Annotated in this window: 45 protein-coding genes, 1 riboswitch and 1 other annotated feature (2 of these 47 cut by a window edge); of the genes, 8 read left to right on the top strand and 37 right to left on the bottom strand. The window is 45.2% G+C overall.

Annotation, left to right across the window (positions count from 1 at the left end; genetic code table 11):
- Positions 1-158, top strand: the 3' end of a protein-coding gene (locus BN3261_RS17495; RefSeq protein ID WP_110925833.1) for a CAP domain-containing protein. The gene continues 2,608 nt to the left of window position 1, outside the view; the window shows 158 of its 2,766 coding nt (coding positions 2,609-2,766); its start codon lies off the left edge, out of view; the stop codon is at positions 156-158.
- 60 nt (positions 159-218) lie between these two features.
- Here the strand turns inward: BN3261_RS17495 and BN3261_RS14870 are convergent, their stop codons facing one another.
- The 10 genes from BN3261_RS14870 to BN3261_RS14825 form a co-directional block, all read right to left on the bottom strand.
- Entirely contained in the window at positions 219-1,445 is a 1,227-nt protein-coding gene (locus BN3261_RS14870) for a hypothetical protein (protein ID WP_015526296.1), read from the bottom strand.
- 42 nt (positions 1,446-1,487) lie between these two features.
- Complete coding sequence (locus tag BN3261_RS14865; protein ID WP_022426674.1) at positions 1,488-2,303, bottom strand: PP2C family protein-serine/threonine phosphatase; 816 nt, start codon at positions 2,301-2,303, stop codon at positions 1,488-1,490.
- Between the two features lie 30 nt (positions 2,304-2,333).
- On the bottom strand, positions 2,334-4,283 hold the full coding sequence (locus BN3261_RS14860; protein WP_059086663.1) for a serine/threonine protein kinase: 1,950 nt from the start codon (positions 4,281-4,283) through the stop codon (positions 2,334-2,336).
- Positions 4,284-4,381: 98 nt separating this feature from the next.
- Positions 4,382-8,080: a DNA-directed RNA polymerase subunit beta' gene (gene rpoC / locus BN3261_RS14855; protein ID WP_015526299.1), complete on the bottom strand. Its 3,699-nt coding sequence runs from the start codon at positions 8,078-8,080 to the stop codon at positions 4,382-4,384.
- Positions 8,081-8,097: 17 nt separating this feature from the next.
- The gene (locus BN3261_RS14850; RefSeq protein WP_021652198.1) at positions 8,098-11,955 is read right to left on the bottom strand and encodes a DNA-directed RNA polymerase subunit beta; all 3,858 of its coding nucleotides are present in this window, start codon (positions 11,953-11,955) and stop codon (positions 8,098-8,100) included.
- A gap of 224 nt (positions 11,956-12,179) precedes the next feature.
- The gene (locus BN3261_RS14845; RefSeq protein ID WP_199874131.1) at positions 12,180-14,816 is read right to left on the bottom strand and encodes a right-handed parallel beta-helix repeat-containing protein; all 2,637 of its coding nucleotides are present in this window, start codon (positions 14,814-14,816) and stop codon (positions 12,180-12,182) included.
- Between the two features lie 149 nt (positions 14,817-14,965).
- Positions 14,966-15,340 (bottom strand): 50S ribosomal protein L7/L12, encoded by a 375-nt coding sequence (gene rplL / locus BN3261_RS14840; protein WP_015526302.1) that lies wholly within the window; start codon positions 15,338-15,340, stop codon positions 14,966-14,968.
- Between the two features lie 75 nt (positions 15,341-15,415).
- Positions 15,416-15,925 carry a 50S ribosomal protein L10 gene (rplJ, locus tag BN3261_RS14835; protein ID WP_021652200.1) on the bottom strand — a complete coding sequence of 170 codons (510 nt, stop codon included), beginning with the start codon at positions 15,923-15,925 and terminating at the stop codon, positions 15,416-15,418.
- 52 nt (positions 15,926-15,977) lie between these two features.
- Positions 15,978-16,114, bottom strand: a sequence feature (ribosomal protein L10 leader region).
- A 50-nt stretch (positions 16,115-16,164) separates the two neighbouring features.
- The gene (upp, locus tag BN3261_RS14830; protein WP_059086661.1) at positions 16,165-16,794 is read right to left on the bottom strand and encodes a uracil phosphoribosyltransferase; all 630 of its coding nucleotides are present in this window, start codon (positions 16,792-16,794) and stop codon (positions 16,165-16,167) included.
- A 106-nt stretch (positions 16,795-16,900) separates the two neighbouring features.
- Complete coding sequence (locus BN3261_RS14825; RefSeq protein ID WP_059086660.1) at positions 16,901-17,797, bottom strand: Cof-type HAD-IIB family hydrolase; 897 nt, start codon at positions 17,795-17,797, stop codon at positions 16,901-16,903.
- A gap of 181 nt (positions 17,798-17,978) precedes the next feature.
- On the opposite strand from BN3261_RS14825, the gene BN3261_RS14820 reads away from it, so the two are divergent.
- On the top strand, positions 17,979-19,082 hold the full coding sequence (locus BN3261_RS14820; RefSeq protein ID WP_059086659.1) for an FAD:protein FMN transferase: 1,104 nt from the start codon (positions 17,979-17,981) through the stop codon (positions 19,080-19,082).
- 40 nt (positions 19,083-19,122) lie between these two features.
- Here the strand turns inward: BN3261_RS14820 and BN3261_RS14815 are convergent, their stop codons facing one another.
- The 5 genes from BN3261_RS14815 to BN3261_RS14795 form a co-directional block, all read right to left on the bottom strand.
- Positions 19,123-19,377, bottom strand: a complete 255-nt coding sequence (locus BN3261_RS14815; RefSeq protein WP_059086658.1) for a hypothetical protein — start codon at positions 19,375-19,377, stop codon at positions 19,123-19,125.
- Between the two features lie 106 nt (positions 19,378-19,483).
- Positions 19,484-21,652, bottom strand: a complete 2,169-nt coding sequence (locus BN3261_RS14810; protein ID WP_059086657.1) for a glycoside hydrolase family 2 protein — start codon at positions 21,650-21,652, stop codon at positions 19,484-19,486.
- Positions 21,653-21,661: 9 nt separating this feature from the next.
- Positions 21,662-22,504: a carbohydrate ABC transporter permease gene (locus BN3261_RS14805; protein WP_021976595.1), complete on the bottom strand. Its 843-nt coding sequence runs from the start codon at positions 22,502-22,504 to the stop codon at positions 21,662-21,664.
- Complete coding sequence (locus tag BN3261_RS14800; protein WP_015526310.1) at positions 22,501-23,373, bottom strand: carbohydrate ABC transporter permease; 873 nt, start codon at positions 23,371-23,373, stop codon at positions 22,501-22,503. Before BN3261_RS14800 ends, BN3261_RS14805 begins: the two co-directional genes overlap by 4 nt.
- Before the next feature lie 59 nt (positions 23,374-23,432).
- Complete coding sequence (locus BN3261_RS14795) at positions 23,433-24,740, bottom strand: ABC transporter substrate-binding protein (protein ID WP_059086656.1); 1,308 nt, start codon at positions 24,738-24,740, stop codon at positions 23,433-23,435.
- Between the two features lie 212 nt (positions 24,741-24,952).
- Here BN3261_RS14795 and BN3261_RS14790 point away from each other — a divergent pair, with 212 nt between their 5' ends.
- From BN3261_RS14790 to BN3261_RS14780, 3 genes are all read left to right on the top strand, one after another.
- Complete coding sequence (locus BN3261_RS14790; protein WP_059086655.1) at positions 24,953-26,743, top strand: sensor histidine kinase; 1,791 nt, start codon at positions 24,953-24,955, stop codon at positions 26,741-26,743.
- Between the two features lie 18 nt (positions 26,744-26,761).
- Positions 26,762-28,369, top strand: a complete 1,608-nt coding sequence (locus BN3261_RS14785; protein ID WP_059086654.1) for a response regulator — start codon at positions 26,762-26,764, stop codon at positions 28,367-28,369.
- 183 nt (positions 28,370-28,552) lie between these two features.
- Complete coding sequence (locus tag BN3261_RS14780; RefSeq protein ID WP_059086653.1) at positions 28,553-29,926, top strand: sodium-dependent transporter; 1,374 nt, start codon at positions 28,553-28,555, stop codon at positions 29,924-29,926.
- Positions 29,927-30,105: 179 nt separating this feature from the next.
- Here the strand turns inward: BN3261_RS14780 and BN3261_RS14775 are convergent, their stop codons facing one another.
- Positions 30,106-33,498: a DEAD/DEAH box helicase gene (locus BN3261_RS14775; protein ID WP_059086652.1), complete on the bottom strand. Its 3,393-nt coding sequence runs from the start codon at positions 33,496-33,498 to the stop codon at positions 30,106-30,108.
- Between the two features lie 202 nt (positions 33,499-33,700).
- Positions 33,701-35,131 (bottom strand): aspartate ammonia-lyase, encoded by a 1,431-nt coding sequence (locus tag BN3261_RS14770; RefSeq protein ID WP_059086967.1) that lies wholly within the window; start codon positions 35,129-35,131, stop codon positions 33,701-33,703.
- Between the two features lie 398 nt (positions 35,132-35,529).
- Here BN3261_RS14770 and BN3261_RS14765 point away from each other — a divergent pair, with 398 nt between their 5' ends.
- Positions 35,530-35,976, top strand: coding sequence for an Lrp/AsnC family transcriptional regulator (locus tag BN3261_RS14765; RefSeq protein ID WP_021652217.1), 447 nt, complete (start codon positions 35,530-35,532; stop codon positions 35,974-35,976).
- Between the two features lie 503 nt (positions 35,977-36,479).
- Here the strand turns inward: BN3261_RS14765 and thiE are convergent.
- The 5 genes from thiE to BN3261_RS14740 all read right to left on the bottom strand — a co-directional run bounded on the left by thiE (position 36,480) and on the right by BN3261_RS14740 (position 41,886).
- On the bottom strand, positions 36,480-37,121 hold the full coding sequence (gene thiE / locus BN3261_RS14760) for a thiamine phosphate synthase (RefSeq protein WP_015526321.1): 642 nt from the start codon (positions 37,119-37,121) through the stop codon (positions 36,480-36,482).
- Between the two features lie 16 nt (positions 37,122-37,137).
- On the bottom strand, positions 37,138-38,040 hold the full coding sequence (locus tag BN3261_RS14755; protein ID WP_059086651.1) for a hydroxyethylthiazole kinase: 903 nt from the start codon (positions 38,038-38,040) through the stop codon (positions 37,138-37,140).
- Positions 38,003-38,557: an energy coupling factor transporter S component ThiW gene (thiW, locus tag BN3261_RS14750; protein ID WP_015526323.1), complete on the bottom strand. Its 555-nt coding sequence runs from the start codon at positions 38,555-38,557 to the stop codon at positions 38,003-38,005. Before thiW ends, BN3261_RS14755 begins: the two co-directional genes overlap by 38 nt.
- A gap of 337 nt (positions 38,558-38,894) precedes the next feature.
- A riboswitch (TPP riboswitch) is annotated at positions 38,895-38,997 on the bottom strand.
- Positions 38,998-39,320: 323 nt separating this feature from the next.
- Positions 39,321-40,310 carry an aldo/keto reductase gene (locus BN3261_RS14745; protein ID WP_059086650.1) on the bottom strand — a complete coding sequence of 330 codons (990 nt, stop codon included), beginning with the start codon at positions 40,308-40,310 and terminating at the stop codon, positions 39,321-39,323.
- A 70-nt stretch (positions 40,311-40,380) separates the two neighbouring features.
- Entirely contained in the window at positions 40,381-41,886 is a 1,506-nt protein-coding gene (locus tag BN3261_RS14740) for an arabinosylfuranosidase ArfA (RefSeq protein WP_059086649.1), read from the bottom strand.
- A 342-nt stretch (positions 41,887-42,228) separates the two neighbouring features.
- On the opposite strand from BN3261_RS14740, the gene BN3261_RS14735 reads away from it, so the two are divergent.
- On the top strand, positions 42,229-43,005 hold the full coding sequence (locus BN3261_RS14735; RefSeq protein ID WP_015526326.1) for a helix-turn-helix domain-containing protein: 777 nt from the start codon (positions 42,229-42,231) through the stop codon (positions 43,003-43,005).
- Between the two features lie 54 nt (positions 43,006-43,059).
- On the opposite strand, the gene BN3261_RS14730 is transcribed toward BN3261_RS14735, so the two are convergent.
- The 9 genes from BN3261_RS14730 to BN3261_RS14690 form a co-directional block, all read right to left on the bottom strand.
- A complete protein-coding gene (locus BN3261_RS14730; protein ID WP_021652226.1) occupies positions 43,060-44,757 on the bottom strand; it encodes an acyl-CoA dehydratase activase in 1,698 nt (565 codons plus the stop codon).
- Entirely contained in the window at positions 44,754-46,034 is a 1,281-nt protein-coding gene (locus BN3261_RS14725; protein WP_059086648.1) for a 2-hydroxyacyl-CoA dehydratase subunit D, read from the bottom strand. The genes BN3261_RS14730 and BN3261_RS14725 overlap by 4 nt, the downstream gene beginning before the upstream one ends.
- A gap of 316 nt (positions 46,035-46,350) precedes the next feature.
- Positions 46,351-46,530 carry a DUF6472 family protein gene (locus BN3261_RS14720; RefSeq protein WP_015526328.1) on the bottom strand — a complete coding sequence of 60 codons (180 nt, stop codon included), beginning with the start codon at positions 46,528-46,530 and terminating at the stop codon, positions 46,351-46,353.
- A gap of 107 nt (positions 46,531-46,637) precedes the next feature.
- Positions 46,638-47,096 (bottom strand): ferritin-like domain-containing protein, encoded by a 459-nt coding sequence (locus tag BN3261_RS14715; RefSeq protein WP_044961927.1) that lies wholly within the window; start codon positions 47,094-47,096, stop codon positions 46,638-46,640.
- A 64-nt stretch (positions 47,097-47,160) separates the two neighbouring features.
- The gene (locus BN3261_RS14710) at positions 47,161-47,823 is read right to left on the bottom strand and encodes a DUF5110 domain-containing protein (protein ID WP_059086647.1); all 663 of its coding nucleotides are present in this window, start codon (positions 47,821-47,823) and stop codon (positions 47,161-47,163) included.
- Positions 47,824-47,997: 174 nt separating this feature from the next.
- Positions 47,998-49,095, bottom strand: coding sequence for an IS200/IS605 family element RNA-guided endonuclease TnpB (gene tnpB / locus BN3261_RS14705; RefSeq protein ID WP_059086646.1), 1,098 nt, complete (start codon positions 49,093-49,095; stop codon positions 47,998-48,000).
- Entirely contained in the window at positions 49,095-49,517 is a 423-nt protein-coding gene (gene tnpA / locus BN3261_RS14700) for an IS200/IS605 family transposase (protein ID WP_059086645.1), read from the bottom strand. The genes tnpB and tnpA overlap by 1 nt, the downstream gene beginning before the upstream one ends.
- A 271-nt stretch (positions 49,518-49,788) precedes the next feature.
- Positions 49,789-50,061 carry a hypothetical protein gene (locus tag BN3261_RS14695; RefSeq protein WP_059086966.1) on the bottom strand — a complete coding sequence of 91 codons (273 nt, stop codon included), beginning with the start codon at positions 50,059-50,061 and terminating at the stop codon, positions 49,789-49,791.
- 145 nt (positions 50,062-50,206) lie between these two features.
- Complete coding sequence (locus BN3261_RS14690) at positions 50,207-50,695, bottom strand: DUF1648 domain-containing protein (RefSeq protein ID WP_059086644.1); 489 nt, start codon at positions 50,693-50,695, stop codon at positions 50,207-50,209.
- Between the two features lie 213 nt (positions 50,696-50,908).
- On the opposite strand from BN3261_RS14690, the gene BN3261_RS14685 reads away from it, so the two are divergent.
- Positions 50,909-52,291, top strand: a complete 1,383-nt coding sequence (locus BN3261_RS14685; RefSeq protein WP_059086643.1) for an NCS2 family permease — start codon at positions 50,909-50,911, stop codon at positions 52,289-52,291.
- A 63-nt stretch (positions 52,292-52,354) separates the two neighbouring features.
- Here the strand turns inward: BN3261_RS14685 and BN3261_RS14680 are convergent, their stop codons facing one another.
- The 6 genes from BN3261_RS14680 to BN3261_RS14655 form a co-directional block, all read right to left on the bottom strand.
- A complete protein-coding gene (locus tag BN3261_RS14680) occupies positions 52,355-53,209 on the bottom strand; it encodes a YitT family protein (RefSeq protein WP_015526335.1) in 855 nt (284 codons plus the stop codon).
- Positions 53,206-53,559, bottom strand: coding sequence for an arsenate reductase family protein (locus tag BN3261_RS14675; protein WP_015526336.1), 354 nt, complete (start codon positions 53,557-53,559; stop codon positions 53,206-53,208). Before BN3261_RS14675 ends, BN3261_RS14680 begins: the two co-directional genes overlap by 4 nt.
- 108 nt (positions 53,560-53,667) lie before the next feature.
- A complete protein-coding gene (locus tag BN3261_RS14670) occupies positions 53,668-54,456 on the bottom strand; it encodes a zf-HC2 domain-containing protein (RefSeq protein ID WP_059086642.1) in 789 nt (262 codons plus the stop codon).
- Positions 54,440-54,937: an RNA polymerase sigma factor gene (locus BN3261_RS14665; RefSeq protein ID WP_059086641.1), complete on the bottom strand. Its 498-nt coding sequence runs from the start codon at positions 54,935-54,937 to the stop codon at positions 54,440-54,442. The genes BN3261_RS14670 and BN3261_RS14665 overlap by 17 nt, the downstream gene beginning before the upstream one ends.
- A gap of 196 nt (positions 54,938-55,133) precedes the next feature.
- The gene (locus BN3261_RS14660) at positions 55,134-56,804 is read right to left on the bottom strand and encodes a sensor domain-containing diguanylate cyclase (protein WP_059086640.1); all 1,671 of its coding nucleotides are present in this window, start codon (positions 56,802-56,804) and stop codon (positions 55,134-55,136) included.
- 181 nt (positions 56,805-56,985) lie between these two features.
- A protein-coding gene (locus BN3261_RS14655) for a glycoside hydrolase family 1 protein (RefSeq protein WP_059086639.1) crosses the window boundary here: on the bottom strand, positions 56,986-57,671 show its final stretch. The gene runs 742 nt beyond the window's last position; 686 of the gene's 1,428 nt are visible here — the last part of the coding sequence; the start codon falls outside the window, past its right edge; its stop codon occupies positions 56,986-56,988.

The raw sequence follows: 57,671 nt of genomic DNA, 5'->3' as shown, positions 1-57,671 counted from the left end.
TCAAAAAAGTAAAAACTATTTCTTACAAAAATACCAGCTATACATTTAAGACAGCAAAAAATGTTACATATAGCTACAGACTGGTTCCATACCGCACAGTAAACAAGAAGGTAAAGACCGGACCTGCAAGTGCGGTAAAAACCGGAAAAGCAAAATAACAGACTTACCGGATCGGACAAAAAAAGGATGATGCGTCACCGAAACGCATCATCCTTTTTTCAGTTCTTTTCTTCTCCCTCTTCATAGGATTTTTCCCAGATCTCGGAAAATACTGCCAGCGGACAGTCTGTCAGCAGGCACATCAGAAGAAAGCACTCATATGGATTCACTATGTAGATCTCACTCATTTCGCAGCGGGCCAGGATCTCCTGGATCTCCTCCAGAAAATGACGGTATCTCGTATACGGATCATCCTCTGCCATCTCCTGAGAGATCACAAAAAACTCCAGCGTGATCAGATCGAACCGCTCCACCGGAAATTTATGGTTCAGGATATTGTTGATCCTCTGGCGGCTGAAGCGCTTCTGGCTGAAATGCTTTGCCAGAATGGATGCGGACATCTTTTTGAGATTTCCCATTTTATTAATGGGGATCCCGCTGCAGATAACCTTTTCCAGATCCGAAGCACTGATATTCTCAGGCTTCCAGATCTTTTTGCCACCGTTTTCTTCCTCATCTTCCTGATACATGGCTGCAATGATCTTCCTTGCCCGCTCCAGAAGGATCATAAATTCCTGAAAAGCCTGGCTCTTCTCTGATTTCGGATCATCATGTCTTCCTTTCAGAAAAGCCAGATATTCCAGAAGCTTTTCTTCACTGTCCAGACAAAGCCCTGTGCCATACACGATCTCTCCGGTCTTTTTTTCCACCGGAGTCATCTGTTTGTAGGTTTCTTTATATTCCTCCGCTTTATAATAGCCAAGATGATTCCGGTAACAATACCAGTAGATCACTTCTTCCGGATTATGAAAATCAAAATCCTGCTCACGAAGCACCCGGGTCAGAAAATCTGAAACATCCTCTGTACTCATCCGAAGTCCGAACCCCAGCAGAAAAACCGTTTCACGCTTCACAGATGCCTGAGTCAGCCAGTTATTCACCAGAGAACTCAACTTGGCTGATGTAGGTGACATGGATTTCGGTGTGTAGGTTTCCTTGAAGGATTCCACAACGATCTCCCTGTAGACTTCCTGCGGCACCTGGGAAAAAGGCTCCTCAAGCTCTGCACGCTCATACACATATCGTTTCAGATAGTCACCAAAGGAAACCAGTTCCATCTCCTTGTAAAGATAATGAAAAATAACATCTGCATCCTCATCCTCAAAAGAATCCAGACTGACAACCTGGCGGAACTTCTGTGCCGCCTTTCTTGTAAATTCAAAGTCCTTCACTGAATCGAAGGCAACTGTCTGTTCAAAATCAAGATCCTGCATTCGATTTCTCATCGCAAATTTTCTCCTTATCCCTTTTCTTACTCCCCGGGTTTATTACCGTCCGGTACTGTGGCGCTCTGCCCAGCGTTTGAGAATATTTTTTTCTTCATAGCCGCTGATCTGTGCAAGGACCAGTGTCACATTATCTCTGCCGCCTCTTTCCAATGCCTGTTCCAGGATCTTACCTACTTTTTCTTCTGCGGTTTCTGTCCCGTCAAGGATCTTCTGAAGCTCCTGATCAGAAAGCATGTCTGTCACTCCATCTGAACAGATCAGATACGAGCTTCCCGGCTGATAACCGATCTCCACGATAGAAGGCTCCAGTGCCATGTTTTCTTCCTGAAAGCCCAGATACTGCGTCAGCGGAGCTTTTCCCAGCATTTTTCCGCCGATCACATGGTCCGTGGAAATCTGCTGGAACTTCCCCTGAAAATGACGGTAGATACGGCTATCCCCAAGGTTGCAGGCATAGATTGCCTTTTCGCTGAAAGACAAAAGTGCCATGGTTGTTCCCATGCTTCTGATACAGTTTTCATTGCTATAGCGACATACTGCCTCATTCATATTTTCGCAGGCTCCTGTCAGAAAAACCACAGGCTCTTTTTTCAGGGTCTTTTTGTTTTCTTCATAGAAGCCTCCCAGCGCTTCCACAGCTGCAGAAGCTGCCATTTCACCGTAGCTTTCTCCGCCCATGCCGTCAAAAACAGCCAGCATTGGAAGCTGCCAGTGCTGTGTATGACCTGCCAGGATTCCGTCAACCCCCTGGTTGTGCACCGGCAGGCGCACTCCGCAGCACCAGAAATTATCCTCATTATTTGTCCTCACCTTTCCGGTGTGACATGTATACGCATAATCAATCTGATAGGCCATTCTTTTTCCTTTCGTAAAACCCCTTCGACATTACTGCTGAAGCTCCACTACAGAATTACTCCAGTATTTGTCTCCCAGTTCTACATATTTGTCGTTATCGCTCTCTTTATCATGAACCTTACCATCTGCATCGATCCATCGGATCAGAAGGCCGTCCTGATAATAAAAATACTGCTTCTCATCTCCGTCCCATACATAAGTATAAAACATCTGCTCGCCCCAGTAAAAATATTCCTCATAAACGCCATCTGCGGAACTGCCGGGATATACAAGTACTTTGGCGATCTCTCCTGATCCGTTATAAAAGCGCAGGCGATCCCCCTCTGTACCTTCACGTCTATAGCTGTCCAGAGCATTTTCTATGGTTGTCGCATGGTCACGTATCGTTTCCATTGCCTGTGCGAAACTTTTATCCGAATTGTCTGCAGTACCGAAATTTCCTTTGTTCAGAGCATCAGAATCATCGGAATCTGTATACGAAGGTTCCCCGTTATCCACAGGTTTCCGTATCGTTCGTACCGCAAGGATCCCGCCGATCAGCACAACAAGGATCCCGGCTGTTATAAGCATTCTGAAAATACCTTTCCGTTTCCTTCTGTCATCGTCATTTCCGTCATTCTCTGGTACGGATCCTTCCCACTCCTGGAGATTCTGGTCACGGTCGTCTTCCAGATCTGTGATAGAGGTAACTCTGGGCTTTACAGCTCCGGTTTTTCTTATACCGGGATCTGACTGACGGGAACGTCCTGACGGATAACCGGACAGGCTATCCTTTTCGGATGCTGTTTTTCCGGATGCAGATTTCTGAGGCTTCTGTATTGTGCTCTGAGCCTTTGGCGTATTCCGGGCTGCATTTTTTGCTATTTCTCCGGCTGTCGGTTTCTCCGGCTGTATGGATACCGGCACAGGATTTTTACGTGCCTGACGGATTGCATCCGTATTCAGCTGACTCGTTCTTGCCAGCTGTCTGGCTGCACCCTCCTGAAGAAACTTCGGCATGGACTCCGGAACAGGTCTTTCCTCCACTGCTTTCGGTTTCTCATGAACTCCCTGTTCTCTGTTTGCTGCTCCATACCGGATTTCTTCCAGTGCTTCCCGAAACTTCTCAGGAGTCTGATATCGTTCTTTTGCATCATAAGCACAGGCTTTTAAGATAACGGAGCCGAAAGCCTCTCCTGCATCCACAGGTAGTGGCGGTGTTTCGCCTGACATCCTCCTCGTGAGTGCGTTTTCCTTATCTCTGTATGTGATCAACTGTTTTTCAAGATTCAGAAACGGAAGCCTGTTATGATTCATCAGTTTATATAACACCAGGCCAAGTGCATAAATGTCCACTCTGCTGTCGTACTGTTCTCCCCTGTACATCTCCGGCGCCATATAGGAATAAGTTCCCTTTTTGGAAAGGGTACTCATGGTTTTTTCCAGTTCTCTGGCGATTCCAAAGTCCCCCAGCTTGAAATCCCCGAACCTGGATACAAAAATATTCTCAGGTTTGATATCCCTGTGGATGATGTGAAGCTGCCCACAGTATTCCAGTGATCTGCAAAGATCGATACCCAGCTTCATCACTTCTTTTTCTGTGAGATTTTTTCCCGCATAATATTCCATGAAGCTTGTGAGATATTCCATGCGGATAAAAATATCCCATCCGATCTCGTCCAGATATTCCATCACCTTGTAATCTTCTACAGATACAATATGGGAATTTCCCCGGAAATACTCCATGGTGCTTACTTCCTGAATGCACTCCTCCACCAGATTTTCAAAATAACCGCGGACAGATTTTTCATCACCGGATTCTGAGCGCACACTGTCCAGCTCCCCTTTACTGGCGGGGATTGTGATTATCTTAATTGCCGAGTAAAAAGAACGTCCCTTCTCAGTTCTCTGAGCTTTATACACTCTTCCAAAAGAGCCTTCCCCGATCTTGCTTACGATCTTCCATTCCGGCCACGGGGAAATTGGCAGTTCCTTGTCCATCGCAATCCCTCCTCTCTCAGAAAATCCCTGCTTATAAACAGAAATCTCCCTCCGGATTTCCGGGGGGAGATTTATTTATATTAGCAAGGTATATCGACTTATTCTTCTACCGGTGCAGTTTCCTCTGCTGTCTCTTCAACAGCAATGGTCTCTTCCTCCGGAGCAGTCTCAGTCTTCTCTTCCTCTACGGAAATTTCCTCTGTATCCTCAGGCTCCTCGGAAGCTGTTTTTACCTCCGGCATTCCTGTGTCAAGACTGATCTCACTGTAACGCTTCATACCTGTACCTGCAGGAATCAGCTTACCGATGATAACGTTCTCTTTCAGACCGATCAGCGGATCGATCTTACCTTTGATAGCAGCCTCTGTCAGGACTTTTGTTGTTTCCTGGAAGGATGCTGCTGACAGGAAGGAGTTTGTAGCAAGGGATGCTTTGGTAATACCAAGCATAACCTGTTTTCCCTCTGCCGGCTGTTTGCCCTCTGCCTCAAGTTTCTCGTTAACTTCCTCAACATCAAGGACATCAACAAGTGTTCCTGGCAGGAACTCTGTATCTCCGTTATCCTCGATACGGATCTTCTTCAGCATCTGATGAACGATAACCTCGATATGCTTATCGTTGATCTCAACACCCTGCAGACGATATACACGCTGAACCTCACGGATCATGTAATCCTGAACTGCACGCACACCCTTGATTCTCAGGATATCATGCGGATTTACACTACCTTCTGTCAGCTCATCGCCGGCCTCAAGAACCTGTCCATCAAGGACTTTGATACGAGAACCGTATGGGATCAGGTAAGTCTTGGAATCGCCTGTCTCCGGATCGTTTACGATGATCTCACGTTTCTTCTTAGTGTCGTTGATCGTGGCAACACCTGGGATCTCTGTGATGATCGCAAGACCCTTCGGCTTTCTTGCCTCGAAAAGCTCCTCGACACGAGGAAGACCCTGTGTGATATCTCCACCGGCAACACCACCGGTATGGAAAGTACGCATGGTCAGCTGTGTACCTGGCTCACCGATAGACTGTGCTGCGATGATACCAACAGACTCACCAACCTGTACCGGCTCACCGGTAGCCATGTTCGCACCATAACATTTTGCGCAGACACCAACCTTGCACTTACAGGAAAGGATGGTACGGATCTTCAGTTTGTCGATCGGTCCGCCTGTCTGGTTGCTTACGCCCTCTTTCATGATACGGGCTGCACGCTTCGGTGTGATCATGTGGTTTGCTTTAACAAGGATTTCTCCGTCTTTATTCTTAACTGTCTCACAGGAGAAACGTCCTGTGATACGCTCCTGAAGGCTCTCGATCTCTTCTTTTCCGTCCATGAATCCACGAACGACCATACCGGAGATCTCTGCTCTGTTCTCACAGCAGTCCGCCTCACGAACGATCAGATCCTGGGATACGTCAACAAGTCGTCTTGTCAGGTATCCGGAATCGGCTGTACGAAGAGCGGTATCAGAAAGACCTTTACGAGCTCCATGAGCGGACATGAAGTACTCCAGTACGTCAAGACCTTCACGGAAGTTTGACTTGATCGGGAGCTCGATGGTATGACCGGTTGTATCAGCCATCAGTCCTCGCATTCCGGCAAGCTGTTTGATCTGCTTATCGGAACCACGGGCTCCGGAGTCAGCCATCATGAAGATGTTGTTGTACTTATCAAGACCTGTAAGAAGTGCCTTTGTAAGCTCATCATCGGTCTTCTTCCAGGTATCAACAACCTCTTTGTAACGCTCTTCCTCTGTGATAAGACCACGTTTGTAGTTCTTTGTGATACGGTCAACAGTATCCTGAGCCTGCTTGATCATCTCCGGCTTCTGCGGCGGCACGGTCATATCGGAAATAGATACGGTCATGGCTGCACGTGTGGAGTATTTGTAACCCATAGACTTAACGGAGTCAAGTACCTCGGCTGTCTTTGTTGCACCGTGAGTATTGATAACCTTTTCAAGGATCTGCTTCAGCTGTTTCTTACCTACAAGGAAATCAACCTCAAGAAGCAGTTCGTTTCCAGGTACGCTTCTGTCCACAAATCCAAGGTCCTGCGGAAGGATCTCGTTGAACAGGAAACGTCCCAGTGTGGACTGAACATTGCCGCTTAAAACAGTTCCGTCCGGCATTGTCTTATGACAATGGACAATGATCTTTGTCTGGAGTGTGATGACCTTGTTCTCGTATGCAAGAATTGCCTCGTTGACACTCTTGAAGAACTTGCCTTCACCCTTGTTTCCAGGTCTTTCCTGTGTCAGGTAGTAGATACCAAGGACCATATCCTGTGAAGGAACGGCTACAGGACCACCATCTGACGGTTTCAGAAGGTTGTTCGGTGATAACAGAAGGAAACGGCACTCTGCCTGTGCTTCCTGGGAAAGCGGAAGATGTACAGCCATCTGGTCACCATCGAAGTCAGCGTTGAACGCGGTACAAACAAGTGGATGAAGCTTGATCGCCTTACCTTCTACAAGGATCGGCTCGAATGCCTGGATACCCAGACGATGCAGTGTAGGTGCACGGTTCAGCATAACCGGATGCTCCTTAATGACGTCCTCAAGGACATCCCATACTGCCGGCTCAAGCTTCTCTACCATTTTCTTGGCATTTTTGATGTTGTGGGAAGTTCCGTTGGCAACAAGCTCTTTCATAACGAAAGGTTTGAACAGCTCGATAGCCATCTCCTTCGGAAGACCACACTGATAGATCTTCAGTTCAGGTCCTACGACGATTACAGAACGTCCGGAATAGTCAACTCGTTTACCGAGAAGGTTCTGACGGAAACGTCCGGATTTACCCTTCAGCATATCGGAAAGGGATTTCAGAGCTCTGTTTCCAGGTCCTGTTACAGGACGTCCACGGCGTCCGTTATCGATCAGGGCATCTACAGCCTCCTGCAGCATACGCTTCTCGTTGCGGACAATGATATCCGGAGCACCAAGCTCCAGAAGTCTTTTCAGACGGTTGTTTCTGTTGATGATCCTTCTGTAAAGATCATTCAGGTCAGATGTTGCAAAACGTCCTCCGTCCAGCTGTACCATAGGACGAAGATCCGGCGGGATAACCGGGATAACGGTCATGATCATCCACTCAGGACGGTTGCCGGACTCACGGAAGGACTCCACAACCTCAAGACGTTTGATGATCCTTGCACGTTTCTGGCCTGTTGCGTCCACAAGCTCTGCCTTCAGTTCTTCAGAATCTTTTTCAAGATCGATAGCCTGAAGGAGCTCCATGATGGACTCGGCACCCATACCTACACGGAATCCTTCTCCGTAAGACTCACGTGCTTCCTGGTACTCACGCTCGGTGAGTACCTGTTTGTACATAAGTCCGGAATCTGCAGGATCCAGAACGATATAGTTAGCAAAGTAAAGCACTTTCTCCAGTGTTCTCGGAGAAATATCAAGGATCAGACCCATACGGGACGGAATTCCTTTAAAGTACCAGATATGAGACACCGGAGCTGCAAGCTCGATGTGTCCCATACGCTCTCTACGAACGGCAGATTTGGTTACTTCAACACCGCATCTGTCGCAGACAACGCCTTTATAGCGAATTTTTTTGTACTTTCCACAGTGGCACTCCCAGTCCTTGCTCGGTCCGAAAATCCTTTCACAGAAAAGACCATCCTTCTCAGGCTTCAAGGTTCTGTAGTTGATCGTTTCAGGTTTTAAAACCTCACCGTGTGACCACTCTCTGATCTTCTCAGGGGACGCCAGTCCGATCTTGATGGCATCGAAAGTCATTGGCTGATATGTTTCATTGGCGTTGGTTGTTTCTGCCATGTATTCTTTCCCCTTTCTTATTCCTCATCATCAAAGGACTCTTCAAACTCGATCATATCATCTTCGTCTTCCATGTCCTCATCTTCTTCTACATTGACAAGCTCTTCTCCGCTGAACTCCTGCTTGGTGTAGCCGTGTTTACCGAAGGACTCCTCATCTCTGCGTCCTCTGGAATCGCCCTCGATGACATGACGAAGATCAGTATCTCCGTAATCAGAGGTTTCCATAATGTGTACCTCTGATCCGTCCTCGCTGAGCACACGTACATCCAGACCAAGAGACTGAAGCTCTTTAAGAAGTACCTTAAAGGACTCAGGAATACCTGGCTCAGGAATGTTGTCACCTTTGATGATCGCTTCATAGGTCTTAACACGTCCGATCACATCATCAGACTTCACTGTCAGGATCTCCTGCAGTGTGTAGGAAGCACCATATGCCTCCAGTGCCCAAACCTCCATCTCTCCGAAACGCTGTCCACCGAACTGAGCTTTACCACCCAGAGGCTGCTGTGTTACAAGGGAGTATGGACCTGTGGAACGTGCATGGATCTTATCATCTACCAGATGATGCAGCTTCAGGTAGTGCATGTGACCGATCGTTACAGGGCTGTCGAAGTACTCGCCTGTTCGTCCGTCACGAAGTCTTACCTTACCGTCTCTGGAGATCGGAACGCCCTTCCAGAGTGCTCTGTGAGCTTTATTCTCATCGAGATACTGCATAACATCCGGTGCAAGGATGTCTTTATATTTCTCACGGAATTCCTCAAAGTCTTCCGTATTAACGTAATCGTTGGCAAGCTCCAGAGTATCCTGGATATCAACCTCGTTTGCGCCATCGAATACAGGTGTTGCAATATTGAAGCCAAGTGCTTTGGCAGCAAGGCTCAAGTGGATCTCCAGGACCTGTCCGATGTTCATTCGGGAAGGTACACCCAGAGGATTCAGCACGATATCAAGAGGACGTCCGTTTGGAAGGAATGGCATATCCTCAACCGGAAGTACACGGGAAACGACACCCTTGTTACCATGACGACCAGCCATCTTATCACCAACGGAGATCTTTCTCTTCTGTGCAATATAAATACGTACTGCCTGATTTACTCCAGGGCTCAGCTCATCGCCGTTCTCTCTTGTAAATACCTTGGCATCTACGATAATACCATACTCACCATGCGGTACCTTAAGGGAAGTATCACGTACCTCTCTTGCCTTCTCACCGAAGATAGCACGAAGGAGACGCTCCTCAGCAGTAAGTTCAGTCTCTCCCTTAGGAGTAACCTTACCGACAAGGATATCACCGGCACGTACCTCAGCACCGATACGGATGATACCGCGCTCATCCAGATCCTTCAGAGCGTCATCGCCGACACCCGGAACGTCACGTGTGATCTCTTCCGGTCCCAGCTTGGTATCACGGGATTCTGCCTCATATTCCTCAATATGGACAGATGTATAAACATCATTCTGTACCAGTTTCTCACTAAGAAGAACAGCATCCTCGTAGTTATAACCCTCCCAGGTCATAAATCCGATCAGCGGGTTCTTACCAAGTGCAAGCTCACCATTGGATGTAGACGGGCCATCCGCGATAACCTGTCCTGCCTCAACATGCTCACCCTGGAACACGATCGGTCTCTGGTTGTAGCAGTTGCTCTGGTTGCTTCGCATGAATTTAGTCAGATGATAATCATCTTTTGTTCCGTCATCATTCTTGATAGAGATATCTGTAGATGTGGAACGAAGTACTGTACCTGCTTTTCTTGCAACAACGCATACACCGGAGTCAACAGCGGTCTTGGTCTCCATACCTGTACCAACAACCGGAGCCTCTGTTGTAAGAAGCGGAACGGCCTGACGCTGCATGTTGGATCCCATCAGCGCACGGTTCGCATCATCGTTCTGCAGGAACGGGATCAGGGCTGTAGCAACGGAGAATACCATTCGCGGAGATACATCCATGTAATCGAACATGTGCTGCTCGTACTCCTGTGTCTCCTCGCGGTAACGACCGGAAACGTTCTTATGAATGAAGTGTCCCTCTTCATCCAGCGGCTCATTCGCCTGTGCTACATGGTAATTATCTTCCTCATCCGCTGTCATGTATACAACCTCATCGGTTACACGCGGGTTGGAAGGATCTGTTTTGTCGATCTTTCTGTACGGAGCCTCTACGAAGCCGTACTGATTGATCCTTGCATAGGATGCAAGGGAGTTGATAAGACCGATGTTCGGTCCCTCAGGAGTCTCGATCGGGCACATTCTTCCATAGTGGGAATAATGTACGTCTCGAACCTCGAATCCGGCTCTGTCTCGTGACAGACCGCCAGGTCCCAGTGCGGAAAGTCTTCTCTTGTGAGTCAGCTCTCCAAGCGGGTTGTTCTGATCCATGAACTGTGACAGCTGGGATGATCCGAAGAACTCTTTTACTGCTGCAGTTACAGGTTTGATATTGATCAGGGACTGCGGAGAAATACTCTCTGTGTCCTGTGTTGTCATTCTCTCACGTACCACACGCTCAAGTCTGGAAAGACCGATGCGGTACTGATTCTGAAGCAACTCACCGACAGCACGGATACGACGGTTGCCCAGGTGGTCGATATCATCATCGTTACCAAGGCCATACTCCAGATGCATATTGTAGTTAATGGACGCAAGGATATCTTCCTTGGTGATGTGTTTCGGGATCAGGTCGTGGATATCACGTTTGATCGCATCACATCTGTCCTCAAATGTGTCATTTTCTTCCAGAATTTTTTCGAGCACTGGGTAGTATACTAATTCTGTAACACCCAGGGACTTCGGATCCTCAAGCTCCGGCAGATAGTGACGGATATCAACCATAAGGCTAGAAAGAACTTTGATCTCTCTCTCCTCACCCTGGATCCATACGTACGGAACTGCGGAATTCTGTAATGTATCAGCAAGCTCTTTTGTAACAAGTGTCTCAGCCTCAGCAAGGATCTCACCTGTTGTTGTATCTACAACATCCTGAGAAAGCTTGTGGCCTACGATACGTTTATTGAAATGAAGCTTCTTATTAAATTTATAACGTCCGACTTTGGCAAGGTCATATCTTCTCGGATCGAAGAACATTGCCATGATCAGGCTCTCTGCGCTCTCTACTGCAAGCGGCTCGCCCGGACGGATCTTCTTATACAGCTCAAGGAGACCTTCCTGATAGTTTGTGGAGGTATCCTTTGTAAAGCTGGCAAGGATCTTTGGCTCTTCACCAAACAGATCAATGATCTCAGCATTGGTTCCAATGCCCAGTGCACGGATCAGAACAGTGATCGGAACCTTTCTTGTTCTGTCTACACGTACATAAAATACATCATTTGAATCTGTCTCGTACTCCAGCCATGCACCTCTGTTCGGAATTACAGTACTGGAAAACAGTCTCTTACCAAGCTTATCATGAGCGATCGCGTAGTAGATTCCAGGGGAACGTACTAACTGGCTGACAATAACACGCTCAGCACCATTGATAACAAAGGTACCCGTAGCTGTCATCAGCGGTAAATCTCCCATGAAAATCTCGTGTTCGTTGATCTCTTCTGTTTCCTTATTGATCAGCCTTACTCGAACCTTCAAAGGTGCGGCATAAGTCACGTCACGTTCTTTACACTGCTCGATGGAATATTTTGCATCTTTTTCATCGTATGTGAAATCGATGAATTCCAGACTGAGCTTTCCGCCGTAATCTGCGATCGGAGAAATATCATCAAATACTTCTTTTAAACCTTCGTCAAGAAACCACTGGTAGGAATCTTTCTGAACTTCGATCAGGTTTGGCATTTCCAGGACTTCTTTTTGTCTCTGGTAGCTCATACGCATGCTTTTTCCAGTTTTTACAGAACGAATTCTGTTTTTTTCCATTGACGTTTCACCCCTGTTTTTTTATTATTTATTACAACATGATCCCGCCTGACCTTTAGGCAGGCATATCTAGCCATAATATAGCATCCTCCACTTTAACATAAGAAAAAAAGTGTGTCAAGCACTTTTTTTGATTTTTTTACATTTTTCAAAAAAAAGATTCTGTTCCTTCTATACATACGATGTATGGATATCCGGAACAGAATCTTTTTTATCACACATACTTACTTCACAACAGTATTTACTGTTACTGTATTTCCGTATTTATCTTTTGAGACAAGTTTCAGAGCAGTATTCTTTTTTTGCTTCTTTATTTTAATAACGTACTGTTTCTTTTTGTTTACGGATGATACACCCAGCTTTGTCTGTTTTCCGGAACGCCGCGCATAGGCAATAACTGTCTGGCTACCTGATGCAGTTCCGCTTATAGCTGTACTTCTTGATGTAACAGCTCTGCATGAAGGACGGTTGATGCCGGTCCATCCTTTGCAGCTTTTTACATATACCGCCTGAACCTTTCCGTTTTCACAAAATGTATTCTTTTTCATGACCGGTATTACAGATGCATATGCATAAACACCATTCCCCGTATTTTTCTCCGCACGGTTTCCTGATACTTCGGATACTTTTGATTTCCAGAGCAAAATACCACTTTTTGCATTTGATGTCACACGATTGCTTTTTACCCTGACTCCGCCTACCACATACTCAATTTTCACGCCATGATTTTTGTTGGATAAACAGGTATTACCAAGAACATTATTGTTCTTTCCTGCATTTACACGTATTCCCGAGCCGGCCGTTGATTTAACAGTATTCTTCTGTGCAGTGGATGAAGTATTTACAGATTGCAGATAAATTCCATCTCCGCCTGCTCCGGAAACAGTATTCTGCTCTACAAGATTTCTCTGTTCTGATCCTGCTGCATAGACAGAACCGGAGAGATAAATTCCCGTATTTGCAGTTCCGGACACTGTATTCCTGCTGATAACGCTTCCTCTGGAATCCTGGGCATAAATCCCAAAATTGGAATATGAAGAAGTTTTTTTCATTGTTACCTGATTATCTGTTACGGTATCTGTGTCAGTAAGAGACATGCTGATTCCGTTTCCATATCCGCTGATCTGATTATCTTCTACAGTCACACCTTTCACCGGATATATCTTTTTAGGGAGCACAGCTCCATCTTTTTTCATATTATAGCCTGAAACTTTTATACCACTGCAGATCCATGCAATTCCACCAATGCTGGTAGTTCTGGCAAGACTGATGTAGTTTCCTGCCACACGAAGATTCCTGTTTTTCAGCATGTCCGGCCCATCATCATAGCCTGGCGTCTGGTGTGTATTGCTGCTCACAGAAGAAATGTCCACTCCATTTCCCACATTTACCATGGTATTATTTTCTGCTGTAGAATCTTCATAATTCATAAACCTTATACAGCGTTTTTTTACATTATGGAAAGTATTATTCGTAACTGTGATCCTTTTATATGTTTTTCCGGACATCATACTGTGCGTTCCCAGCCCTGTAAAGACATCTTCAAACACATTTCCATCGATCACAAAATCTTCACAGGTCGTTCCATCATAAGGTCTGTACTGCGGAAAAACATTGCTCTCATCTGTACAGCAGTCGATCTGAATACATTCCTGTCCGCCTTCCACATAATTCTTATAATAGCCACTGAATGTACAGCCTGTGATCTTGGCATTTTTCACTCCGCCAAATTCCAGAAAATGAGATTTCAGATTATTAAGAAATGTAGCATTTTTAATCGTAACATTCGTAGCATGTCCAATGCAAAATCCCACAAATCCGCCTGGAGCATCCTTATTTTCCACACACTGATAATTGTAGTCCCAGGTTCCTCCATCGATCACAATGTTGCGATATCCATCATATCCGCCTTCTGAATCTTTGGTATTTCCAAGACGGAGGATCAGATGTTTGGTGGTAGACGTTTTTGTAATATTAGCGTCTCTTGCATATAAGTACATATTACTGTACATGCAAAGTGTACCTGTCAGTTCATAATTTCCCGGTGGAATTATGATCTTGCAGGGATTTTCATCTGTGGCCTGATCTTTCAGTTCAAGAAACAGTGTATTCAGGGGTGCTGTGATATCCTGTCCTTCCTCAACTTCCAGAGTCACAGTCTGATAAGTTCCAAGTTCTCCATCTGAAGCATCTCCTGCGGAAAAATCCCCAGCAGCATTGGCATCATCTGTAAAATCAGCCGGTGCCTGACCTGCGCCTTCATCAGCTTTATTATTATCCGGCTCTGCGACGTTTTCTACATTACCGTTTTCCTGCTGAAGCTGAAGTTCTTCGGAACCGTTATCGCCGTTCTCCGTTCCTTCGGAAAAATCTGCCGGCAATTCTCCGCTGATACTGCCATCTGTTGTCTGAATATCCTCACTGCCAGCTTCCGTTGCTGCATTGTCAGAAATATTCTTATTTGTGTCAAAATCTCCATCTGTGCTTCCATCTGAAAATGTGTCTTCAGTTGAATTTTCCGATATTTCCTCATCCCCCGGTGCCTCTGATACATCCACTGCTTCTACAGCACCTGACTCTATTTTTGTCCAGGATGCCTGTGATGCAGGAACCACACTGCCATCGTTATCCAGCACAAGCGGATCCAGATCCTGTTCCGGCATATTTTCCTCTTCTTCAAGCTCCTCCTGCTGCTGCATTGCAGCTTCCTGAGCCCGAAGTTCATCCAGAGGATTTTTCACGTTTACAGTTATATTTTTTACATTTTTTCCGACAGACACTGCCTTGGCTGCCGTCGGAAAAGAAACTCCTGTGATTCCCAACGCAGCAGCAAGGATACAGGCCATTATTTTTCGTTTCATATTCCATCCACCCTTTCCTGTCTCCTTTATTATCCTTTCTTTTTCTTCAAAAATCAAGATTTACCCTGGATTTTTTCACTAAAAAAGGCTGCTGTGCCGCCGGTAAACCGGCAGGCACAACAGCCTTTAAAACTTCTGATCTGATCGGATTATTTAAGTGTAACCTTAGCTCCCTCAGCCTCAAGTTTAGTTTTGATGTCCTCAGCCTCAGCTTTGGATGCGCCCTCTTTAACAACCTTCGGAGCACCATCAACGATAGCTTTAGCCTCTTTAAGTCCAAGACCTGTAACCTCACGAACAACTTTGATAACTTTAACTTTGTTAGCGCCAACCTCTGTAAGCTCTACGTCAAACTCATCTTTCTCCTCAGCTGCCTCGCCTGCTGCACCTGCTGCTGCTACAACAACACCTGCTGCTGCGGAAACGCCGAACTCTTCCTCACAAGCTTTTACAAGGTCATTTAACTCTAATACAGATAATTCTTTGATTGCTGCAATAAATTCTTCTGTTGTTAATTTTGCCATTTTAATTTCCCTCCATTTATAAATTTTAATTAATAATCATGCGGTCGTTATGCCGCCAATTGCACGTTGCTGGGATTACTCAGCAGCTGCTGCGTCAGCTCCGCCATTCTGCTCTGCGATCTGATTAAGCACACGAGCGAAGTTTGCGATCGGAGACTGCATGCTTCCAAGCAGTTTTCCAAGAAGTTCCTCTCTTGAAGGAATTGTGGACAGTGCCTGAATTCCGGCCTGATCATTGTAGTTACCTTCAACTACACCTGCGATCAGCTCCAGTGCCGGGAACTGTTTTGCATATTTAGCAAGGATTCTTGCCGGAGCAGTTGCGTCTGTCTCGGAGATAGCGATCGCATTTGTGCCATGTAAATGATCACTGAGGCTCTCAAATGCTGTACCCTCGAATGCACGACGCATCATGGTATTTTTGTATACCTTGTACTGAACACCAGCTTCTCTTAACTCTTTACGAAGAATTGTATCCTGCTCAACTGTAAGACCGCTGTAGTTTACAAGTACAACAGACTGTGCGTCTTTAATGCTGTTAGAGATCTCTTCTACGATTGGTTGTTTCAGTTCTACTTTTGCCATGAAATGGTACACCTCCTTATAGATTTTGTATACCGCCGTCGCAATAAGTCAATCTGTTTTAAAAAAAGACCTTACTGCTTCGCAATAAGGCCTTGTGTAATCTTAACTCAGAATACTTGGACCTCGGTAGGCGTTTTGATCCTTATGCCTTACGGCACCTACTGTCTTCGGCAGCGTTCTTAGGTACAATACCATAACAGTGCCGGGTGTGTCAAGTATTTTTTAAGATTTTTTCAAAATTATTTAGTACCAAAAATACGGTCTCCGGCATCTCCAAGTCCCGGGCAGATGTAAGCGTTCTCATTGAGCTCTCTGTCAAGGGAACCACAGTAGATCTGTACATCCGGATGTGCCTCGTGAAGACGTTTCAGTCCCTCCGGAGCTGCGATGATGCACATGAACTTGATGTTCTTTCCACCCTGTTTCTTAACAAAATCAATGGCAGCCTCACCGGAACCGCCGGTTGCAAGCATCGGATCAACGATAACCGCGATACGCTCATCAATAGACTCCGGAAGTTTACAGTAGTACTCATGCGGCTCATGTGTCTCAGGATCTCTGTAAAGACCTACATGTCCCACTTTGGCAGATGGCACCAGTGTCAGGATACTGTTTACCATTCCAAGACCTGCACGGAGTACCGGGATAACAGCCAGCTTCTTACCGGCGATCATAGGTGTCCTGCATGTCTCGATCGGTGTCTCCACTTCCACTTCCTCTGTAGGAAGATCACGAAGTGCCTCGTATCCCATAAGGATGCCGATCTCCTCCACCAGTTTACGGAACTCATTTGTTCCTGTGTTCTTGTCACGGAGCATTGAAATTTTGTGTTTGATCAGCGGATGATCCATAATATAAACATTTTCCATTGTGATTTCCTCTCTTGTTCCGACGCAGCCGATACGCCTGCCACATCTGTGATTTTTTATCTTATTACATTATAATATATATAGTGTTTTTCCAAAAGGGGGAGTTTTACTTTTGAAGTTTTAATTCTCCGTCTCCGGCAGCAATAGCCTGATCGATCGCCCAGGCAACTCCAAATTCCTGGTTGGTCTTTGTTATATATTTTGCCACCTCTTTGATCCCGGGAACGGAATTTCCCATGGCTACCGTGGCGCCGAAATCCATGGACAGCATGGAATAATCATTAAAGCTGTCCCCAAGCACCATTACCTCATCCATTGTATATCCAAGAGATTCTATATATTCCTTCAACACAGGACCTTTCTGGGCTCTGACTTCCGTCACCTCCTGGTTCAGGATAAAGGAAGATGCCACCGCAAGCTCAGGATTCTGTCCAAGCTTCTCCCCGATCTCCTGAAGCATATCCACATCTCCTGCAAAAATAAAGATCTTGTACACAGGCGTCTCACATTCTTCCAGAGAACGGATATCTGAGATTCCTCTGGTATTTCCGGCAATCTGCAGGAACTGAGCAGAGTTACGGATCTTTTCATCGCTGTCATTTTTGTCCATATGGAAAAGTCTTATCTGGCGGATAATACCATCCTCGATCTCCTTCTTAGTTCCAAGCCGGTAATCATACCTGTCTGTAAAAAATATAACAGATACAGGATATTCTTTAAGTTCCTCATAGACCTCCTCGCAGAGATCAATGGGGATCGGCGTACGTTTCACTACTTCTCTCTGTGGGTTTCTCACCTCTGCTCCACTGCTTAAGATGTAATCACAGGTAATATCTGTATCCTTCAGTGCGTCCATGGCTCCACGGAAATTACGTCCTGTAGCCACCATAAAACGGATTCCCGCATCACAGGCACGTTTAATGGCAACCTGAGTTTCCGGTGCGATCTTATGGTCATCCCCAAGAAGGGTTCCGTCCATATCACTGGCGATCACTTTTATCATAAGTTCCTTCTCCTTTGAGCATTTTAATCTTCTGTGAGAAATTATAGCTTACAGGAACCGGAATTACAAGATGGGACAGATAAAGCGGGCATTTATATTCCCCTTTGCTGCCACCATGTCCTGTGATATAATTCTTTGCATATATTTTCTTATTATATTATTTCATTCTGATGGAGGAATCATGCTAAAAAAATCATATATATACCGGACCTTCACCCGGCTTTTATCTGTCACGCTGCTGATCAGTTTCTGTTTTCTTTTTGCCGGATGCGAACAAACCCAAACCAACACTGATGAGCAGGAACCTGTCAGTGTTTCTGATTTTAAACTGAACACAGTTGTTGATATCAAGATCTATGATTCCAGGGACAGATCTCTCCTTGATGACTGTCTCTCTCTCTGCGACAGATATGAGCTTGTTTTCAGCCGTACCAATGAAGACAGTGAACTGTACAGACTGAACCACAGAGAAGACCAGGGCCAGGAATCCGGCAGTTTTCCTTATAAGATAAGTACAGATCCTGATTCACAGAAGGAAACCTGGATGATTTCCCCCCAGCTTGCAGATCTTCTGGATGAAGGACTTGCCTTTACCAGGGAATCCGGAGGTGCTTTTGATATTGCCATTGCGCCTCTTACCTCTCTGTGGGATTTTACCGCAGAAGATCCCCAGGTACCGGCAGACAATGATATCCAGACAGCACTGCCACTGTGCAGCTCTGATGGCGTAGAGCTTAACGGGCAGAAGCTTACTCTTCCTTCTCCCGACACTGCCTTTGACGTAGGGGCTATTGCCAAAGGCTATATTGCCGACCGCATCAGTGAATACCTGAAAAAAAGCGGCGTAAAAAGTGCCATCATCAATCTGGGCGGCAATGTTCTCTGTATTGGAGGACGGCCTGACGGAGAGCCATTTAAGGTTGGCGTTCAGAAGCCTTTTGCTGACCGCAATGAAACGGCTGCTGTAGTGGATATCAACGGACGTTCAGTTGTTTCTTCGGGAATCTACGAACGCTGCTTTAAGCAGGACGGAAAACTCTATCATCACATCCTGGATCCACACACCGGATATCCTTATGATAACGGTCTGATCTCCGTCACTATCATTTCTGACCGTTCCGTGGACGGCGATGCCTTAAGCACCACCTGCTTTGCACTGGGCCTGAAAAAAGGTCTTGCCTTCGCAGAAAAAAAAGGTGTCCAGGCTGTCTTCATCACCAAAGACTATGAGCTTCACTATACAAAAGATTTCCAGAAAAAAATAAAAGTTTCACAGGTCGACTGATCTGTGAAACTTTTATCTGTAATAGTATCTGCTGCTCTTTTTAATTAGGTGTGATCATATCCGGCCAGGACAGGATTTCCCTAGAGATGATCTCTTCGTAATCACCTTCCACATCCTCACTTCTTCCGGCTGCAAACACATTGGTCTCAGCACCCCATACACTGTCCTCATACTCCCATACGTGGAACTTCAGCCCGCGGAACATAAAATCAATGCTTCCGCAGCCATCCTCTTCCGTATACTCAAATGGGATCTTCTTGGTATTCAGTGCTTCCTGCACTTTCTGTAAACGCATATACTCTCGCTCCTTCCACGCCGAAAATCTTTCTTTATATCAAGTATAGCATGTTGTGATTTTCGACACAAGGAAAGGATGAAAGTGGCTGTGAGCTACGGATATCTCAGGCCCAGTAGAGTCTCATTCCAAACTCATGGCTCATACGGTCCGGATGCCCATCAACTCTTGAAAGCAAAGTACAGATATCCTGATAGGTATTCTTTGCCATACATTTACCGCTATTATCAGAAAGAATTAGTGTAAGGTTCCACTTCTTGCCTTTTCCGTATTCTTTCTCAAAGGTTTTTACCATGACACGGCTGTCTGCCGGAACTTCTGCTTTAACACTTCCCTTTTCCACCAGTTCTCCGTTCAATGTTTCTGTAATGATCCATGTAAGTTCACACTCTCCCAGAGCTCCATCTGTATCATTTACAATATACAGACTGTCCAGATAATCTTTGTGCTTTGCAAAAGCACCCACTGGTGCGTTGCTTTCCAGTATAGCCTGAAGACCCTTTTTGGGAATTCCCCACCAGTCATATAATCCGTAGAAGCTCTGAGGACACAGATCGATAAACATAAACTGTATATATCCTGAGCAAGGTTCATATTTCTGGATCCTGTAATGCTCTGTATAATATTTCAGAAGCTTATACTGATATTCCTGGATCTTCGGGATATCATCCACCAGTTTTTCCAGACGATGATATACCGCCGGAACAGTTTTCAGATTTTCACTGCTGCCCGGTGCATCAAATCCGTACTCTGTATTCAGCTTTTCTGTCTGCTCATAAATATCTGCATATTCTCCACCGCATAAAGAACCCAGATAATTATGGCTGTCCCCGCTAAGCAGATCGTCTTCGCAGAAAGAACCCTTGATGATCGGTCTGCCCGGATCCATCTTCTGTACTTCCCTGTACAAAGCAGGTCCCGGATTTTCCTCCATAAATCTCCTTCTCACATTTCCATCCGGATCAATACATCCCGGTTCATTCATAATGATCCAGCAGATCAGAGACGGATGATGCTTCAGAAGTTTCACATTTTCTCTGTAAACATCTGCAAATCTCTGCGCCCATTCATCTGTTGAAGGATGCGTCCAGTTGTACTCCGAATCCTGAAAAACTGCAATTCCCAGCTCGTCACACAGATCATAAAAAACTTCCTGCTCTGTGTGGACATGTACTCGTACCAGATTAAAACCTGCCGCCTTTACATTAAGAAGATCTCTCAGGTACCGTTCCTTTGTCATTGCAGAAATATAACAATCCGGAAAATAAGAGGTTCCTCTTATATACAGTTTCCTGTTATTAAGCCAGAATCTTGTTATTTTTTCATTACGCTCAATCTGAATGTCCCGAAAAGCAAAATTCGTTGTTCTGCTGCTCAGTATGTCTTTTCCCCTGCTTAACGTAAGTTCTGCCTGATACATCCAGGGATAACCATGATCCCATGTGGACCACAGTCTGACATCTTCCACTTTAAGCTCACATTTAAAACCTGTCTCTGCTTTCTCTGCCATTATCTGAACAGTTTTTTCTGCCTTTATAAGACCGGACTCTTTTTCCCGGATCTTTACATTAAAATCATATGTCTCCCCGGATTTCAGACCTCGCGCTTCAGTTTCCACATATACGTCTGCTTTCCTTACATCCGGATCCAGTTCATACTTCAGATCTGTCTGATCTTCCAGAACACCTTCTTCTGTCAGGATCAGTTCCACTTTTCCGTAGATTCCTACAGGATTTACATCTCTCTGGATAAATGTATCAGAATGTTCGTAGGTACCTTTTACCATATTTCTTTTTACCAGGTGGGTTCTGGAATCCTGTGCATCCAGCTCCACCTCATCATCCCATGGAGAACTTACCTTTACAATGAGATAATTTTTCTCTCCAAAAACAAGCTTATCTTTTACATTAAAGGAAAATGGAGCGGAATATCCTTCATGCTCTCCAAGAAATTCTCCGTTAATCCATACTTTTCCATAATAATCAACATTGGTAAATTTAAGGACAGCATCCGTAACTTTCTGATCCGGAACTTCAAACTCTGTTTTGTACCACCAGGGCGCCTGATTGAAATATCTCAGTTCACGCCCGAAATATGGCTGTCTGGCATAGATAAGCTGCAGATGTTTCAGTTCCTCCAGTTCCTCCCATTCAGACACCTGGGAACCTACGGAAGTATCTGCTTCCCTGGCAGCATAAAGCCCGATCTTTTCCCCTGTATCATGAACATCCTGCAAAATTTTCCATCCTTGTTTCAATTCAATCCTTGTTTCCATTTCAGCCTCCTAACTCTTGACCGCACCTGCAGCCATACCTTCGATTATGTTCCTGTTAAGAATAAAATACACGATCAGTGTAGGCAGGATCGATATTACGATCGCCGCAAATGTACTTCCCCAGTCCACTCTTCCGAACTGCCCCACAAAGTCATTCAGGCCAATTGGCAGAGTTTTCATATCAGAAGATGAGATAAACGTATTGGCATAGGTAAATTCATTCCATACAAAAACAAAATTGTATGTAAGAACTGTCATTGTAGTATTTTTAGCCATAGGTACCACGATCTTGCGGAATGTGGTTCCCATTGTGGCACCGTCAATAACTGCCGCTTCCAGAAGAGAATCCGGCATAAATTTAAAAAATCCGGTGTAAAGATAGATACACATTGGAAGTCCGAACCCGATCTGCGGAAGCACCAGTGCCCAGTATGTATTTCTCAGTCCGATCCTGTTATAAATCTGGAACATGGGTACAAGGCAGGAAAAAATAGGCACCATCATTCCAAACAGGAAAAATGCCATCAGTGCATTGGCATATTTTACCTTTACCTTACTGATCACAAATGCAACCGGGCATCCCAGGACTACGATGCCAAGAAGTGTGAGAACTGCCACAACCGTACTGTTAAGAAAATATCTTGGAATGGATGAGATCGTCAGTGCGCTGATATAGTTTCCAAGATAAAATCCTGATGGCAGGGCATACTGTGCAGTATATGTCATTTCATCCGGTGTTTTCAGACTGGAGCAGATAACCCAGAAAATAGGGTAGACCTGTATCATGACAAAAATAAGGATCACTACATAGAACACAGCACGAATAGGTATATTTTTTCTTGATTTTATCATTCTGACCCATCTCCTTTCGCCGATCCCAGGCATTTCTGTATAATCCCTACTGCTACCAGACATTCAATGACCAGAAAAACGGACAATGTACTTCCATAGCCAAAGTCAGCCGAATTAAAAGCGGTTTTATACATATAAGTTGCCACCATCTCTGTTGATCTGGATTTATTGTCAAGAATATAGAATACATCAAAGGTTTTCAGACAACCATTTACAAGCATTACAATGACAATGCTGAATATATTTTTCACCAGTGGAAGCTTTATGTAACGATACTGTTGAAAAACATTGCAGCCATCCATTGTAGATGCCTCGATCACATCCTTTGATATGGATACAAATGCGGAATAAAAAATGATCATGTACAGACCACAGTATTTATATCCATCGATCAGGGTTATGGTAATCAGCGCTGTATGGGAATTTGCCAGCAAAGCGATAGGTTCCATTCCCAGTTTTTCCATCACATAGCAAACCAGGCCCTGGGGCTGGACAGAAAGCATTTTGGAAAAAATCTGGCAGATCGCCATAGATGAAATGATACATGGAATAAAATAAATAACCCGCAGAATATTTCCACCTTTGGAAATATGTGTAAGCAAAATTGCCAGGATCAGTCCTGCACATAACTGGAACAAACTTCCCAATACAACAAATTTAAGATTATTTACAACAGCCTCACGAAATGTCTCATCCTGAAACATCCTCACATAATTTTCCAGTCCGATAAACTTCATATCACCGATTCCATTCCAGGAAAAAAGGCTGTAACCCATTGACCACAGAATTGGGATGATAACAGTAAGAATATATACGAACAGTGCAGGAAGAACAAACGGTAAAGGCTGGATTTTATTTCTGGGCTTCATATCCTCTCCCCTTTCATACGCAGATGCGGAATTTTATCTGCATCTGCGTATTCTCTCAGTTATTCTTCAGTGTCAAAATAATCAGATGCATACTGTTCTACAGCTTTGTCCATGTTTTCGCAGAACTCTTCAGGAGTTGATTCTCCCATTCCAAGGCTTGCCAACTCTTTTCTGTAAACCTCGTTTGTAGAAGGATCCAGACGAACATCCCAGCACTGGGCAAAAGTGCCGCAGTTCTCAAGATCACTTAAAATCTGCTGTGTAAGCTCCGGAAGCTTCTCCGAATCACTTGGCATCATGGATGGAAGCATATTGAACTCATACATTGCCGTATCAGCAAAATTATCCCATACATAACTGATGAAATCTTTCATCTCATCACTCATGGAATCCTTGAGAATGGCAGTTCCGATTCCACAATTCGCATAGTAATCATTTTCTCCTGTAGCGGTTCCTTCGCTGTCTACAGGAAGTTTGAACATGGAAATGTCATCTTTAAGATTTCCCTCATCATCTGTAAGATCCGGTGTATCCCATGTTCCGGTGTATAACATTGCCGCACCACTGTTCAGAAACAGATCCATCTGTGCGGTAGCATCTGAACTTGTCCATCCTTCACTGAAATACTGGGCTATATCCTGTGTATACTGGGCTGTTGCGATACCTGTCTCAGAATTAAATTTTTCTTTTCCCATTCTTGCATTGTCAATGAAGTCATTTCCTTCCAGTCTGAAAGCCTTAAATGCAGGATAACGCATGATCATGTCGTAATTTCCTGCGGATATCGGGGTCATTCCCGCATCTTTCAGCTTCTTGCACACATCCAGGAGGTCTTCCAGTGTCTGAGGTGTTTCAGTAATTCCGGCTTTTTCAAACATGTCTTTGTGATACCAGAAATACTCTACATTTCCCTGCCAGGTCATAAGGTAATTGCTTCCGTCACTGAGTTTCGGATAATTCAGTGCAATATCAAAGAACTTGTCTTTGATACCCAGTTCATCATAAAGGTCATCCACACTGTAGATCAGATCCTTTTTGCAAAGTCCTTCAAAAAATGCCTCCGGATCTGCGTCAAACCAGTCCGGCAGCTCATTGCTGGATGCAAGGATCTTGATCTTCTGAAGATATGTTTCTCTGTCTGCAATAGACTCTACATTGAATTCAAAATCCGGGTGATCTTTTTTATAATCTTCTGCAAGCTTCTTCAATGTTTTCAGTGCCGCATCTGTTTCGCCCCTGGCACTGATATAATTGATCACAAGTGGTTCGGAATCCTCTTTTTTATCTGCCCACACATTCATCATGCTGAATGAAGAGAGACACATCATTGTGGCAAGTGTAGCAGCCATCACTTTTTTTAATTTCATTTTCGTCCTCCTTTTGGTACATTTCTATTCATCCGGATTGAATATTTTGTTCCGCTTTCCTTATCGATGAGACCATTATATTAAATCCGTCCGGAAAAATACATGGAAAATCTTCGCTGTACCTGGAATATTTTCTCCAATCTTTCCCCCACACTTGTGAGAATTTTTCCCTTATTATATAATGTAGCCAATAAAACCAGAGGGGGGATTCCATGATAGAAAATCTGAAAAAAAAGGTGTTTCACTTATTTTTAGGAATCAGTCTGAAACGCAGGCTTTTTATTACATATCTGCTGCTCAGTTCTCTGATACTCATGCTTACTTCCGTGTTTTTTTATACTGCATCCAAAAAAGTACTGATCAAGCGTGCCGCACTTTCCAGTCAGCAGCAGCTATCCCTGATCACCAGCAACCTTGGAGAAAAGATCGATAATATATCAAACTATGCCATCACCCTTTCCATCAACAGCAATATCGCCGATGTTTTAAAAGAAAATCCCACAGTTCCCGAAAACACACTGGAACATTTTCTGGTAAATTCCGAGCTTACAGAACAGGCCCAGCGTATCATCGGACTTCACAAAAACATCTATGCCTGGGATATCCTGGATACAGAAAACCACTGGTTTCACAGCAGTACCACAGAAACAGATCAGCTTGATTCCATTTTAGGTCCCGAAGTCCTTGACAGCCTTCAGACTAATCTGGCCTTTCAGTTTCTCGGACCCTTCCAGATAAGTGGGGAGCCAACCTTTGTAGCCTTAAAAAGTATTACAAACATTGATAACACCAAATATCTGGGCGCCCTGGTCCTTCTGATCAGAGAAACAAATATTTCCTCTGCATTCCGCGACCTTCCGGACAGCTCTTCCAGGGATTTCTATATTACTGATGAAAATGGACAGATACTTTCCTCTTCTTCATCCGGAGGTATTTATAAAGACTTCTCATCCTATACAAAAATCAGTTCAGAGAATTATAAAACCCTGACAGAAACCGACAGGCAGTTTTTTTCCGTAGACGGCACTGACACTCTTTTTATCTGCAAATCCTATCCTGACCTGAACTGGAATGTGATCAACCTGATTCCTCTGGAAAGCCTGACTCTGGATCATATGGTGATCCTGCACAACATTCTTCTGATCAGCATTGTAGTGTTTATTTTATCTGTATTTTTTTCCATATTATGTACAGGTACTGTCACCGCACCTATACAGAAACTTGTAGAAAAAATGAAATCTGCGTCTGCCGGAAAGCTGAATATTTCTGCCAGTTACTCTTCAAATGATGAACTTGCAGTTCTCTATAACCAGTTTAACCTTATGATGCAGAAGATCCAGACATTACTTAACGATATCTATGAGGAACAAAATGCCAAACAGAAAATGGAAGTACGTCTTTTACAGTCCCAGATCAATCCCCATTTTCTTTATAATACTTTAAACACCATCAAGTCTCTCATAGAACTTGACATGAATGATACTGCAGTAAAAGCAGTGTCTTCCATGTCATCTTTCTACAGAAACTCTCTTTCAAAGGGACAGTTTATCATTCCTCTGCGCCAGGAGCTGCTTCTTACAGAACAGTATCTTTATATCCAGAATCTGCGGTATATGGATTTTGTTGATTACGAGATCACCTATGAGCCGTCCTGGGAGGATCATGGGGCAGAGATACCCAAGCTGACCATACAGCCTGTTGTGGAAAATATTTTTGTCCACGGACTTACCAGCCAGATATGCCATATTCACTTAAATGTTTCTATCAGAAATGGTACCATCTGTATTTCTGTTTCTGATAATGGTTCCGGTATCCCGCCGGAAAAACTTGCCGAACTTAACCGTTCTATCAGAGACTTCAAAACTGCCCGACATTCTTTCGGGCTTCCAAGTATCAACCACAGGATTGCTCTTCTCTACGGTGAGAATTACGGACTCACCATCGAAAGTTCACCTGAAAAGGGAACCACTGTAACCATAGTAATACCTGACAAAAAAATCTGATTGAGGGGGAAATATAAATTGAAAACACTCGTAATTATTGACGATGAAATTTTTTTCAGAAAATCTCTGATCAATTTTCTTGAAAAACAAAACATTTATAACATTGCAGGGGAAGCTAATAACGGACAGGCCGGAATCCAGCTTATTGAAAATGTCAAACCCGATATTGCCCTTGTGGATATATCCATGCCGGTTATGAGCGGTCTGGATATGATTGCAGCTCTTGGAACAGACTGTCATACCAGATTCATCCTTTCCACAGGATACGAAGATTTTGACTATGCCAAAAAAGCCATCTCTCTTCAGGTCCGCGGATACCTCCTGAAGCCACTGGATCACCGGGAGCTTATGGAGACACTCCAGAAAGTAAGTGACGAGATCGATCAGGAAAATTCCAGAAACAGTTATGTGAATAATTATTTTCAGTTCCGCGATCTGTATACACGACAAATGCAGCTTAATTTCTTCCAGAAAGTGATCAGCGGAACAACCATTTCCCCGGATGATCTGGAAAAAATTCCGGTTCATAAAACTTCCGATTATCTTACCATTCTTATGGAGATCCACAATGCCAATCCGGAAATATGGGATGAAAAAGGTGATTTTTCTCTGCTCCACACCATCCTGGAAAATATATGCAGGGAAATCTTACAGCCTATGTGCAAAGAGCTTATTTACATTGACTATTCTCAGATGAGACAGTATATCATCATGGAAAAAAGCTCTGATTTTTCTTTTACCGATCTGGAACAATCCTGTCTCAGACTTGCCGGGATATATGATAATATCGCACAGATTTCCACTTTTTTCTGCTGTGGAACACCTCATGAAGGCGTGGAAGGAATCCGCTATTCCTATGAAGAGGCTCTTTCTGTTTTTCATAACAGAACTGCGTCTTCTTCCGGATTTCTTTATTTCACGCCCCAGTCCCATTCCGGTGATTTTACATTAAAGCCTCTGGTTTATAATGATATCCTGATCTTTCTGCGCCAGCAAAATTCACCGGCTCTCTGTAAATATATTGATGAATATTTCAACGATATCATCACCAAAAAAATCCATATCCGGCAGACCTGGAGTGTAGCTGCTGCTTTTCTTACTGTACTTGACGGTTTTATCACGGAGTGCAGTCAGCGTGAAACGCTTTTTCCTCTTCTGGAAAACGCCCTGAATACTTACCAGAACTGCCAGAGTGCCCTGCAGTTAAAACAACTGCTCCAGTCTACCTGCAAGGCAGTTCTGGATTCTCTTGCTGATGAAAAAAATCCGCGGAAGTCAGCTCTTGTATCCCAGGTTCAGGAATATATCTGTCTGAATTTTAATCAGCCGGATCTTCGTCTTGAAACCATTGCTTCCCATTTTTTTGTCAATCCCCAGCATCTCTCTACTGTATTCAGTCAGGAATCCGGAGTTACACTTACCTCATATATCAATGTCTGCCGCATGAAAAAAGCCAGACAGTTTCTTCTGGAAGACAGCCCTTCCATTCAAAATGTAGCTTCTTTATGCGGATTTTCTGATTCCGGATATTTCAGTAAATGTTTCCGGAAATATTACGGAATCTCTCCAAAAAACTTTGTATCCCTGACTGAAAAGAACAGTTATCCAGGTTCTATCGGCATATGATCTTTATCTCATTAAAGCGTAACGTTTCACCGCTTCATCTTATTAAAATTACATTTTACTCTAACATATGTTTTATGTAAAATGCAAGTTCTTTTTATTGTGCAATATCCCGGAATGTGTTAAGATAAAACCTGCGACTTTATACAAATAGCAGTTTACCATACTGCAATAATGAGGTGAGTTATGAAAGAAAGAGAAAAACTTGGATCCCGTCTGGGATTCATTCTGATTTCTGCTGGCTGTGCCATCGGAATCGGAAACGTCTGGAAATTCCCTTACATGGCCGGACAGGGCGGTGGCGGCACATTCGTACTGTTTTACCTGATCTTCCTGGCCCTTCTTGGACTTCCTGTTATGACTATGGAGTTTTCTGTTGGACGTGCCAGCCAGAAGAGTCCTGTCAAAGCATATTACGCACTGGAAAAACCAGGACAGAAATGGCACATCCATGGATATATCACTCTGATCGGATGTTATCTCCTGATGATGTTTTACACCACTGTTACAGGCTGGATGCTGAATTACTTCTATATGACAGCCACCGGTAAATTCCAGGGACTTGATTCCGACGGTGTTGCAGGACAGTTTACCAACATGCTTGGCCAGCCCGTTACTATGGGATTCTGGATGATCGTTGTTGTTATTGCAGGTGTTTTTGTCTGCTCCCGCGGTCTTCAGAACGGCCTTGAAAAAGTTACCAAGGTTATGATGATCTCTCTTCTGGTGATCATGGTTGTTCTTGCCATCAACAGTTTTACCATGGATGGTGCCAAAGAGGGACTGAAATTCTACCTGATCCCGGATTTCGAGCGTATGAAAGAGATCGGTATTATTTCTACCATTACCGGTGCTATGAACCAGGCATTCTTTACTCTCAGCCTTGGTATCGGTGCTATGGCTATCTTCGGAAGCTACATCGGAAAAGATCATGCACTGCTTGGTGAATCCATGAATATTGCGCTTCTGGATACTTTTGTTGCGATCACCTCCGGACTTATTATTTTCCCGGCATGTTTCACATTCAATGTTGACCAGACTTCCGGACCGAGCCTGATCTTCATCACACTGCCGAATATTTTCAACCACATTCCGCTTGGAAGACTGTGGGGAAGCCTGTTCTTCATCTTTATGTCATTTGCAGCTTTCTCTACCATCCTGGCTGTATTTGAAAATATTATTTCCTGCGGTATGGAGCTTACCGGCTGGAGCCGAAAAAAATCCAGTCTTGTAAATGCCATCGCCATCATCCTTCTGTCTCTGCCATGCGTACTTGGATATAATGTATGGTCCTGGGACTGGCTCAAGGTATTCGGCGGCGCAATTCTCGACCTTGAAGATTTTCTGGTAAGCAACATTCTGCTCCCGCTTGGTTCTCTTGTATACCTGCTTTTCTGTGTTTCCAAACGGGGCTGGGGCTGGGAAAACTTCACAGAAGAAGCCAACACCGGAAAAGGCATGAAGATCCAGAAATGGATGCGCGGATACATCACTTATATCCTGCCGCTGATCATTCTGTTTATCTTCTTCTTTGGTCTGTACGATAAGTTTTTTGCATAAAATAAAACACCCCTGACGGATATCGTATGTGATTTACACACGCGATTTCCATCGGGGGTGTTTTTGTTGAGTCAGGCGGATATTCACAGCCTGCATTCTTCCCGATACAAGCAAGTCCCCTCACCGCGTATTGCTTTTCGTAATTGAAGCAGGGAACTTACTTGATTCAGTTAAGAATTTTACCTGCCTAGCAGCTCCAGTACTTCCTCTCTGCTGATCAAAGCCTGGCCGATTCCCTCTCCGCTTAAGATTTCATCAGCCAGTTCCCGTTTTCTTTCCTGAAGAGCCCGGATTCGTTCTTCTATGGTGTCTTTCATAAAGAGGCGGTAGACACTGACAACGTTCTGCTGACCGATGCGGTGGGCACGGTCTGTTGCCTGATTCTGCACGGCAAGATTCCACCAGGGATCGTAGTGGATCACAATATCTGCCGCAGTAAGATTTAAGCCTGTTCCTCCTGCTTTCAATGAAATGCAGAAAACAGAAGTATCGTCCTCATTAAATGCATGTACCATCTGCGCCCGTTTTTCCTTGGAAGTCGATCCGGTCAACATATAAAAAGGAACTTTTGCTTTTTTCAGACGGACAGCCAGCACATCCAGCATGGTAGTAAACTGGGAAAACAACAGGAGCTTATGTCCGCCATTCACCGCATTCTGAACCAACTCCATGCACATCTCCAGCTTGGAAGAATTCCCTTTGTATCCTTCATATACAAGTCCCGGATAACAGCAGATCTGCCGCAGCCTCGTGATCTCTGCAAGGATCTGCAGTTTAGAAGTGCGAAACTCCGCATCCGACTGCATCCCAAGCATCAGGCGAAGCCGTTCCGTATGGGCCTCATACAGCTCCTTCTGCTCGCTTTCCAACGGGGAAAACATATCTTTTTCCAGCTTATCCGGAAGATCCTTCAGCACATCCCTCTTCAATCTCCGCAGCACAAAAGGACGGATCATTTTCTGCAGACGTTCCATCGCATCGGAATTGCTGTACTGCACAGCTGGAAGCTCTATTTCCTTGCGGAATTTCTCATAAGAATACAAAAATCCCGGCATCAGAAAATCAAAAATACTCCACAGCTCACTAAGCCTGTTCTCCACCGGTGTACCGGTCAGCGCAAGCCTGAATTCCGACCGGATCTCTTTCACAGCCTTTGCCACCTGAGTTCCGTGATTCTTGATATACTGCGCCTCATCAATGATCTGCACAGCAAAATCCAGGTTCTGATAAGCCTTCAGATCCCGTTTCAGAAGGTCATAGGAGGTGATCAGAACCTCCCGTTCTCCCGCATTTTTGATCAGTGCTTTCCTCTCCTTCACATCACCAGTCACAACGGTAGCCGGAAGTCCCGGCGCAAAACGTTCGATCTCGTTCATCCAGTTAAACACCAGCGAAGCAGGCGTTATCACAAGGGCACGTCTGTTTTCTCCCGGCGCAGATTCCTGAAATTCTGACCAGAGAAATGTGATCACCTGGAGGGTTTTTCCAAGTCCCATATCATCTGCCAGGATCCCTCCAAACTGATTATGCTTCAGAGTTTTGATCCAGTAAAAGCCCTCTTTCTGATAGCCCCGGAGGATTTTTTCCTGCTCCCTGGGAATCTGAAATTTATGTTCTTCCATTGTCTGCATGTTCCGGATCAACGCACGAAAGGCATTGTCCTTCTCTACCTTGATCAGATCGCCGCCCTTCAGCTGACTGTCCAGATACATAGCACGATAGGCCGGAACCTGAGTCTTTCCTTTTTTCAGTTCACGATCACTGATCTGCAGTCCATTTTTCAGAGCAGAAAGCTCCCTGAGCTGACCATCGGAAACATCCAGAAAGCTGCCATCCTTCAGGCGAAAATATTTTTTCCTGCGATCGTACCTGGAAAGAATATCAAAAAGCTGCGCCTGATCCATCCCCTCCACATCCAGATCCAAGTTCAGAAGTCCGGCTGACAGAGAAACGCCAAGACGGATGTTTGGCAGCTTTGTCACCCTCATCTGTTTGATGGACTGGGAAATATAGACAGCTGCAACTTTCTGCATGGCGGGGATCCCTTCAGTAAGAAGCTGGTAGAGCTTTTCTTCGGAAGCTTTCACACTGTCGGGCTTCCCTGAACCTTCCCTGCACAAAGATTCCAGTTCCTCGGCACGACAATCCAATGCCAGCTCCATCCGCTGGTCATCATATCCGTTAAAATATTTTGACAGCAGCGCAAACACACCAAGCTCTCCCGGAATATCCCTGGTGCGGGCAGACACATCTCGGTCAAAAACCGAAAATTTATCCTTCCCGTAAACAGAAAATGCCTTACAGGTGATCCAGTCACGCTCCGGCGCATCCAGATAGATCTCATATGCAGCCTTGTAGCATTCAAGACCTGTTTCTTCCGGGAAATCCCTGAGATCACAGTGAAAAAATTTTTTCAGGGAAGGAAGCAGCTCACGCACAAACGCGGGCACATCCGGTTCATCAATAAAGCCTCGGCCTGCAGGAAGCCGCTCCAGACAGGCAACAAATTCCTCCACTGCTCCAAGCTCCTGCCTGGAAACCAGATATACCTTCGCATTATCAAAATACATATGATACCGTATGCCTGTCACACTGTATACCGGCGCGATCTCAAGAGATAACCCCTGATCCTTCTTCCGGATCATCAGCGTCCTGTCCGGAATTTCTCTGACAGAATGCCATGTTGTCTCCGGATCATTGTTCATTTTGAACTTGAAACTTTTTTCGCCAAGTATAAGAAGCAGATCCTCAAGTTCTTTTCTGTCAACGGTAAGATCCCTCACCTTTTCCACAGCTATATCCTTCAGCTGTTCATATCTGGACATGTAAGTGCCGTGATGATTCTCGACCCATTCCCGGATAAAGGCCAGCACGCTTCTGGATCCTTCTGAAAAGGCTTCATCGGAATGGATAAATTCCAGATTTTTTCCATAAGAAACCTTCTCATTATGATCCAGATTCCACACAAAGGCCAACACATCCTTGAGGATATATTTTTTCTCACAGCCAACGCGGAATTCCACGGTAAAACAATTTCTCACAGAATTAAATTTCAGGCAGGTTTCCAGCTCCACCCTGCCAAAATACGGATCCCCGGAAAACGGAAGCATACGGCTGTATAGCTGGCGATTAAGGAGGCTTTTCAGCTCAACGGTGGTTTTCGTTGCAGGCTGCCCTGGTCCGGATAAAGCAGCCGGAAATGCTGTTCCGCTGAATAACTCTGCCTGCTTCTGTTCCTCATCCTGCTGTCTGCGGATTTCCACACGCTCATAGGCCTTACGGTCTCCATATTCCAGAAGCACTGCCACGCAATGCTTACAGATCCCGGAATAGCTGCGAAAGGCCGGGCAGTCACAGTATGCTTCTTTTATGCGGTCCACTTCTGTATCATACTGAAAGCCTGTATTGTATACATTACGCCCACTTCCCTTCACTGCTGCAGATATTTTATCCACAGCTCCTTCCGACTTAATATCCAGCGACTGAATCCTCTTTCCGGTACGGTAAATATCAAGACCTCTCTGATATGCCGTTGTATTACAAAGTGCCCGTATGGCTGTTCGTTTAAGCATGCATCTTTCCCTTCTTTTCTTATCGCGTTTCTTCCATTATAAAAGGAGACCTGCACTGTGACAAGTCTCCTTATAGTACTCATTGATATCTCATTCCTGATCTGCCTATAGCATTTCCATAAAATCCCGCATCAGGTTCAGCTGCTCTGAAATGAATTGCTGCATCAGACGTTCCCGTCATACGTTGGTACAGATAACTTTCTCAGCAGGCTTTCCTTCTTGCTTCATCCTCTTTCCGCTCTTCTCCGACTTCTGTCATCAGATACGGATCAAGAACCTCTTCCAGCTCTTTCTCAGTCATGATCCCTTGTTCCAGAACAAGTTCCCGGACAGACTTGCCAGTTTTTACTGCAGTTTTTGCGATGGTTGCAGACGCCTTGTAGCCAATATGCGGGCAGAGAGCCGTTGCGATTCCTGCACTGCTTTCCATCAGGTCTTTGCAGTGTTTGCGGTTTGCGGTGATTCCTGTGATGCAGTTTACGATCAATGTATCCACTGCTTTTTCCAGAGTCGTAATGGATTCAAAAAGATTACAAAATACAACCGGCTCAAAAGCATTCAACTCCAGCTGTCCGGCTTCTGCCGCCATGGTAATAGTGGTATCATGTCCTACGATGTGGAAAGCAACCTGGCTTACTACCTCCGGAATGACCGGATTTACCTTACCTGGCATGATGGAAGACCCATTCTGCTTTGCCGGAAGATTGATCTCACCAAATCCGGTTTTCGGGCCGGAAGACATCAGTCGAAGATCGTTGCACATCTTGGAAAGATCCACCGCACAGGTTTTTACTACACCGGATACGGCAACAAAGCCGTCCAGATTTTCTGTTGCGTCAAAAAGATCCTCGGCCTGTTTCAGCGGATAACCTGTAATCTTTTCCAGATTTGGCACGATCTTATAAAAATAAGAATCGGAAACGTTGATAGCAGTTCCCACTGCAGTTCCTCCAAGGTTTACGGTGTACATTTCCCTGTGAGCCTTTTCGATACGTTTCCTGTCTCTGGAAACCATGGACGCATAACCGTGGAACACCTGACCAAGACGGATCGGAACTGCATCCTGAAGCTGTGTACGTCCCATAGTGATCACGTCATCGAACTCCTCTGCCTTTTTTGCAAGCTCCTTCTCAAGTCTTACCAGTGCTTTTTCCAGAGGTGCAAGAAGATCCAGAACGGTAAGCTTACCGGCCGTCGGGATCACATCATTGGTGGACTGCGCCATGTTTACGTGATCATTTGGATGGACCATTTTATAGCTACCCTTCGGACATCCGAGGATCTCACCGGCTCTGTTTGCGATCACCTCATTCATATTCATATTTGCGCTGGTTCCGGCACCACCCTGAATGGCATCTACGATAAATTCCTCAGCCAATTTTCCTGCGATCACTTCATCACAGGCTCTGACAATGGCATCTGCCTTATCCTCCGGAAGAAGCCCTGCATTATTATTAGTGATAGCTGCTGCTTTTTTAATCTGTGCCAGGTTCCTGATAAATACCGGATGAAGCTTTGTACCTGTAATAGGAAAATTCTGTTTTGCCCTTAAAGCCTGAACTCCGTAATAAGCCTCTGCAGGCACTTCCATAGTTCCGATCGAATCTGCTTCCAGTCTTGTTTCTGTTGTCATTTTGTCATCCCTCTTCTTTCTTCTGATCCTGTGCACATCTGATTTGCTCCGCCCTCTGATCTCATCTTTTTCAGTCCGACGGATATTCACTGTTTACAAATCATTCTGTTATTTTCATTTTTATCAGCAGCTGTTTTTCTGATGCCTAAGAAACTAACACTTTCTTTGTGGCTTGTAAATACTTTTAAGGGAAAACCATGATTATCCGTGTTTTTCAATAGTTTATATTAATCTTTTTAAGAGTTTCTTTTATTTTTCTTATTTTTATTAAGTCGTTTCTTGTGTTGTGATAACACACGCAGTATAATCAATACAGAAATACCTATTTTCAATCCACTTCCCTACGCAGCCCTGTACCAGTTACAAATAACATTTTTCATTGAAAGGAGACATTCTACATGGAACACAAACTCGACAACATCGACCGAAAGATCATCGAAATGCTTCAGAAGAACGCCCGCACCCCGGTAAAGGAAATCGCAAAGGAAGTCTTCCTCTCATCCCCCGCTGTTTCCGCCAGAATCGAACACCTCGAAAAAAACGGGCTGATCACAGGCTACCACGCCCAGATCAACCCGGTATTTCTCGGTTATCATATAAAAGCATTCATCAACCTGGAAGTAGAACCCAACCAAAAAAAAGACTTTTATCCCTTCATCCAGTCCATCCCAAACGTCATCGAATGCAACTGCGTCACCGGCGATTACTCCATGCTCATCGAAGTAGCCTTCCGCTCCACCATGGAACTGGACCACTTCATCAACGAACTCCAGCAGTTCGGCCGCACCAAAACACAGATCGTATTCTCCACCAGCGTAGAACACAGAGATCTGCCGGTGGAGTAACCCCCACCGGCATTTTTTATAAACCATATCACATCGCTCTACCAGCCGACAGCGAAGCGCCTCGGCCACCCTACCGTCAGACAACCGGAAACTCAGCCTTTCCTCCCAGGCATCCAGCGCAGCGCTGATGCCTCATCGCATTCCCGGCAGACCACTCAACCCAACATTTACACCCAAACTCCCGAGCAGCCACCCTCCCCTGACGCCTTGAAAAACCAGCCCGTGAGGCGTGTGCTGCCTGTCGCCGGACTCTGCAGGAGGGGAGCTGATTCTTGGCTGGCGGAAATCTGCGTTGTTTTTCAAAAGTCCGCTGTCTGAGCGGCTGCAAGACGCGAGTTTGGACTTTTGGAAAACGATTTTAGCAGAATTCCGGCAGCCTAGAAGCCAGCCCCCGACGAAGCCCCGGCGACAGGCAGCACACGCCTCACGGGCGTCCGTATTTCAACAAAAAAAGAACAGCAATGAACCTCAAATCCACCACTGCTCTCCATTCATTTCCTAAATCACTTTCCCATCAAAGCAACAATCTTCTCCTTCAGCTCCCGCGCATTCTTCTTCGGATCCTCCGCCTTCATGATCGCAGAAACAACCGCCATACCACTCATACCGGCGCCCTCAAGCACATCCATATTCCCGGCATTCAATCCCCCGATCGCAACCGCCGGAATCGGAACCGCCTCACAGATATCCTTCAACGTAGAAACCTTGGTAAGGATCGTCACAACCTTAGTAGTAGTAGGATAAATCGCCCCCACACCAAGATAATCCGCACCATCCTCATAAGCCTTCACAGCAGCCTCCACCGTCTTGGCAGTAGCCCCCACGATCTTATCCGGTCCCATCAGCTTCCTTGCCACAGCAACCGGAATATCAGAAGCTCCAACATGCACACCAGCCGCATCACAGGCCAGCGCCACATCCACACGATCATCAATGATCAGCGGCACATTGTAACGATCTGTGATCTCCTTCACCTTAAAAGCCTTATCCAGATACTCCCGTCCACCCTTATTCTTCTCGCGAAGCTGGACCAGAGTCACACCACCCTTACAAGCCTCCTCAACCGTACGGAGCAAAGACTCCTCCGTATGATAAGAACTATCCGTCACCAGATACAATGTTACATCCAAATCTTTTCTATCCATCCTAATCTCCTCTTTTTCAGTGCATTTCAATCTTCAACAGATCCAGCAGCTGTCGATCCGAAAGCCCATAGATCTCATCCAGCAGATTTACCTGAAAGCTTCCCGGACCGCGGGAAATCTTCTCCGCTTCCTCGCCGGCGATACCCATAAGTGCAGTACCAAGCACTGCCGCAGCCAGATAATTCCCGGATCTCCCATTTAATTCCATCTCAACGCCAGACCAGACACCTGCCTCTATACTATCCGTCATCTCTTTCGCAATATTATCTTCGCACCCCGGCAAAAACGCCGCAGTCAGTGCACCGACCATACAGCCGGTTCCTGTGATCCCGGACAGCGCCGCACTGCCATTTTGTACCAGAACAACCCGTTCACCATCCGTAACAAAATCCTGTTTCCCGGTAGCCAGCACGATTGCCTGATTATTTCTGGAAAAAGCCTTAAGCACTTCACTGACTCCATCGATATTTTCCTCAGTCAGAGCATCCTCGACACCCGCATCGATTCCGATCGCATGAGACGGCAGCCCGGAAACAGCCAGAAGCTCTGACATATTTCCCTTCAGCACTGCCGGATGACCGATCCTTAAAAGCTCCCTCGCCAGATTCAGCCTGAGATCACTGCAGGCAACCCCTACCAGGTCCAGAAGAACCGGGATCTTATTTTCCATCGCTGTTCTCATAGAACGCTTCATTGACTCGATCCTGGCATCGGTAATATTCCCGAGATTCAGCATCAGCGCACCAGCCGATGCCGTAATATCTGTCACCTCTGCCGGATGCTCCGCCATGATCGGCCTTGCACCTACTGCAAGGACCACGTTGGCACAGTCATGGATCGAGATCGGATTGGTGATGCAATGGATCAGCGGCTTTTCTTCTTTAATTCGCTTTCGCAGTTGTAAAATTCTTTGTCTCATATGTTTTTGAACCCAAAGCTGCCTGGAATTTCACCAGAAGACCTGCTTTACTCAGAGCCTTCAGGAAAATATAGGCAACACATCCTCCCATTGTGGTTGCTGCAAGGAACATCGGCGTATAATAAAATGCTGTCAGTCCGCCTCTTCCCATCAGGAATGCCATCACCGGATAAGAAACCATGGACCCGATGATACCCGTTCCAAAGATCTCACCGATCACCGCGCAGATGATCTTGCCTTTGGAAAGTCTGTAGAACACACCTGAAAGAAATGCGCCAAATACTGCACCGGTCAGTGCAAGTGGCGGGATTCCCATAAACATCATACGGATCACGCCGATCATGGTCGCACAGAGAAGGGAATACCACGGTCCCATCAGAACCGAGCATACGATATTGACAAGATGCGCCGTGGGGCACATTCCCTCAATCCTCAGAATCGGTGAAATAACGACACCGATCGCAACCATCATTGCCAGCATTACCATACGAAGCGTGTGCATCCTTTGTTTTTCCATAGTGTTTTTCCTCCCTGAAATATCAGGCAGAGCCCTGTCAGATCCGGGCAAAAGCTTCCCGTCTGCTGCAGTCTGCCATTAGATTTTGGCGGTCGAAGTTCCCTTACTTCCTCTCACTCCGAAAACACGGATTCCCATCGCTTACATGATCCTTCCGGAAAAATCCTCCGGAATATCACTCTCCTGCCAGACATTAAGGCGCTCCCCTTCCTGCCCGCTCTTTCGCAGAAGCTCCACATGCAGTCTCTGGCACTTTCACATCCCCACATTGTCAGAACATTCCAGTTCCATTCCTGCATCCGAAAAGAGCGCATCCCATGGAAAACTCCACGGAGACACGCTCTCAGATCACAATCCCTCCGTTGGCATTACCCAAATCAGGTACGGTCGAAGATCTATCTTCCTCTCAGCCTGTCACACAAGCTCCCGCTGGCTCTTTTCTTTTCTGTTTTTCAATATAGCACACACCTATCCCGTTGTCAAACCTCCACTGCTTATTGCTCTTTGCACTCCCACCGGAGACGTTACTGTTCACTCCGTTCTCAGCAACACGCTTTCGCGATGCACAGAATTTATGGTAATCGCATAAATTCGCGCGGTATGTCTCGGGTTTTCTGTGACCTTCGCTCACAAAAAACACCTCGCGGAATATTACCAGTGAACAGTAACCCGGAAACTTTCCTAATTCAGTTAAACAATTATTTCGACATAAAAAACTCCCTGCTTCACTACTTTTCATAGTAAAACAGGAAGTATATAAATCTTATTTTGAGATCTCGTCGATCAGACGCAGCTCCTCAGCTGTAAACGGTGCACAGTGGATCGCTTTCACATTATCAAGGATCTGCTGCGGCTTGGAAGCTCCGATCAGAACACTGGTAACTTCCTTATGCTGAAGCAGCCAGCCAAGCGCCATATCAGCCAGCTTCTCTCCACGCTGGGCTGCCAGATCGTTCAGTCTCCGGATCTGATCCAGACGCTCCGGCGTCAGCACACTTTCCTTAAGGAATCTTCCATCTTTGCGGATACGGCTGTCCTCCGGGATCCCGTTCAGGTAACGGTCTGTCAGCTGTCCCTGAGCAAGAGGGCTAAAAGTGATCAGACCTTTTTTCAAAATGCCGGTGGTTCTCTTGAGACCGTTTTCTTCCACAGTTCTGTCAAAAATGGAATACCGGTTCTGGTTGATCACAAAGGGGCATTTCAGATCCTTCAGGATCGCTGCCGCCTGGCTTAAGGTTTTTCCATCATAATTGGAAAGTCCCACATAGAGAGCCTTGCCCTGCTGAACCGCTGTTGCCAGCGCCCCCATAGTCTCCTCAAGCGGAGTCTCAGGATCCATTCTGTGATGGTAAAAAATATCCACATATTCCAGACCCATGCGCTTCAGGCTCTGGTCAAGGCTCGCCAGAAGATACTTGCGGCTGCCCCAGTTTCCATAAGGACCTTCCCACATATCATAGCCTGCCTTTGTTGTGATGATCAGCTCATCACGGTATGGCATCAGTTCTTCTTTCAGGATCTTGCCGAAATTCCGTTCCGCACTTCCATAGGCAGGTCCGTAATTATTGGCAAGGTCAAACTGTGTGATACCATTGTCAAAAGCTGTGAAACACAGCTGCTTCATGTTTTCATAATCAGAAGTATCTCCGAAATTATGCCATAATCCAAGAGACACCTTCGGAAGCATCAGGCCGCTTTCACCGCAGCGGTTGTACTCCATAGTTTCGTAGCGTTCCTTTGCAGGTGTGTACATAAAAAAGACCTCCCATAATGTAGCATGATTTACATTTTCTGTAACTGCTTTTACTATACTTCACCGGCCCTTATTTCGCAAGACGGATCATATTCCAGCTGTGTTTTGCAAAAACTGCTTCCAGTTTTCCGCCGTCCAACTTTGAGCACTCTGCACTGGCTTTTACAGGAACTACATTCTCGGGCTGCGTCTCTGTATTGACTGCCTGAAGATTATCGTTATTCAGCACGATATGCTCTACGATCTTATATCCCTCAAACTGTCTCAAGTCACAGGAAACTTCCATATCCTCATCCAGACTCTTATTCACTGCAAAGATCGTCAGCGTATCCTTTTCCTCATCCCAGACACACACAGAATCCAGATATGGAGCTTCTCCATAAGTCTTGCTTTCATATATAGGTGTGAGAACCTGTGTATTAAGGACGGTTCCTCTTCCAAACACACTTGTCAGCATATACGGATAAAAGATCGTCTGACGCCATGCGCCTGTATCGGATGTCATGATCGGCGCAATAACATTTACCAGCTGTGCCATGCAGGCGATCTTTACACGATCTGCATGACGGAGAAGTGTGATCAACATGCTTCCCACAAGAAGTGCATCCTCAAAGTTATAAACATCCTCCAGCTGATGGGGCGCCTGTACCCATTTTTCCAGCTTTTTATCCTGTTCATTGCTGTGGTACCATACGTTCCACTCGTCGAAGGAAAGATTGATCTGTTTTTTTCCATGCTTCTTTGCTTTTACAGCATCGCAGATGGAAACCACTCCTGAGATAAAATCATCCATGCCCTTGGAGCTTGCCAGAAAATCGGCAGTGTCTCCCGATGCATTTCCATAGTACTGATGCAGGGAAAGATAATCCACCTGATCGTAAGCCTCGTCAAGAACCGTATACTCCCAGGAGCCAAAGGTAGGCATTTCCAGACTGGAGCTTCCGCATGCAACAGTCTCAACCTCCGGATCCATAAATTTCATCAGGCGGGCAGTCTCTGCTGCAACTCTTCCGTACTCTGCCGCAGTTTTATGTCCCATCTGCCACGGACCGTCCATCTCGTTTCCGAGACACCATAATTTGATATCATGCGGCTGTTCATAGCCGTGAGCTTTACGGAGATCACTGTAATAGGTACCACCCTTAAAGTTACAGTATTCCAAAAGATTTTTCGCATCCTCCGGTCCTCTTGTTCCCAGGTTTACTGCCATCATCACATCGCTGCCGGCTTTTCTGGACCAGTCCACAAACTCATTGAGTCCAAACTGGTTTGTCTCGATGACACCCCAGGCCAGCTCCGGTCTGGACGGACGCTGAGTTTTCGGCCCGACACTATCCTCCCAACGGAATCCGGATACAAAATTTCCGCCCGGATAACGAACGATCGGTACCTGAAGCTCCCTTACCAGTTCCAGAGTATCCTTCCGAAATCCCTGCTCATCAGAAAGGGGGCTGCCTTCCTGATAAATCCCCTCATAAACCGCACGTCCGAGATGTTCTATAAAGGAACCATAGATCCTTTTGTCTGTTTTTCCGGTGAGGAAATATTTGTCCACGATGATCTGCGCTTTTTTCATTGTAAAAATCCTCCTGTAAATTATTATTTTCTGCCTGCCACTGCATTGGACTCTGTTTCCGATTCCGCCATATACAGGCTCTTATGCCTCTGTTCGCTCACACACTCTCAGACAGATCGGAAATCAACCGTTTCTATGTTTCATTTTACCATCCTGTTCTATCCATACCAGTGATTATCTTCCGAAACAGTTGACTTTTTTTCCGGTAAGATTTATCGTAAAGACAGTCTTACCAGACGGACGTCCCTCTGTCACTTTACTTTATACTTCCAGACAGAAAGTTCTTTACAATGCCACAGTCGGATTGTCTGATCTACGTAATGAAAGGAGCGCAGCATTTTCATGGATTTCACCTTAAATTTCTGCGAATACAACCGTTCCAACTCCGATTACGACAGGATTTTCCGACCGGAGGGAAGCGGAGATTTTCTTTTTCTTTTATTTAAAACACCAATGAAGGTTTATCTGGGCGGTCAGCTTACTGTCACCCGGGATAATGCCTGCATCTTTTATATTCCGGGAAATCCCCAGCATTATCAGGCTGTGCGAAAATTTCGGAACAGTTATGTCCATTTTTCCTGCGGAGAAAACCTGGCAAAACGGTTCGGACTTCCCTGCAACGAAATTTTTTACCCCAGTGACTGCCAGGAGATCGATCACTGTATCCAGAAGCTGCAGCATGAATATCTGAACAGAGAAGTTTTTTCCCGGGACTACGAGTATGCCCTGCTCTGCCAGCTGATGATCACAGCCTCACGGGAACTCCGCAGTACAGATACAGGCAAGTCTGCAGACTCGGAGCTCTGCAGCCTGTTCCAAAAAATCCGTCTGGAAATGCTTACAAATTACGAAAAGCCATGGACAACAGAAAAGCTCTGCGCCATGGCTAATCTCGAAAAAAGTCAGTTTTATTCCTGTTACCGGAATTTTTTTGACAGTACCCCTCATGCTGACCTGAATCTGCTCCGTCTGGAAAAAGCCAAAAATCTGCTCACCAACGAAGCTCTGCCTGTTCAACAGGTGGCTCTGCTGTGCGGATTTTCAAATCTCTCCCACTTCAGCCGGTACTTCCGAAAGAACTGTGGCTGTTCGCCCAGTGAGTGGGCACGCCGCCCCTGACCAAAAGGATATTCACACTCTGCATTCACTGCGCAGGCAACTTGTCTGATCTGATCACCGTGCCGCATTACACTTCTCATAAGCAAACAGTGCCGCACCAAGCGCACCACAAAGCTGTGCCTCATCACAGATATAAAGCTTCGCCCCCAGCTTCTCCTCCAGTGCCTGGATGATACCTTTATTTCTGGCAACACCACCGGTCATCATGTATTCCCCCGGATTCTTTTTGCCAAGGCGGGCTGCAAGAGCTCCTACCTTGGAAGCAACAGATACATTCAGACCATGGATGATATCTGCCACGTCCTTATTCTGGGCAACCAGGGAAACTACCTCGGACTCTGCAAATACAGTACACATGCTTGAGATCACTACATTCTCTTTCCACTCCAGGCCACGGGTACTCATCTCCTCCAGGGAAAGTCCAAGAGTACGGGCCATCATTTCCAGGAATCGTCCGGTTCCTGCTGCACATTTATCGTTCATCAGGAAATTTTTTACCGCACCGTTCTCGTCAATGCTGATCGCCTTGATATCCTGACCGCCGATGTCGATAACTGTACGCACATTCGGATTCAGATAATGGGCTCCCTTTGCGTGACAGGTAATCTCTGTGATACTGTCATCACCACTGTCAATATAGGCGCGTCCATATCCGGTAGTAACGATACGCACGATATCTTCTTTCCTGATCCCTGCTTTTTCCACGGCCATCTCCAGGCTCTTCTCTGCACTCATCATAGCGCCGCCGCCTGTGGGAATGATCATGGTCGATTTAATTTTTCCGTCTTTATCCAGGATCACAACATCCGTACTTGTGGAACCGCTGTCGATCCCTGCCACATAATAAACTCCTGATTCCATTTTTTTCCTTATCTCCTCGCTGATTCCTTTTGATGGGTCCATATCCTCAGAGCCTTCCAGGGTCTCCGCAAAAGCCTGCACTCTGGTAAGGAGCTGTCCTGCACTCTGGCTTGTAAAATCTGTCTCGATCTTCAGAAGCGGAACCTTGATATCACGCTTGATGCTTGCATACTCAAATCCGTAATAGTCGCAGAATTTAATAGTATGATAAATGATTCCCTTCAGGTTCGGATCCAGATACAGCCGGTTTCTTCGGGTGCTGTTGTTCATACGGAAGCAGGGCATCTGGGAAAGAAGTGCATCCGCATAAGCCAGGAACATGGCATCGTCTTCCATTTTTTCCAGCTCCTCACGGATCACTGCAAGACGTCTTCCACCTGTACAGGTCAGGTTTTCCACATCCATGCGGATATTATCCCGGATCATTTTTTCCAGGATGCCGCTGACACGGACACCCAGAACACCGATATACGGCTGGTTATCCACAGGCTCATGGGAAAAAGCATTCAGAAATCCACTTCTGTCGAAGGTTTTCCCCGAAAATTTCTCATAAGCTTTCTTCAGACGGTGGATGCCCTGGGCAAGCTTCACCTTTTCACAGTCGTTATCCTCATGAGGCATGTCCAGCATGTACAGAAATTTACATTTACCGGTACTTTCCACAATGTCGTACACACGGCGCATGGAATCACAGCAGTTAACAAGAACAAGCTGCTCTACCTTTCCCTCCAGCACTGCCTGGATCACAGATTTTCCGAAGCCACAGAGATTAGCATGGGCGATCTGGTCCGAAAGCTCAAAATTCTCCGGCATTTCCTCAAGAACCGCACATTCCTCGCCAAAGCCCTTAAACAGCTCCAGCGGTGTATATTTACAGACGTAATGTATCATGACCGTTTTTCCTCCTTACCTTCTGACAGCATTTCCAGATATGCCTGAAGTCGTGTGGATACCTGGCCGTCACTGGAATTGGCCGGGTTACAGCCGTCACCGTCCAGGACCATGGTTGGAAGTCCTGCATTTTCCAGAGAATTTTTGATCAGGCTGGAAGCTCCGATGGTTCCCTTGCAGCCCCAATGCGCAAAAAGGATCCCGCCGTCTGCCTCTGTAAGGTTCGCCAGCTCCTGAGCACGCCGGATCCTCTGCTTCACACTTCCGTTGTAAATGCAGTTGACCATTTTTTCCGCAAGGGCCTCATAAGGATCCGAGGCCTGCATCCGCTGAAAACCGTCTGCAACAAAATCACAGGCACGGATATGCACGTTCTGGCTGTAATTAAATACATCCTTTACCGGCTCCTGCAAAAACGGCATCATATGCATCCACAAAATATGAAGACCTTCCCCCTTTGGTGCCTTCTTCACATCCTCAAGAAGCATTTTTGTGTATTTCAGGGATTCCTCTGAGCCCGCCAGAAGATGACACATAAAGATCGCATACAGCTCATTTGTCAGGGAAGTCACCGGATCGTGATCCTTTCTGAGGGCAAGCTGGCTGCTGTAATAGGAGGCCGCTTCATTGCTGTTGGCAACTGCACGCTGTACCGACTGCTCGGAGATTTTTTTCCCGCCTACATCCTCCAAGAATTTCTTCAGCTCACGGAGCTGATCTGCAACATAGCTGATGGAATCCTGATTTTTTTCATAGGGTACGTCAATATAAAAGCCCGGGATCTGATACTTCTGTTTCAGATAAGGAAACGTCATCATGTTTCCATCGCAGGCAAGGTTTGTGTAGATGGTACATTTGGGCTTCGGTACCAATCCTGTCATGGACGCTCCCAGAAAAACTCTGTGATAGGAGCACATGGTTTCCGGAAAGCCCTCTGATTCCGTCTGTGTCAGAAATGCCTGCTCGCATCTGGTTCCAGCGATGAAGCAGGACATTGCCTCCACGGAATACGGAGTGATCCCTGCTGCTGTCAGAAGCTCTCCCGGTACAAAAATGCTCACCAGAGCGGTATCGTCCGGTTTTGCAAGGGCTTTGATAATATTCTGCATGACTATACGGGCTACATACTGTCCCGAAGCAGGAAGCTTCCTGTCAGGAAAAAGCTGCAGACGTTTTTCCTGAAGCCGGTATCCAGTGAGAAGAAGTTTTCGTGCTTTTTCCGGATCCCTGATGGATCTCTCTCCCACCATATCCCCGAATTTCTTTATAATATCCAATCTGTCACATCCTCCGTCAAATCAAAAAATCTATTATAAGTCTGTCAGACGCTTACCCGAAATTTTGTCTCAGACAAAATCCTGTAGCATTATCATCGTCTGGATGATATAAAGGTTCCACCTGTCAGACCAATATTTTTATTATAAAGATATTTTTTTCAAATGTAAACACGCCAATTTTTACAAATTTGAATCCTTTTACACATATCAAAACATCAAAATGCAGATTTTCCACAAAACTCGCATTCCTTTTCGTGGAAAACCTGCATTTGTCTTATCACATTATCTTCTGCTCTGTTTTTTCCGTTACTCTGTATCACATCTGATGACGTACCACCTTATATTCATCTCCGGAACGATAATACGGACATTCCTTGTAATCACTGCTCACAAAACGATAATATTCATCCTCATCCAGATTGACATCACAATAATATTCGTCACACTCTTCATCATATGTATAGTTTGCACAGTATTCGCAGCTGGTTCCCTTCATATTTATTTCTCCTCTCTTTGCAGGAAAGTATTTCTCCCTGCTGTTCTCCTGATTATATAATAAAAAAAGGAAGAATTCCATTACTGAAATCCTCCCTTTTTTATATATCAAAACATTCCGTTCACAGTCTTATATTTGTAAAGCATCTCCGCATGATTCTGCTCTTCCACCTGGATATCTGCCAGAAGCTTCCGCACACCACTGTCTTCAAAAGCAAAAACATCCGAGTTGTATTCTCCGGAAATCAGCTTTTCTGTTCCGATACAGTCTGTTGCAAGAAAAGCATCGTGTTCCTTATCCTCTGAGGACATCACCGATGTGTAAGCAGCCTTTGGCTGGTAATCACGGCCGTCACTGTCATTACAGTTTACCTGTGGAACTGTACCGGAAAGCACCTGGCTCAGGGAATCGTAATGCTCCTGCTCTTTTTTCTGAAGAGTCTGAAATAAGCTTTTAAGCTCCGGATCCCTGGCCTGCTGTGCGTATTTTCCGTATTTTTCAATGCAGCTTTTTTCCTGTGTCTGAAGATCCTGGATCACTGTGCGTTCTTTTTCCTTTAATATCATTATGATCATCCTTTCTTTTGATAATAATGATAGTATGGTTTGGAAACGCGATTTTATTCATGTTTTACGCAGTCAGGATCTCCATCAGTGCTCCGTAAAGATCCTTGTCCAGCTCCATGGACTGAAGCTCAGATAAAAGAACCGGCAGATTCTTTCCGGCTGTGATCAGCTGATATAATCTGTCCTTCAGTACAAAACCGATCTCTGCCTGGTTCAGGAAATCAAAGGTACGTTTCTCTATACGATTATCCGCTACCTCTCCTGCAAGAATGATCTGCACCTCTGCCGCTGTGTCTGCTTCCACTTCCACACAGATCTTCTGAAGTTTCTCTTCATATTTTACAGCAGCCTCAGTCTCTGCTCCGTTAACCAGAACCTTCACAGTATCTGTTCCTGTTTTCGCAAAATCACAGAACTCCACGGTATAAGCTCTCTTTGCCGGGATCAGCTCTGTTTTTCCCTGTGCGGGATGAATGGTAAACACTCCCTGATCCTTTTCCTTATAATCCATTTCCGTAAATACACAGGCACCATTTTCGTAAGCACAGGTTTCGTTATCATCCTCATACAATCTGAAGCTTCCGTCAGCACCCGGGAATACCCGGATATTCAGGCTTTCCGGATTCTTTTCCGCCTCTGTTCCACGGATCTCATCGGTCATCACCAGAATACCGCCTGCTTTTGCAAGAACCGGGATACTGTCCAGAGTACGGTACATATCCACCATTCGTCCACCCTCATAGCGCAGACCTGTTTGACACTCCCCACAGCTAAAGCAGGGGGATTCTTGCTTCTCCCACTACTGCATTGGCAAACACCTTACGGTACTGCAATGTCTTACACAGTGTCCACAAGCTATATTTATACTGTTCCCGTATGCCCTACGGTACAGTTTTTATCTTTATGCAGACTGCATCTGCAGTCCTTTTTTCAGAATATTGATACTTGCATTCGTATCCCGGTCATGAACCGCATGGCATTTGGGACACTCCCAGATACGAATGCCCAGATTTTTTATCCGTGGATTTCTGTAGCCACAACAGCTGCAGGTCTGACTGCTCGGATACATCGTTGGTACTCTGTGAATTTCATTTCCATACCAGCCAGCTTTATATTCCAGCATTTCAAAAAATTTTGCCCAGGAAACACTCGCTATCGATTTTGACAGTTTATGATTCCGGATCATCCCCTTAACATTCAGATCTTCAATACAGATGGTTTGGTTTTCACGCACCAGCATCGTTGACTGTTTCTGCAGGAAATCATTCCGCTGATTGGTTACTTTCTCATACACTCTTGCCACCCTGATCCGCTGCTTCTCGCGGTTATGGGAATCTTTTTGTTTTCGGGAAAGCCTGCGCTGTTCTCTTATGAGTTTTCGCATTGAGCGTTCCAGATATCTGGGATTTGATACCGTATTTCCATTACTGTCGGAGTAGAACGCTTTGATCCCGACATCAATCCCTATCGTTCCGCCAGCATTTGAGCGTGGTTCCGGTTCAAAATCAACATTTAAAACCGCAAAATATTTTCCAGCCGGTGTGTGCTCAATGATCACGTGATTAATCTTTTCCACTTCCATCGACTGCCGTATTTTAACAAATCCAAGTTTCGGAAGTTTGATATATCTTCCCACAATACGAATATTATCTTTTTGATTTACCGTTCTGTATGACTGGAACCGGTTATGTTTACTTTTGAAGGTTGGATAGGAAGCCCGTTTCTCAAAGAAATTCACAAATCCCCGGTCGAGATCCCGCAAAGACTGCTGTAATGCAATGGAATCTGCTGCTTTCAGAAAGGCAAACTCCTCTTGCTTTTTCAGTTCAGTCAGCATGGCGGAAGTCTGGGAATAGCCGATCTTTTCCCCATTTTCATAGCCTTCCTTACGCATGGCAAGTCCCCGGTTGTAGATGAACCGGCAACATTCCAGGGTCTGATGGATGAAGTTTTTCTGTTCTCTGTTCGGGTAGATCCTAAATTTAATTCCTTTTTGCATTATCCCATCTTATCCTTTTGTCTCTGCGATGTTTTCTGGTTTTCAATATACTGTTTTACTGTTTCCTGCGGAGCACCGCCTACCGTCGATACAAAATAGCTGTTTGTCCAGAGAGTCGGCATTTTCGTTTTAAGATAGGGAAATTCCTGTCTTAAAATTCTGGACGTATAGCCTTTAAATGACTTTACAGCTTTGTGGATGCCAAACTGAGGATCTACTTCCAAAAGCATATGAACATGGTCTGGCATGATCTCCATCTCCAGAATGTCTACAGAAAGATTTGCAGCATACTCTGTGAGCAGCTCCTTCAGCCGGACGTCCACACCGTTAATTAATACTTTTCGTCTATACTTTGGACACCATACTACATGGTATTTACAGGAATAGACGACATTGTTGTTTGATTTATATGTTGTGTTCATATTTGTATTATACTATGGTTTATCAGTTAATACAATTACTATTTTGTCCATCTTCAATTACTTGCATAAATTACGATCAGAGTAATCACTACCGTAATAACAATACTGTTTAAAAGAAACGGATAAAATTAAAGTGTGCGTTCATATTGATGTAGTTATCAATGATGAATTTCTGCGGAAGGAGATGATGCTCCAGAGCCATGATCTCCTGATTTTCCTTAAAGGATGAAGCTTCTGATCCGCCAGCACTGGCAAAGCTCCGGGATTTCCGTTACAAACCCTCCCGATACACGCTGTTGATCGTAGCCTGGGCGTGCTCCAGCTCTTTCTTCCGGACGATGGCTTCCCTATCACTTAAGATCGCCAGCATCTCATCGATCACATCCTCCACTCTGGGACTTGTCACCCTGTATAAATACCCCAGCATCCGTGTAGCTGTGTAATCGGTATTCATATGTTTATAGGCGATTTCCCGGCACAGCTCATCGGGATAGCCCTTATCCTGAAGCGCTCTGTAAAGCTCATCTGTTCTTGTATCTGCCATATGCTTCTGAGATTCCTTTCCTGTTTTTATTATAATTTCACCAAGCGGATATTCGCGATCCGCTTTCGCTGGTTCCATCCATATTCAGTACAATAAATCGAACATTTCCCTTCCACTCTGCTATATGATCACAAACACGACCGCTTCACGATTTATCATCCTCATCCATGCCAGTTTCTTTACCAGCCTTATATATCCCCCGGATCCCCAGGATCAATGTCACGAAAATCCCTGTGATCAGTATCCACACCGGCCACATAGGTGCCGTTCCCAGATTCCCGCTGATCCCGGCATCAAGACATACTCCAATGGATAACAGTTTGATCACAGACATCATTTTTGACGCGATTTCAAAGATATGCTCTCTGTTTTCCTCTGTCACCTCAACCGGATAATTCCACCACTGTGGAAATCTCTGACAGAACATCAGAAGTGCCAGGATCAGCAGCCCCAAAATCGGCTCCAGAAGAAGGCTGCCCTTCTTCCCATACCGGTCCGGGATCCCATGCGCATTAAAATGGATCGGCACCCTCTCCGGCAGATTTCCCCAGGTAGCCACAAGATACATCACGTACCCAAGGATCATCAAAAAGCAGAGCACATCTGTAATATTCCGCAGTTTTTTCTCAGACATTATCCATCCCCCTTTCATTGCAGAATAAACCCGTCTGTAAATCGAATACTCTCTTTCCTGTATTTTACACACAAATTACCTGCTTGTAAAAGTATTTTGCAAAAAATTACCTTACATAACAATATCTGTTAAGCACTAATGATTGCATACGAAATTTTTATATGATAAAATAGACATGTTGTCCAAAAACATATTTAAGAAAGGGAAAGAAATATGTTAGAAAAAATCTTCAAGCTGTCCGCAAATAAAACGGACACCAAAACAGAGGTTCTGGCAGGTATCACCACCTTCATGACAATGGCCTATATCCTGGCAGTTAACCCGAACATCCTGTCTGCGACCGGCATGGATTCCGGAGCTGTATTTACAGCTACCGCACTGGCAGCCTTCCTGGGAACGCTGCTGATGGCAATCTTCGCCAACTACCCGTTCGCACTGGCACCCGGAATGGGTCTGAACGCATACTTTGCCTATACAGTTGTTATCGGTATGGGATACAGCTGGCAGTATGCACTGACTGCAGTTTTTGCAGAAGGTATCGTATTTATCGTTCTTTCACTTACCAATGTACGTGAAGCGATCTTCAATGCGATCCCTCTGAACCTGAAATCCGCAGTCAGTGTTGGTATCGGTCTTTTTATTGCATTTGTAGGATTACAGAATGCCAATATCGTGATCGGCGGCTCCACTCTGCTGCAGCTTTTCTCTGTAGATGGCTACAACGCAGCCAAGGGTGTAGAGGCTTCCTTCCACAATGTGGGGATCACCGTTATCCTGGCTCTGATCGGTATCATCGTAACCGGTATCCTGGTTGTTAAGAATGTAAAGGGAAACATCCTCTGGGGTATCCTGATCACATGGGGACTTGGAATCATCTGTCAGTTCGCCGGACTTTATGTTCCGAACCCGGAGATCGGCTTCTACAGCCTGCTCCCGGATTTCAGCAACGGACTCTCTATCCCGAGCCTTGCTCCGATCTTTGCAAAGCTGCAGTTTGACGGAGTTTTCTCACTGGATTTCCTTGTCATCCTGTTTGCATTTTTATTTGTAGATCTTTTTGATACTCTTGGAACTCTCGTTGGTGTCTCTTCTAAAGCAGGCATGCTGGATGAAAATGGCAAGCTTCCTAACATCAAGGGCGCACTTCTTGCAGATGCAGTTGCAACAACTGCCGGTGCAGTTCTTGGTACATCCACAACCACTACCTTCGTAGAAAGTGCTTCCGGTGTATCCGAAGGCGGAAGAACCGGACTTACCGCAGTGACAACTGCCATCTTATTTGGCCTGTCCCTGTTCCTGTCTCCGATCTTCCTGGCAATCCCGTCCTTTGCCACAGCTCCGGCTCTGGTGATCGTTGGATTGTACATGCTCAGCAATGTTATCAGCATTGATTTCAGCGATATGTCCGAGGCGATCCCATGTTATGTATGTATCATCGCAATGCCGTTCTTCTACAGCATTTCCGAAGGTATCTCCATGGGAATTATCACATACGTAGCCATCAACCTGATCACAGGTAAGGCAAAAGAAAAGAAGATCAGCGCTCTGATGTATGTACTGGCAGTGCTGTTTATCCTGAAATATATTTTCCTGTAAAATATGGCAAAAAAATTCCCGGGAGTTTTGTCCCGGGAGTTTTTTTATTCCAGCAAAATATTCTTATTTCTTCGGCTGATACCGCATATTCGATACATTATAAACCGTGATAAACGCTTTCGGGTCCTCCTGGTTTATAAACTTCATCAGCTTCTGATATTCACCTTTATCTACGATGGTGATGATCTCACGGCGTTTTTCCATGTTATAGGCTCCGATGGCCTCATAGATCGTGGCTCCGCTGTGCAGGTCATGAATGATAAACTGCCTCAGCTCCTCTTCCTTTTTCGTGATGATGCAGACACGCCGCTTGATATTATTGTCAAAAATAAAATGATCCAGAACGATTCCGTTAAAATACGTTCCCAGAATACTTAAGACCACCGTCTTTTTATCATACACAAGCGCCGCGGAAAGTGCCACGCACATACCGGAAAGAGACATGGCTTTTCCAAGTTCCATGTGGAGATACTTATTCATGATCTTCGCCACGATGTCCAGTCCGCCTGAGGATGCATTCCTGTTAAAAAGAATGCTAAGTCCCACACTCACTACCAGAATATAACACAGAACATCCAGTTCCTGGCTGTCTGTCATGGAACCGAAATTTGGAAAAATGATCTCAAACAATCCCAGAAACAACGGCAGCATTACACTGGTATAAACCGTCTTAACTCCAAACTCTCTTCCACAGGTAAAAAATCCAATGATCAGCAATACCACATTCAGGATCATGGTAATCGCCGACAGCTGCAGCGGCACAAAGTTGGAAAGCACGATTCCAAGACCGGAAATACTGCTGACCGACGTATGGCTTGGCACTAGGAAAAAATATACCGCCGCTGCGATGATCGCCACTGCCACGGTGAGGATCACGGTTTCCTTAACGATATCCGCATAATTCAGTTTCTTTTTCATGATTTCAGATACTCTTCCCATTCTTTTTCTTTAGCGCCCACCAGCACCTTGTCTTTCCCAACAAGGATTGGTCGTTTCACAAGCATCCCGTCTGTTGCAAGAAGCGCAAGCTGCTCTTCCTCACTCATCTCCGGAAGTTTATCTTTCAGTTTCATCTCTTTATAAATATTTCCACTGGTATTGAAGAAACGCTTCAGCGGAAGACCGCTTTTTTCCCACCAGGCTTTCAGTTCCTCTGCAGTTGGATTGTCCGTCTTAATATCACGCAAAGTATATTCTGCGCCACTCTCATCCAGCCATTTCTGAGCCTTTTTGCAGGTACTGCATTTTGGATAGCATACAAATAACATCTTATGTCCCCCTGTTCTTCGGCAGTAAATACGTAAATTCACTGCTGTCTTTTTTTTTGCCTACAGCACAGAATTTTTATAGAACTTTTTCACTGTACTGTCCAGGTTTTATTTTAACATAGACGATGCGGTATTTCTATCCTCTTGTTCCGACCATATCAGCTTCGATTTCTGTTTCATCTCATCCACAATTTTCTCCGCTGCATCCAGATCTCCCTTTGCTTCCAGTTCTGTTAATTCCAGGCTCTTCTTTCCGGCCTCCTCACTCATATAATAAACCTCTGTTACCGTTTCCGGGGTGCTGTCGTCTTCCGGTGATACTTCCTCTGTCTTTTTGGAAAAATCCTGAAGCAGCATGTCATCGCCTTTCAGTTCCAGAGTTCCTGCATATGGCGCGTCAATGGCGTAGACGAACTCTGTTTTTCCATCTTCTGTGTACTGTACTTTCATTCGATTGATGAGATTATTGGAAGAATACAAACTGTTATTTTTTACGTACATTCCGCTGTTTTCCAAGGTCATGTATTTTTCGTTGAAATACCAGTGGTCGTAGCCTGCTGCCGCAGCGATGAGTGTCAGGATAACTGCCACTGCTGCTGTCAGCACTCTGCGTATTATTAATTTTTTCCGGATTTTTTTCAGCGCGGCTGCACTTCCGGTATTTGCATTACTTTCAGTATTTTCCGTCCCACCAGTTCCACATCCTGCTACAGAAGCTACAGATGATCTTATCCGGGCCTGCTCCTTTCCCTGCTCTTCTTTCATGATCTCCAACATTTTTCTGCATTCCTGACAGGTTCCCATATGTTCTTCCACCAGCGCCCGACTGTCTTCGCTTAATATCCCATCTATATAAGATGGCATCAGATCCTGTATTACGTCACATGTGATCTTCATATTCCAGCTCCTCTCTGATCTTTACTCTTGCACGGTAATAAGTCACCCGCGCCCAGTTTTCACTTTTTCCAAAAAGCATTCCGATCTCACTAAACTTAAGCTCTCCGAATGTCCGCAGGGAAAAAACTTCTTTATACGGTTCCGAAAGGCCATGCAAAACTTTGTGGATCTCCATAGCCTGACTCCGCTGTGCCAGCTTTTCCTCAAAAATTTCTCCGCCATGGCTTTCTGCTGTTTCCGGCTGCTCCTCTCCGGGAAGTTGCTTTTTCTGCTTTTTCAGATGATCGTACAACGTATTCTTTGCAATCTGGCAAAGCCACACACGCACATCACAGTCACCCCGGAACTGATCTATCTTTTCCAGAGCTTTAAAAAATGTCTCCTGTGTCACTTCCTCAGCCAGCGCTCCATCCTGTGAGATAGAACGGATATACCGATATACAATGTCAAAATATGTCCGGTAAAGTTCCTCAATATTCATCGGCTTTCTTCTTTCCTCCCTTCTCACTTATAAGACGCACTGATCTCAAAAACGTTACAGAAAATCTTTCAAAATTTCGTCCGGTATTTTATTCCGGCGTTTCTTTTAGCACAAACGAAGTGCCCGGTATAAAAATACCGGGCACAGCATTATCAGAATTTTCTTCTGACCTCCTCTTACACTCTGCTACATACCTTCACATCCTTCCATGCTCTTCATAATATTTCTTTTTTTCCGCATACATAAGATCATCTGCTCTTCTCAGCATTGTCTCAAGCTCCGAAGAGCTTTCCTCCCAAACAACGCCAACAGAAACACTGATCCTTTTGGCAGCAATGCTGTCACAGATATCCCGGACCTTACTCCGAAAAATCTTCTCATCCATATCAAAACAGATGAGTACAAATTCATCGCCACCTACCCGGTAAGCATTTTCCGGCAGAATCGCAAGCATGGAACGCGCTGTATTTATGATCAGCCTGTCTCCGGCCTCATGTCCGTAAAGATCATTCACCCGTTTCAGACCATTGATATCAATATATGCTACGCCTGTTTTTATCACTGTTTTTGCCTGCATGCCTTCCAGAACCTGAATATACCTATTCCTGTTATACAAGGTCGTCAGCATATCACGGTAACTCATGTACTGCAGACACGCCTTACGCTCCTTGGCTTTCAGGCTGTCCGTTAAAAAATACTGTATGGATGACAGCAGCGTATGATCCTCATAATGCAGTCTCGGATTATCTACCCCGAGAAATCCTATGATCTTTCCGTCACTGTTTAAAGGAACGGCCAGCAGCCTGGTAATGTCCTGCATCTTCAGAGTCTCATAATACGGCTGCCCCTGCTCCTCCTCAATATCCGGAATATAATACAGGCCATTTTTCCGAAAGCTGTCCATCCAGATATCCAGCATTTCCATGGGAACCTCCTGAAGATTATCCTTCTCAGCAGTCACTCCGTTCATGGCATACTCATAAGTATTTGTACAGACATTCCTCTTTTCATCGATCTGAACAATATAACTGCGATCTCCGTCAAAATACCCGCTGATAATACGCAGCAGATTGGAAATCGCCGCATCTTCATCTTCTCCTGATATCAGCTCCGCAATACATTTATTCAGTATCGTTGCGATCTCAAGTCTTTCCTTTATCTTGCCCTCTCTGCTTATCAGCTGATACATTTCCTGATTCAGCTCCGTCATCGTCACGATAAACATAATGATCATGGAAATACCAACAGAAAACTCAATCAGCGACATTCCATACCAGAATGCCTGCACAGCTGCCGCCACTGCCAGAAGTACAATGCATGACAGCATAGAGAACAGGAGCTTCCGGCTGACTTTCTTTCTGTATTGGAGCAGAAGTGTAAGGTCAATGAACATACCTGCTGCCGGAAGAAGGATTGACATAATATATAACGGTGCCCGATGGTAATAATTATCCCCATCTATGTAATAATACCAGTGAGTAAACTGTGAGAGCACCACAAAAGCAGCCTCCACGGCAGCAATAACATATCCGGCTTTTACTCTTTTTAATGTTCTCCGCTCTTTTTTCGAAAACAGATAAACACACACATAAATATGAAAACACACCAGGACTACGTCACTTAAAAGAAATACGAGAAAACTCGAAATACGGACCATCACACTGCCCGGAACTCCGGGATATCCGCTGAAAATATGCCCCAGGGCATCCATCAGCAATAACAGGGAAGCAAAACTCTCCATCAGGACAAGATACCGCCGCTTTTCCCTGTTATAATTACTGCTCAGAAATATACATAATGCTGCTATGGCACAAAATGCACATCCCCATATAAGTATCGCTACCTGCAGTACTTTTTCATCCGGCATAAAAAACACTCCTCACATTCGTCACTTACAATAAGTATTACACTTTACCGTGTAAAAGTCAACCTTTCAAAAAAATCCCGGAGTACATTGTCATACTCCAGGATTTTGTCGTCAACCGGATAAAAGCAACCGCATTCGCTACATAATTCTACACCAGATAACTGCTTCGCAGTTGATTCAGTTAAAGCTCTTCCCCGCAGGATTCAATCACTTTTTTGTACCAGTAAAAAGAATCTTTGCGGATTCTGGAAAAATCTCCGGTCCCGTCATCATTTTTATTTACATAGATAAGACCATAACGCTTCTTGAATTCTCCGGTGGAGGCACTGACAAGATCTGTACAGCCCCAGCAGGTGTAGCCGATCAGATCTACTCCGTCATGGATTGCTTCCTTCATCTGCTCTATATGGCGGCGCATATATTCAATACGGTAATCATCGTGAATCTTTCCATCCTCTGTCAGCTGATCCACGGCCCCAAGACCATTTTCCACGATCATGATCGGAATCTGATAGCGGTCATAGATCTGGTTCAGAACATAGCGAAGACCAGTTGCATCGATCTGCCAGCCCCAGTCGGAAGCTTTCAGATATGGATTTTTCAGATTGTCACTTCCATTTCCGGCCGTTTTCTCTCCGTCCTTTGTCACGCTGACACAGCTACTGGAATAATAGCTGATGGTGAAAAAGTCCACCGTACCCTTCTTGAGGATTTCTTTATCCTCCTGAAGAACCTCCAGCTGGATTCCGTGCTCCTCAAAGTATCTCGCTGCAAATCCCGGATAATATCCTCTTACATGAACATCACCGGCAATGGAATTGTGGATCTGCCCAAACTGCTGTGCATATAAGATATCATCCGGATGGC

This window comes from Blautia massiliensis (ex Durand et al. 2017), from assembly GCF_001487165.1.
Lineage (GTDB): Bacteria > Bacillota > Clostridia > Lachnospirales > Lachnospiraceae > Blautia_A > Blautia_A fusiformis.
Note: the sequence above shows the minus strand (reverse complement) of the source record. Positions and strands in the feature narration are given on the sequence as shown.

Bases quoted from the DNA above. Each gene is read 5' to 3' on its own strand.
- BN3261_RS14865 (WP_022426674.1), bottom strand. From the start codon at position 2,303: ATGGCCTATCAGATTGATTATGCGTATACATGTCACACCGGAAAGGTG.
- BN3261_RS14810 (WP_059086657.1), bottom strand. From the start codon at position 21,652: ATGGAAACAAGGATTGAATTGAAACAAGGATGGAAAATTTTGCAGGAT.
- rpoC (WP_015526299.1), bottom strand. From the start codon at position 8,080: ATGGCAGAAACAACCAACGCCAATGAAACATATCAGCCAATGACTTTC.
- BN3261_RS14775 (WP_059086652.1), bottom strand. From the start codon at position 33,498: ATGCTTAAACGAACAGCCATACGGGCACTTTGTAATACAACGGCATAT.
- upp (WP_059086661.1), bottom strand. From the start codon at position 16,794: ATGGAAAATGTTTATATTATGGATCATCCGCTGATCAAACACAAAATT.
- BN3261_RS14740 (WP_059086649.1), bottom strand. From the start codon at position 41,886: ATGAAAAAAGCGCAGATCATCGTGGACAAATATTTCCTCACCGGAAAA.
- BN3261_RS14685 (WP_059086643.1), top strand. From the start codon at position 50,909: ATGTTAGAAAAAATCTTCAAGCTGTCCGCAAATAAAACGGACACCAAA.
- BN3261_RS14790 (WP_059086655.1), top strand. From the start codon at position 24,953: ATGATAGAAAATCTGAAAAAAAAGGTGTTTCACTTATTTTTAGGAATC.
- BN3261_RS14845 (WP_199874131.1), bottom strand. From the start codon at position 14,816: ATGAAACGAAAAATAATGGCCTGTATCCTTGCTGCTGCGTTGGGAATC.
- BN3261_RS14695 (WP_059086966.1), bottom strand. From the start codon at position 50,061: ATGGCAGATACAAGAACAGATGAGCTTTACAGAGCGCTTCAGGATAAG.
- tnpB (WP_059086646.1), bottom strand. From the start codon at position 49,095: ATGCAAAAAGGAATTAAATTTAGGATCTACCCGAACAGAGAACAGAAA.
- BN3261_RS14820 (WP_059086659.1), top strand. From the start codon at position 17,979: ATGCTAAAAAAATCATATATATACCGGACCTTCACCCGGCTTTTATCT.
- BN3261_RS14710 (WP_059086647.1), bottom strand. From the start codon at position 47,823: ATGGTGGATATGTACCGTACTCTGGACAGTATCCCGGTTCTTGCAAAA.
- BN3261_RS14805 (WP_021976595.1), bottom strand. From the start codon at position 22,504: ATGATAAAATCAAGAAAAAATATACCTATTCGTGCTGTGTTCTATGTA.
- BN3261_RS14765 (WP_021652217.1), top strand. From the start codon at position 35,530: ATGGAACACAAACTCGACAACATCGACCGAAAGATCATCGAAATGCTT.
- BN3261_RS14660 (WP_059086640.1), bottom strand. From the start codon at position 56,804: ATGCCGGATGAAAAAGTACTGCAGGTAGCGATACTTATATGGGGATGT.
- BN3261_RS14720 (WP_015526328.1), bottom strand. From the start codon at position 46,530: ATGAAGGGAACCAGCTGCGAATACTGTGCAAACTATACATATGATGAA.
- tnpA (WP_059086645.1), bottom strand. From the start codon at position 49,517: ATGAACACAACATATAAATCAAACAACAATGTCGTCTATTCCTGTAAA.
- BN3261_RS14815 (WP_059086658.1), bottom strand. From the start codon at position 19,377: ATGCGTTTACAGAAAGTGCAGGAAGCACTGAATACCAAGAAGATCCCA.
- rplJ (WP_021652200.1), bottom strand. From the start codon at position 15,925: ATGGCAAAAGTAGAACTGAAACAACCAATCGTAGAAGAGATCTCTAAC.
- BN3261_RS14680 (WP_015526335.1), bottom strand. From the start codon at position 53,209: ATGAAAAAGAAACTGAATTATGCGGATATCGTTAAGGAAACCGTGATC.
- BN3261_RS14665 (WP_059086641.1), bottom strand. From the start codon at position 54,937: ATGAATATTGAGGAACTTTACCGGACATATTTTGACATTGTATATCGG.
- thiW (WP_015526323.1), bottom strand. From the start codon at position 38,557: ATGGAAAAACAAAGGATGCACACGCTTCGTATGGTAATGCTGGCAATG.
- BN3261_RS14870 (WP_015526296.1), bottom strand. From the start codon at position 1,445: ATGAGAAATCGAATGCAGGATCTTGATTTTGAACAGACAGTTGCCTTC.
- BN3261_RS14850 (WP_021652198.1), bottom strand. From the start codon at position 11,955: ATGGAAAAAAACAGAATTCGTTCTGTAAAAACTGGAAAAAGCATGCGT.
- BN3261_RS14825 (WP_059086660.1), bottom strand. From the start codon at position 17,797: ATGATAAAAGTGATCGCCAGTGATATGGACGGAACCCTTCTTGGGGAT.
- thiE (WP_015526321.1), bottom strand. From the start codon at position 37,121: ATGGATAGAAAAGATTTGGATGTAACATTGTATCTGGTGACGGATAGT.
- BN3261_RS14730 (WP_021652226.1), bottom strand. From the start codon at position 44,757: ATGATACATTACGTCTGTAAATATACACCGCTGGAGCTGTTTAAGGGC.
- BN3261_RS14755 (WP_059086651.1), bottom strand. From the start codon at position 38,040: ATGAGACAAAGAATTTTACAACTGCGAAAGCGAATTAAAGAAGAAAAG.
- BN3261_RS14735 (WP_015526326.1), top strand. From the start codon at position 42,229: ATGGATTTCACCTTAAATTTCTGCGAATACAACCGTTCCAACTCCGAT.
- rplL (WP_015526302.1), bottom strand. From the start codon at position 15,340: ATGGCAAAATTAACAACAGAAGAATTTATTGCAGCAATCAAAGAATTA.
- BN3261_RS14675 (WP_015526336.1), bottom strand. From the start codon at position 53,559: ATGTTATTTGTATGCTATCCAAAATGCAGTACCTGCAAAAAGGCTCAG.
- BN3261_RS14670 (WP_059086642.1), bottom strand. From the start codon at position 54,456: ATGAAGATCACATGTGACGTAATACAGGATCTGATGCCATCTTATATA.
- BN3261_RS14795 (WP_059086656.1), bottom strand. From the start codon at position 24,740: ATGAAATTAAAAAAAGTGATGGCTGCTACACTTGCCACAATGATGTGT.
- BN3261_RS14745 (WP_059086650.1), bottom strand. From the start codon at position 40,310: ATGTACACACCTGCAAAGGAACGCTACGAAACTATGGAGTACAACCGC.
- BN3261_RS14715 (WP_044961927.1), bottom strand. From the start codon at position 47,096: ATGATATTAAAGGAAAAAGAACGCACAGTGATCCAGGATCTTCAGACA.
- BN3261_RS14780 (WP_059086653.1), top strand. From the start codon at position 28,553: ATGAAAGAAAGAGAAAAACTTGGATCCCGTCTGGGATTCATTCTGATT.
- BN3261_RS14690 (WP_059086644.1), bottom strand. From the start codon at position 50,695: ATGTCTGAGAAAAAACTGCGGAATATTACAGATGTGCTCTGCTTTTTG.
- BN3261_RS14770 (WP_059086967.1), bottom strand. From the start codon at position 35,131: ATGACAACAGAAACAAGACTGGAAGCAGATTCGATCGGAACTATGGAA.
- BN3261_RS14860 (WP_059086663.1), bottom strand. From the start codon at position 4,283: ATGGACAAGGAACTGCCAATTTCCCCGTGGCCGGAATGGAAGATCGTA.
- BN3261_RS14800 (WP_015526310.1), bottom strand. From the start codon at position 23,373: ATGAAGCCCAGAAATAAAATCCAGCCTTTACCGTTTGTTCTTCCTGCA.